The following is a 57,671-nucleotide window of genomic DNA, read 5'->3' as shown; positions in this document are numbered from 1 at the left end:
CGGCAACGCGGTGACCGGGCCGACGCAGGCGGCGAGCACGTCCTTGCGCAGCGCGGCGAGCAGGCCCTCGCCCGTGCCGCGTTCCTCGGCACGCCTGAGCAGGGAGGCGGCGGCCGGTGCGCTGGTGAACGTGACCGCGTCGAGCGACCGGCTGACGACGGCGTCGATGAGCCGGTCCAGCGGCCCGAGGTCCTCCGGCGGCATCCACCGGTAGACGGGGACGTCCACGACCTCCGCGCCCGCCTCGCGCAGCGCCTCGATGAAGCCGGGCAGCGGCTCGCCGTGCATCTGGAGCGCGACCCTGCGCCCGGCCACGCCCTCGTCCAGGAGCCGCTGGAGCACCTCGGCCATGGACTCGGAGGCCGGGGACCAGTCCTCGGTCAGCCCGGCGGCGCGGACGGCGCCGCGCACCTTGGGCCCGCGGGCCAGCACCTCGGCGGTGCCAACGGTGCGCAGCAGCTCCTCGCCGAGCCCCCAGCCGTCGGCGGCCTCCACCCAGCCGCGGAAGCCGATGGCGGTGGTGGCCACGACGACATCGGGGGCGTGGGCGATGAGGTTCCTGGTGGCGTCGAGGAGCTGATCGTCGTCGGAGAGCGGAACGATGCGCAGCGCGGGCGCGTGCTGCACTTCCGCGCCCCGCCGCCGCAGCAGGGCCGACAGCTCGTCGGCACGGCGCGCGGCGGTGACACCGACGGTGAAGCCGTCCAGCGGCCTGATCTCGGGCCGCGGTCCCTGGTCCGGCTCCGGCCGGGGCGCCTGCTTCCCGTTCCGCGGCCGCTCGTCCCGCTCGCGCTCCGGCCGGTCTTCCTGCCAGGTCGCCGCCGTGTCCGCTCCGCCCATGCGCTCCGCCCAGAGTCTGTCGTTCGGTGGTACCGAGACTGTCAACGGGGAATGACAGGCTCGGTACCCCATGATTTCCCGGGCGTTACGCCCGGCCCCTGCCGAAACGCTCACACTCCGGCATATGCGGCCGGTTCCGCCGTCCGGCCGTCGCCGCCGACCGCGCCGCCTGCGCCGCCCGCGGGGCGGTCCTGGCGGCGCAGGTATACGGCCCAGGTGACCGCGAAACATGCGGCGTAGAAGACCAGGAAGGACGCGAAGGCGCCGGTGCCGGAGCCGGTGGACAGGAAGGACTGCCGGAAGGCGAGGTTGATGCCGAGGCCGCCGAGCGCGCCCACCGCGCCGATCAGGCCGATCGCCGCGCCGGACAGGCGGCGCCCCCAGGCGGCGGCCTCCTCGCCGGTCAGCCCCTTGGCCAGGGCCTTGGCGCGGTAGATGCCGGGGATCATCTTGTATGTCGAGCCGTTGCCGAGACCGCTGAGCACGAAGAGGCCGATGAAGCCGACGAGGAAGACCGGCAGCGACTCGGCGGAGGAGGCCGCGATGACGACGCCGGTGGCGGCGGCCATGCCCGCGAACGTGTAGAGCGTGATCTTCGCGCCGCCGTAGCGGTCCGCCCAGTAGCCGCCGACGGGCCTGATGAGGGAGCCGAGCAGCGGTCCGATGAACGTGATCGACGCGGCCTGGAGCGGCGTCCTGTCGAACTGGTTCTGGAGGACGAGCCCGAAGGCGAAGCTGTAGCCGATGAACGAGCCGAACGTTCCGACGTAGAGGAACGACATGATCCAGGTGTGACCGTCCCTGACCGACTCCCGGGCGGCACCCGTGTCGTTGGTGACCGGCGCCAGGTTGTCCATGTGGCGCCAGGCCAGACAGGCGGCCAGGACGATGAGCGGCGTGTAGACCGCGAGCAGCACCCGCGGCTCGCCCTCGCCCGCGGTCGCGATGACCAGGAGCCCGACGAGCTGGATCACGGGGACGCCGATGTTGCCGCCGCCGGCGTTCAGGCCCAGCGCCCAGCCCTTCTTGCGCAGCGGGAAGAAGGAGTTGATGTTGGTCATGGAGGAGGCGAAGTTGCCGCCGCCGACTCCCGTGAGTATCGCGACCAGCATGAACGTGGTGTACGAGGTGCCCGGCTCCATCACGGCGAACGCGGCGGCGGTGGGCAGGAGCAGCAGCGAGGCGGACACGACCGTCCAGTTCCGCCCGCCGAACCTGGCCACGGCGAAGGTGTAGGGCACCCGGACCACGGCGCCGACCAGCGTGGCCATGGACACCAGGAAGAACTTCCCGGCCGCGTCGATGCCGTACTCGGGGCCCATGAACAGGACGAGCACGGACCACAGGGTCCAGATGGAGAAGCCGATGTGCTCGGAGACGATCGAGAAGAGCAGGTTGCGGCGGGCGATCCGTTCGCCCTTGGCCCGCCAGAACTCCTCGTCCTCGGGGTCCCACTCGTCGATCCAGCGCCCTCCACGTCGGGTGGCGGCGGGTTCTGGGACGGTCATGGCGCCTCCATCGAGGGTCAGGGGTCGTGCTCTGCCCGAAGGTAGGGAGGCCGCGTTTCGGCGCTGTGGCGCGAGGTGACGCGAACGAAACCTTGCTCTCACCCGGCACCTACCTCCGCCGTGAGCGGCCCCGCCGGACGCCGCCCGGCGTCGCCAGGTCAGTATCCCGGGCCGGGGAGCCGCGTGCCGCTGGAGCATCCGGGACCTGTCAAGTCGCGGTTCGCCCGTTCGGGTGGGTGGGGGTGAGGGGCGTGCGCCGCGGGGCGCTCAGGCGCGCGGCAGCCGGCCGAGCCGGCCGGGCAGGGGCAGCGGGCCGAGGCAGGTGCTCTTCGGCGGCATGCCCGCGCCGCTCGCCGCGCCCGACCAGATCTGCTCCCACGTCGGCGGCGGCAGGATCAGGCCGACCTCGCCAGGACCCGGGTACTGGCTGGTGTAGCGGGGCGCGGCCTGGATGCCCTGGTCCTCGCACAGGGCCGGGATCAGCACGTGGTCGCTGATCGCGGCGGGCAGCTCCACCCAGTCCGGCGGCAGGAAGCGCAGCCGGCCCGCCATGGCCGCCGGGGAGATCTCCGACAGCGCCCACACCTGCCCGCCCCCGGTGAGCAGGAACGTGCCGGGGCGCGGAGCGGGCCGCACGCCCGGCGGGTGCTCGTGCACGCGGGCGATCCCGGCGGCGGTGCGCACCGCCCGTTCGATGTCGAGTCCTGGCACCACCCGGTGCGTCGCGGCCAGGGTCAGCGGGTAGTGCCGGTGGTCGACGACCAGCGCGAGGAGCCGGTCGGCCACGGCGCCGGGGTGCGCCCGATGCAGCCTGCGGGCTGCCTCAAGACGGTGGTGGCCGTCGGCGAGCAGCACCGGCGGCAGGGCCGGCGGGTCGGCGGTCCAGGAGGCGTCGCACGCCCACAGACGCTGCACGCCGCCCTCGGGCGTGGCCAGCTCCTGATCGGCCGGGCCCGCGATGGTGCGCGCGATGCACTCCTCGAACGGGCTCAGGTCGGGGGCGGCCAGCAGCAGCGGCTCGATGCTGCCGCCGCGTTCCTGGAGCAGGCGGGCCTGGAACCGCACGTCCGCGTCGGCCACCTGCTGGTGGCGCAGCACGTGCCCGGTCTCCACGCCGTGCAGGGCGAGGGCGCCGATGACGCCGCGCTGTTCGACGCGGCCGAAGAGGTCCCTGCGCTCCAGCACGTAGTAGGCGGCGCGGCCGAGCGGTTTGGCGAGGACGCCGTGGAAGGGGAGGAGCAGGTCGGTCCGTGGGGACGGGGTCCTGGGAGGGACCATCGCGGGGAACTGCTCAGGCGGCAGAGTGCTCCTCCTCCTTCGCCGGCGCGGACACCACGGGTCGCAGGGTGTCCTGTGCCTTGCGGAGCACGGCTTCCAGCTCCTGCGGGCCGTCGGCGACCGCGGTGACGAAGCCGTGGAGGGAGCCATGTCCGGCGACCCGGCTGGTGGCCTCCGGAACATGGCTGCCGGCGGGAACGTGCACCTCGACGCTCGTCACGCCCGCCACCGCGCGCGCCTCGGGTACGCCCTCCACGGCCTCGATGTGGCCGGGCGGCAGCGTCAGGAAGCGCGTCCCCGCGTACCGGCCGCCCTGTTGCGGGGGCGGCACCGGGAGGTGGAGCGCGGTCGCGATCGCGAGGGCGGCGATGTCCGTTCCCGTGGCCAGCAGCAGCAGATCGCTGATGTGGTCCGCGCCCGGGTGGGCGTGGGACTCGATCAGCCGCGGTCCCGCCGCTGTGACGATCACCTCGGTCTGGGACGGTCCGCTGCGCTGGCCCGCGGTGTTGAGCGTGGCGATGACCAGGTCGTGGATCTCACGGACGGTGCCCGGGTCCAGGTCGGCCGGCAGGTCGTAGCCGGTGCCCGCGCAATCCGCGTCGCAGCTGTGGTACTTCCTGGTCACGGCCAGCACGGTGTGCGTTCCCGCGCACGAGTGCGCCTCGACGCTGTACTCGGGTCCTTCGAGGAACTCCTCGACGATCAGGGCCGGTTCATAAGGCAGCTCGGCGGCCAGGAGCATCGCGTCCGCCGCTGTGCGCAGCAGATGGACGTCCTGGCCGCCGGAGCCGGTGCGCGGCTTGGCCACGCACGGGAAGCCGACGCGCTCGGCAACGGCCACCAAGTGGGCGGCACGGTCGCAGTGCTCGAACCGGACGGGGGCACCGGTGAGCTGGTTGACCTTGCCACGCAGGGTAGCCTTGTCCGTGAGGTACGCGACGGCCGCATGGGGGTTGCCGGGGAAGCGGAGCGCTTCGTTCGCGCGAGCGGCGCTGAGCGCGCTCGGCTCGGCGAACCCGAAGACCGCAGCCCTGGCGGGGAGGTGCGCGAGGTGACCAATGGCCATCATCAGCCGCGGGTGGTCGGACCAGTCCACGGTCATGGCGTCATCGGCCGCCGCCGCGGCCTCCCGGATCACGGGGGCCGACAGATCGGGCGCGAGCACGAGGCTGCGGGCACCGACGCGACGGGCGGCCTCCACGACGGTGGGACGTGGACTGAGCAGGACCGCCAAGGGAGCTCCGGGCGTCATCGTGCCGCCTCCTTGCCCTCGCGGACGGCCGGATCAGAACCAGGTGTTCTGCGTGCCGACCGACTGTGGTGCGACCCCCGCCGTGTCCTGCGAAGACTGCGCGGTGGCGACACCGGCCGACGCCGCCGTGATCATAAGAGCTGCGACGACGCTGAGAACAAACTTCTTCACGGGTTCCCTCTTCCGTGTCCACATAGGCGAACATGAGTGGCATGTTGGCCCAATCATGCTCACGAGCTTTCACCAGGAAGTCGATAGAGTCGCTGTGGCATCATCTCGCCTGTCAGGTTGACGCCAAGGGGCTGGCTGATGTCGTTCAAGGAAGTAGAGCGTGCACGAATCCGGCGAAATAGACGCAGCGGCCACCCGAGTTTATCGCCTCCGCGTGATCCATCCCACGGATTCCGTGGAACAGATCGCGGCGCGGTCGGGCCTGACCGCCGACGAGGTGACGAGCGCGGAGTCCCGCCTGTTCGCGCTGGGTCTGCTCAGGCCCTCGCCCGGCGGTGGCCGGGTCGCCATCAGCCCGGAGAGCGCCGCCGACGCGCTCCTCGCGCCCCTGGAACAGGACATCCTGCAACGGCGCATCGCCATGGCGACGACGCGCGCCCGCCTGCACTCGCTCTCCGGGGACTACCTGGAGGCGCGCAGCATGCGGTCGGCGAAGACCGTCATCGAAGTCGTCGAGGGCATCGACAACATCCGCGCCGTCATCGACGACCTGGCCCGCACCTGCGTCAAGTCCATCGACGCGCTGACCTCGAGCCGCCCGACGGAGGAGGCCATCCGGGCGTCGACGCCGCTCGACCTGGAGCAGCTCGAACGCGGTGTGCGCACCCGGCGCGTGTTCCAGCACGCGGCGCGCAAGCACTGGACAAGCGTGCAGTTCCTGGAAACGCTGGCCACGGCGGGAGCCGAGGTGCGCACGGCGAGCGCGCTGCCCTCGCATCTGCTGATCTACGACCGGAGTTGCGCGGTCCTGCCGCTCGACCCGCAGCACACGGCCGCCGGCGTGGCCCTGGTGCGCGACCCCGCGGTGCTCAATTTCCTCCAGCAGCTCTTCGAGCACTACTGGGACCGCGCCCTGGACTTCGCCGAGGCGGAGCAGCGCTCCGGCGCCGAGCCGACCGGGGTGGAGCGGGATGTGCTGCTGATGATGGCGGCGGGCAGGAAGGACGAGGCGATAGCCCATCAACTGGGCATGTCGCCGAGGTCGGTGAGCCGGATCGTGGCACGGCTGATGGACCGGCTCGGCGCCGAGAGCCGGTTCCAGGCGGGTGCCAGGGCGGCGTTGAACGGCTGGCTTTCCTGACGAAGGCCCGGCCCGGGAGGGGGTGAGCATGGCGGAAGGCGACAAGGTGTGCCTCGGCTCGTTCGAGGACGAGCTCGACCGGGTGACCCTGCGGGTCTATCAGCTGCGGGTGACGCATCCGACCGACCAGGCCGGTCAGTTGGCGGCGCGGGCCGGACTGCCGGCCCACGAGGTGGTCCGCGCCGAGGAACGGCTGTCCCGCCTCGGCCTGCTCCAGCAGTCCCCGGGCGGCGGCTGGGTGGCCGTGTCCCCGGAGAGCGCCGCGGAGAGCCTGCTCGCCCCGGTGGAACAGGACATCTTCCAGCAGCGCATCGCGATGGCGGCCACCAGGGAACAGCTGCTCGCGCTGTCCGGCGACTACCTGGAGGCGCGCAGCCTGCGTTCGGCGCGCAGCAGCATCGAGGTCGTCGAGGGCCTGGACAACATCCGCGCCGTCATCGACGACCTGGCGCGCACCTGCGCCGAGTCGCTGGACGCGCTGGTGCCGGGCAGCGGGCAGACGGAGGCGGCGATCCGGGCCGCCACGCCGCTCGACCTGGAGCTGCTGGCCCGCGGCATACGCATCAGGTCGCTGTTCCAGCACAGCGCGCGCCGGCATCGCGGCACCGTTCAGTACGTGGAGACCATCAGCTCCGCGGGCGCGCGGGTGCGCAGCGCGAGCGTGCTGCCCTCGCGCATGCAGATCTACGACCGTTCGTGCGCCGTGCTGCCGCTCAACCCCAAGCACACGGCCGTGGGCGCGGCGCTGATCCGCGACCCGGGGGTGCTGACGTTCCTGTGCAAGATCTTCGACCACGCCTGGTCCGAGGGCAGTGAGTTCACCGAGGCGGACGGCGCCCCGCTGGGCGAGGCACCGACCGGTCTGGAGCGCGAGGTGCTGCTGCTCCTCGGCGGCGGCCGGACGAACGAGGAGATCGCGCAGCGCATGGGCATCTCGCAGCGGTCCGTCAGCCGGATCGTGGCGCAGCTGATGGCACGTCTTGAGGCGGCCAACCGTTTCCAGGCGGGCGTGCGGGCGGCGCAGAACGGCTGGCTCTCCTGACCCGGGCCCCGGCGGGCGCCGTGTCAGCCGTCCCGCAGCACCCACACGCCGACCGGGGTCGCCGGTGATCAGCCGCCCTGCCCCCGGCCGATCGGCCGCGGCGGCGGTCGCGGCGGTCGCGGTCGCGGTCGCGCCTAGTGCAGGCGAAGGTCGGCCTCCGGGGCCCAGCTCCCCGCCGGGCGGGTCAGCCATCCGCCCGCCTCGCCCAGCTCACCGGCCGCCGCGGCCAGGGCCGCCACCCCGGGGTGACGCAGGCCGCGGCGCCACACCATGGACACCGGGGCGAGCGGCACCGGCTGAACGAGCGGGCGCAGCGCCATCCCTGGCACCTCGGTGAACTCCTCGCTGGCCAGCACCGACCAGCCCCGCGCCCGCACCACACGGTGGAACTCCGCCTCGCCCTCGATCTTCGGGAACGGCGGCGCCAGGTGGATGCCGCGCCCCTGGAACAGGCTGCGCGCGTAGTCCGTCCACTCGGTGGTCTCCTCGTTGCCCGCCGCCGCGTACAGGGTCTCGCCGGCCAGCGCGGCCAGCGGCACCCGCGGCAGCGCCGCGAGCGGATGGCGGTCGGGCAGCAGCACGGCAACGCGCTCCCAGCGGATCAGGCGGTGTCCGAGACCGGCGCGCACCCCGGGTGGCAGCCCGGCGACGCGGCCGAACGAGACGTCGAGCGTTCCCCTGGCGATCTCCGCCGCGGCCCGCGCGAGACCGCTGTGGAAGCGGGCGACGAACTCGATGTCCGGGGCGGCGTCCCGGGCCGCGGCCAGCACCAGGTGGCCCGTGGCCACGGGGGCGGCGACATCGACGACGAGCGGCCGTCCGGCACTCGCGCCCACCGCCCCCGCCAGGTCCTCGTGCGCGGCGAGCACCCGGCGGGCCACGGGCAGCAGCCGGCTCCCCTCGGGGGTCAGGGCCACGTGCCGGGTGTCGCGCGTGAACAGCGGCGTGGCCCACTCCCGTTCGAGCCGCCCGATGTCCCGGCTGAGCGCCTGCTGGGCGACGAACAGCCGGGCGGCGGCGCGGGTGAAGTGCAGCTCCTCGGCGACGGCCACGAAGGCGCGCAGCAGCCTGGGGTCGGTGTCACGGGGCACGCGGGCCATTGTCGCCCACCGTCCCCGATTCACAACGCAGGTGCGTGAATGGCCGCTGATCAGGTGTTGGACGCCGCCGCGGGGCCGCCGCGAGGGTGGCACACATGCCGCACTCCCCCGCTTCCGCGCCCTCACGTCTGCTGCTGACCGTCAGCGGCGGCCAGCTGATCGCCGCCGCGCCCGGCGAACGCCCGCCGCGCCGCGGGCGCCGGGGCCCGCGCCGACTCGCGCCGTACGCGCGGCTGTTCGCCACGCCGGGCACCGTGGCGTTCACCGTGCCGAACCTGGTCGCCCGGCTGCCCTCCGGCATGTTCGGGGTGGCCACCGTGATGATGCTGACCGCGCACCACGGCTCCTACGCGCTGGCCGGTGCAGTGGTGGCCGCGGGCCTGGTCCTCGCCACCGTCGCCGGGCCGCTGATCGCACGCCTGGTGGACCGGCACGGCCAGGCCCGGGTCATCGTGCCCGCGGCGCTGCTGACCGCGACGGGACACCTGGGGCTGCTGGCGTGCGTGGCACTCGGCGCCCCGGTGTGGAGCTACTTCTGCTGCCAGCTGCTGACGGCGGCCCAGCCGAACACCGGCGGCCTGTCCCGCGCCCGCTGGGCGCACCTGCACCGCGGCCCGGCCGCCGGTGCCGTGGCGGCCCGCCACACCGCCAACGCCTTCGAACAGGCCATGGACGAACTGTGTTTCATGTGCGGCCCCGTGGTCGCGGCGCTGCTGTGCACGGCGCTGTTCCCCGAGGCCGGCACGCTGACGGCGGCGGTGCTGATGCTCGGCGGCACCCTGGCGTTCGCGGCGCAGCGCCGGACGGAGCCCCCGCCCGCGCGGCAGGCGGTGCCCGGGCCGCCGCCGCTGCGGGCCCCCGGCATGGCGGCGCTGCTCGGCACGTTCCTGTGCGTGGGCTCGCTGTTCGGCGCGATGGAGGTGGTAACCATCGCGTTCGCCGAGGAGCGCGGGCAGCAGGCCCTGGCCGGCGCCGTGCTGGCGGCGCAGGCCGCCGGCTCCGCCGCGGCGGGGCTGCTCTTCGGCCTGCTCCGCCCGCGCGGAACGGTGCGCGGCCGGTTCACCCGGTGCGTCGCGGCCATGGCGGTGCTGATGTCGATGCTGCCGCTCGCCGCGCGCGCCGAATCCCTGCTCCTGCTCGCCCCGGTGCTGCTGATCGCGGGAATGGCGACCGCCCCGGCCATGGTCACCGGCATGACGCTGATCCAGCAGGTGACGCCCGCCGGGCGGCTGAACGAGGGCATGACGCTCGCGGTGGCCGCGCTGCTCGGCGGCATAGCGACCGGCTCGGCGGGCGGCGGCGCGCTCGTGGAGGCCCACGGCGCGGTGACCGCGTACGCCTTCCCCATGGCCGCGGCCTGCCTGGCCGCGGCGGTGACCGCGGCCACCCGCCCCCGGCGGCCGACTACAGCGCGTTGAGGAAGTCGGCGGCGAGCGGCCCGGCATCCGTGCCGCCCGAGCCGCCGTCCTCCAACATCACCGCGAAGGCCAGGTCGCTGTCCGCCAGGAAGCCGATTATCCAGGCGTTGGTGGACAACTCGCCGTCCTCGTCACGGAACTCGGCCGTGCCGGTCTTGCCGTGCGGATCGCCGGGCACGCCGTCCAGCGCCGAAGCGGACCCGTCGGTGACGGTGTCGCGCATCATCGACCGCAGTGCCTCGGCGGTGCCCTGGCTCAGCCCGGCCCCGGCCTCGTGCCGCTCCTCCACCGCGTCCGGCACGAGCACGGGCTGCCGGAAGGTGCCGTCCGCGACGGTGGCCGCGACGGACGCCATGACCAGCGGGCTGGCCTGCACCCGGTCCTGCCCGATCAGCGAGCCGGCCAGCTGATTCGGCGACTCGGTGACGGGCACGCTGCCGTCGAAGGTGGTGGCACCGACGTCCCATACGGCGCCTATCCCGAAGGACTCGGATATGCGGCTGAGCGAGTCGTGCTCGAACCGGTCCAGATTGTCGATGAAAGCCGTGTTGCAGGAGGCGGTGATCGCCTCGCGCAGGGTGGTGCCGGGCCCCAGCTCGAACTCGTCCTGATTCTCGAAGCGCTGGCCGTCGACCGTGACGTACTGCGGGCAGCCCAGCACGTCGTCGGGGGCGGTGCCGCCCTCCAGCAGGGCGGCGGCCGTCAGCACCTTGAACGTGGAGCCGGGTGCCAACTGCCCCTGGAGGGACCGGTTGAACCCGTCGGCCGGCCAGTCCGCGGCGGCCAGTACGTGCCCCGAGGACGGCTGGACGGCGACGATCGACCCGTCCCGCCCCAGGTCTTCGAGCGCCGCCTCGGCGGCCTGCTGTACCTGCGGGTCGAGCGTCGTCCCCACGGGCGTGCCCGGCTCGCCGCCGTCCTGCTCGTGCAGGGTCTCCACGGCGTCGCCCGACTCGCGGTCGGCGATGACCACGGCCGCCGGCGCGGTGCCGGCGAGCTGCTCGTCGTACCGCTCCTGGAGACCGGAGGTGCCGGCGCCGGTGTCCGGGTCGACCCCGCCGACCAGCGGCCGGGCGGCGTGGGCCAGCGTGCGGCTGCCCTCCCGGGCCTGGAGCCCCTCGACGGCGCGGAGAGCGTCCGCGTGCTCCTGGTAGTCGGCATCCCTGAGGGTGATCACCGACACGGCCTGGTCCGGGTCCGCCTCCGCCACCCGGTCCGCCAGCGCTTCGGTGTCTATCCCCGCGTCCAGCTCATCGAGCGTGGCGTAGGCGGCATCCGGATCGGTCAGCCGGGCGGGCCAGATGCTGATGTCCCACACGGCTGAGGGCCCGGCCAGCTCACTGCCGTCGGCCGCGAGGACCGGCGCCCGCTCGGCGTCCTCCACGGACAGCACCAGCGTCTGCCCCTCGGCGAGCTGCGGGTGCACGAGCGCGGACTCCCAGCGCACGGTCCAGTCGTCCGCGCCGTCCGCCGCGGGGAGCATGACGGCGGTGGAGTCGTAGGACCACTCGCCGATGCCCTCAAGCGTGTAAGTCGCGGTGAAGGGCACGGCCAGCGCGTCGTCCTGCTCCTCGCCGCCGGGCTCCGCCGGATCGCCGGAGACCTCGAACGCCACCGACTCCGCGCGCATGTTGCCCTGGACGGAGTCCAGCAGAGACTGCGCGCCCTCCGGATCGTCCGTCAGCCCGGCCGCGGCCTGGAGATCGCCCGACGCCCAGGCGTCGAGGAACGACTCGGCCCCGCTCCTGGCCCGGTCCGCCCGGTCGTCCCCACCGCCGTCCCCGCGCACCAGCAGCACACCGAGCACCGCCAGCACGACGACCACGGCCGTCCCTCCGATGAGCGCCCCCAGGCGCACACGATTCCTCCCCATGCACCGCACCCTACCCCCGCCCACTGACAGAGAGTAGCGATCCCCCCTGTGAAACACCCCATAACACCACGCTCCGCGCGCGGTCACACACGAAGCCGAGCAAAAACGACGAAGGCGACCCGGCCCGCGCGGTCCGCGGGCATACGTCGCCTGTCGTCTTCGTGGAGATGGCGGGAATCGAACCCGCGTCCAACGGAGTGGAAGGAGGGCTTCTCCGAGCGCAGTCCGCTGTGCTTTTCTCGGCCCCGGAGATCACGCGGACAAGTCTCCGACGGGCTCAGTCACTGTGTGTTGTCCCTCAGGCTCCCGTGACCGAAACCTTTGGTGAGTCCCCTAGCTGATGCCAGACACCGGGGAGGGAACACCCCCGGGCTGACACTTCACAGCTCGCTGCTTATGCAGCGAGGGCGAAGGAATCGCGCTTCTGATTGGCGATTATTTTTTTGCGGCACATGGTTAACGAGATCATTGCCGCGTTCCTCGGCTCGCTTCCCCTGCTTCGACAGCCGCTGTCGAAACCGATCATCCCCGTGTTGAGTTAACAAACAGCCCGTCCCGGTCATTCCTGACGCGGATCACCGGTGACGGCGCCACCCCCAAGTGTACGTCACGCCCGCTGCTTGCGGCGAGCCGCCGACATCGCGCGCTCCGCCTCCCGGCGGTCCTGCTTCTCCCGCAGCGTCTGCCGCTTGTCGAACTCCCGCTTGCCGCGCGCCAGCGCGACCTCGACCTTGGCCCTCCCGCCCTTGAAGTACAGCGCGAGCGGCACGAGCGTGAGGCCGCTCTCCTGGATCTTGCCGATCAGCTTGTCGATCTCGGAGCGGTGCAGCAGCAGCTTCCGTTTGCGCCGGGCGCTGTGGTTGGTCCACGTGCCCTGCGCGTACTCCGGAATGTGCACGTTGTGCAGCCAGACCTCGGCCCCGTCCAGCTGCGCGAAGCCGTCGACCAGCGAGGCCCGCCCCTGGCGCAGCGATTTGACCTCGGTGCCGGTCAGTACCAGTCCGCACTCGTACGTATCCAGAATGTGATAGTCGTGTCGCGCCTTCTTGTTCTGCGCGATGAGCTTGCGCCCCGTCTCTTTCCCCTTAGCCATGACCCGACCACTCTACTGGGCCGCGCGCCCGCGGGCCCGGGAGTTAATGGCCCTGCCGGACCTAACCGCCGGCCGCGAGGCCGCCCAGCACCGTGTACGCCTCGGCCTCCGCGTCGGCGCCCGGTGTCACGGGCAGGTCGGGGGTGATCCCGTCGTCGTCGACCGTCCGGCCCGATGGCGTGGCGTAGTGGCCCACCGTGAGTTCCGCGACGGAGCCGTCCGGCTGCTCGCTCGGCAGCTGGACCGTTCCCTTGCCGAACGTGCGCGAGCCGACGACCACCGCGCGGTTGCGGTCCTGCAACGCGCCGGTCAGCATTTCGGCCGAACTCATCGTGCCGCCGTCCACCAGTACGACCAGGGGGCGCGCGGTGTCGCCGCCGGGCTCCGCGTGCAGTGCCTCCTGACTGCCGTGCACGTCGTAGGTGGCGACGAGGCCGCCGTCGAGGAAGACGCCCGCGGCCTCCGCGGCCTCCGCGAGCAGGCCGCCCGCATTGCCGCGCAGGTCGAGCACGATGCCGTCCTCCGCGGGGATCTCGGCGACGGCGGCCCGCAGCGCGTCGGCCGAGCCGCGGGTGAACGCGCTGACGTGGATGCGCGCGGCGCCGGGCGCGTCCCGTTCGACGGTGACCGGCTGGATGGACAGCCTGGCCCGTTCGATCTCGGTCTCCCACGTGCGGCCGTCCCGCTCCAGGCCGAGCCGCACGGTGCTGCCGGGCCCCGCCCGCTCGGGCCGGTCGCTGCCGCGCAGGCGGCTCACGGCGTCGGTGACGGGGCTGCCGTCGAGGCCGACGCCGTCGATCGTGCGGATCTCGTCGCCCGGCCGGATGCCGGCCCGCTCCGCGGGGCTGCCCGCGTGCACGTCGCTGACCTCGATGTGGCCGGCGGAGGTGCGGACGACCGCTATGCCGGTGCCGACGTATTCCCCGGCGAGGCTCTGGGCCATCTCCGCGTACTCCTCGGCGGAGTAGGCGGATGCCCACTGGTCGCCGCTTTCGCTCACGATCCGGCCGGCGTCGCCCCGGCCGTCCGCCGTGCCGCGCGTCGGTGGCGGGCCGGGCTCGCTGCCGCCCGCCGCCTCGGGCCACGCACCGGTGGCGGCGCCTGTCATGAGCACCCCCGCGAAGACGAACGCGAGAGCCGTCCCGCGCCGTGCGGCGCGGGACGAAATGTCGTGACACGGACGTGACATGGTGCGGAGTGTAGGACACATCCCGGGGGCGTACGGGAGATGAACATCACGGCAGGGCGGGGAAAAAATCACACCCCTCTTACACCTTCAGGTACTTGCGCAGCGCGAAGAAAGCTGCAATGGACGGCATCAGCGCGCCCACGACCAGGACGAACGGCAGCACCGAGAGCACCGCGTCCCAGCCGATGAAGTCGATCGCCGGAATCCGTTCCGCGAGGAAGTTGTTGATGGCGAAGTACTTGACGCCGACCAGCAGCAGGCAGGCGAACACCGCGCCCAGCATGCCCGCGATCGTCGCCTCCAGGATGAACGGCAGCTGGATGTAGAAGCTGGAGGCGCCGACCAGCCGCATGATGCCGGTCTCGCGGCGGCGGCTGAACGCGGAGACACGCACGGTGTTGACGATCAGCAGCAGCGCGACCACCAGCATCAGCGCCATCAGGCCGAGCGCCGCGTAGTTGACGCCGTTCAGCAGGTTGAAGAGGTTTTCCAGCAGCGAGCGCTGGTCGGTCACCGACTGGACGCCGTCGCGGCCGGCGAACGCCGAGGAGATGACGTCGTACTTCGTCGGGTCCGTCAGCTTGACCCGCAGCGACTCCTGCATCTGGTCCGGGGTCACCACCGCGGCGATCGGTGACTCCTTCTGCTGCTCCTGATAGTGCTCGTACGCCTCCTCGGCCGTCTCGTGGTAGACCTCCTCGACGAGATTGTGCTCCCGCAGCTCCGCTTCCAGCTCCTCCTTCTGCTCCTCGGTGACCGCGCCGCGCGAGCAGTTGGGGTCGCCGGACTCGGCGTCGTTGGCGTTGCAGAGGAAGATCGACACCTCGACCCGGTCGTACCAGTAGTCCTCCATGCTGTTGACCTGCTCGCGGGCGAGCAGGGAGCCGCCGAGCAGCGCCAGCGATAGGGCGACGGAGACGATGACCGCGAAGGTCATCGTGACGTTGCGGCGGAGACCGACGCCGATCTCCGACAGGACGAAGTGGGCGCGCATGGCGTCCTTTCAGTACTCGGTCGATACCCGGTGAGAACCGGTCAGTGCTGATAGCCGTAGACGCCGCGGGACTGGTCGCGCACCAGCCGTCCCCGTTCAAGCTCGATCACGCGCTTGCGCATCTGGTCGACGATCTGGGAGTCGTGGGTCGCCATGACCACGGTGGTGCCGGTGCGGTTGATGCGGTCGAGGAGCTTCATGATGCCCACGGAGGTCTGCGGGTCCAGGTTGCCCGTCGGCTCGTCGGCGATCAGCAGCATGGGGCGGTTGACGAACGCCCGTGCGATGGCGACGCGTTGCTGCTCACCGCCGGACAGCTCGCCCGGCATCCGGTCGTCCTTGCCGCCGAGTCCGACGAGATCGAGGACCTCGGGAACAGTCTTGCGGATCTGGCCGCGCGACTTGCCGATGACTTCGAGGGCGAACGCGACGTTCTCCCCCACCGTCTTGTTGGGCAGCAGCCGGAAGTCCTGGAAGACGGTGCCCAGTTTGCGGCGCACCTGCGGCACCTTCCAGTTGGACAGCCGCCCGAGGTCCTTGCCGAGCACGTGCACCGTGCCGATGCTCGCCCGCTCCTCGCGGAGAACGAGCCGCAGGAACGTGGACTTGCCGGAGCCGGAGGAGCCGACGAGGAAGACGAACTCCCCCCGCTGGATCTCCAGCGAGACGTCGTGCAGCGCCGGCGCGTTCTGCCGGGGGTACGTCTTGGAGACGTTGTCGAATCGGATCACGGTTACACCATGTCGTGGCCGGGTACATGCGAAGGACTCCCTCCGCGCTGGGGCAGACCATACGCGAAGCGACGCGCGGTCCGCAGGCAGCGTCCCAAGCCATCCCCTTTGTCCCCATCAGGGTTCTGCGCCCGCCCCCGGAGCCTGGCACAGTAGAGAGCGAGGGGGAGATGAGAGGAGACGATCGCATGATCGCCGACTGGCTTGTGTGCGCAAACTGCGCGGGGCGGGTGAGCGAGGGCCGCTGTGGCGTCTGCCGGGCCGAGCTGGCCCGCCTGCGTGAGGAGCGCAGGCCATGGGCGGCCCTGGGCAGCCCGGCGGCGCTGGTCGCCCTGCTGCTGACGCTGGCCGCCGTCGCCTTCCTGGCGACACGGCCCGCCTAGATCACGGCCTGAGGCCCACGGACACGACGAACGGGCCCGGAGCAACGCATTGCTCCGGGCCCGTTACGTTGTGCTGTGCTGTGCTGCGTCGTGCTGTGGACTACCGTCCCCGCATCAGGCGGGGGTGGCGCCCTTGTTGATCAGACGCGGCAGGTAACGGAAGCCGACGCCACCGGCGATCATGGTCGCGGCACCGACGATCAGCAGGGCCTGGTTGGTCGAGGAGCCGGTCTCGGCCAGTTCCTCGCCGCCCTCCTCCTCGGCCGGCACCTGGTCGGTGATCTCCTCGGTCGGGTCGTCCTGCTCGATCGGGCTGCTGCCACCCTCGGTGTCGGGGTCGAGGCCGCCGGTGCCGCCCTCGTTCACGCCCTGGACGCTGCCGCCCTGGTCGTCGTCGCCGTCGTCGCCGTCCTGGCCACCCTGGTCGCCGTCAACGCCGCCCTCGTCGCCGTCCTGACCGCCCTGGTCGCCGTCCTGACCGCCCTGGTCGCCGTCCTGGCCACCCTGGTCGCCGTCCTGACCGCCCTGGTCGCCGTCCTGACCGCCCTGGTCGCCGTCCTGGCCACCCTGGTCGCCGTCCTGACCGCCCTGGTCGCCGTCAACGCCGCCCTCGTCGCCGTCAACGCCGCCCTCGTCGCCGTCAACGCCGCCCTCGTCGCCGTCGACACCGCCCTCGTCGCCGTCAACGCCGCCCTGGTCGCCGCCGCCTTCCTCGTTACCACCCTCGGCGCCCTCGACGAGGCCGAGGACCCCGCCTTCGTTGCCCTCGACGATGCCCACGATGGTGTTCGCCTGGACATCGGCCGGAGCCTTCGGGCTGCTCGCCGGGTCACTCGCAGAAGCGGTGCCGACGACGGCGAGCGACGCCCCCGCCGCGAAGACCGCGGCCGCGGCCACGCGCGCCATGTTGGCCCGGGTCTTGGGACTGGCCATGTATCCACTACCCCCTGTAGCTGTTCGTTAGGTGACAATGTCCCTGTATCTGGGGCAGCCTCGCGCAAGGGCAGCGGGGCGGCAGGGGATCTCCTGTGACTCACTGGCCCCTCGCACGACACGCACCCCAGATCATAGGCATGCCAGGCGAACAGCTTTCCCGCTGAACGGACAGGCGTCAAGCATGATGTCCACTAAACGCCGGACTGACGGTGGAAGTTGTGTGATGGTTACTTCTCGCGCTGTTTCCGCCACCGGATTCCGGCTTCGAGGAAGTCGTCGATATCCCCGTCCAAAACGCCCTGCGGGTTTCCGACTTCATGTTCCGTACGCAGGTCCTTGACCATCTGGTATGGCTGGAGAACGTAGCTGCGCATCTGGTTCCCCCAGGAGTTGCCTCCATCGCCCTTCAGGGCGTCCATCTTCGCCTGCTCCTCCGCGCGCTGGTGCGCCAGCAGCCGGGCCTGGAGGACGCGCATGGCGGCCGCGCGGTTCTGGATCTGGGACTTCTCGTTCTGGCAGGACACGACGATGCCGGTCGGGAGGTGAGTCATCCGCACCGCCGAGTCCGTGGTGTTGACGGACTGGCCGCCCGGGCCCGAGGAGCGGAAGACGTCCACCCGGATCTCGTTCTCCGGGATCTCGATGTGGTCGGTCTGCTCCACCACCGGCAGCACCTCGACGCCCGCGAACGAGGTCTGGCGGCGCCCCTGGTTGTCGAACGGGGAGATGCGCACCATCCGGTGGGTGCCCTGCTCGACCGACAGCGTGCCGTACGCGTAGGGCGCCTTGACCGTGAACGTCGTGGACTTGATCCCGGCCTCCTCCGCGAAGGAGGTGTCGAGCACCTCGGTCGAGTAGCCGCGGCGCTCCGCCCAGCGCAGGTACATGCGCTGCAACTGCTCGGCGAAGTCGGCCGCGTCCACGCCGCCGGCCTCCGCGCGGATGGACACCATGGCCTCACGCTGGTCGTACTCGCCGGACAGCAGGGTCCTGACCTCCAGCTCGGCCACCGCCTTCTGCACGGCCTCCAGCTCGGCCTCGGCCTCGCGCCTGGCGTCGTCGTCGCTCTCCGTCTCCGCCAGCTCGAAGAGCACCTCGACGTCGTCGATGCGGCCGTGCAGCTCCTCGGTCTTGCGCAGCTGCCCCTGGAGCAGAGACAGCCGGCTGGTGACCTGCTGGGCGCTCTCGGGGTCGTCCCAGAGCGTGGGCGCGGCGGCCTGCTCCTCCAGGACGGCGATGTCCGCCCGCAGCCGGTCGAGGTCCATCACGGCCTCGATCGACTCCATGGTGGAGCTGAGGGACTTCAGAGCTTCGGATACGTCGACGACTGCCACGCCCCCAGCGTAACCGCTGCCGCTCAGGGGGCACCCGAGTCGTCCGGCTGCTCCACGCCAGGCCCGGCGGGGCCGAGGCCGTCGGCCCCGTCATCCTCGCCGCCGGAGAACAGCAGCCATCCGCCCAGGGCGCCCGCCCCCAGCAGCCCCGCGGCGGTCACCGCGAGCCGCCGCCTGCGGCGTGCCGCCGCGCCGTGCCGGGCGGAGCCCGCCCGCGGCTGGCCGACCGGCCTGATGACGCGCGCCGTGCCGTGCGCGCCCCCGGCCAGCTCGTCCGCGTCCGGCACGCGCATCCGGGTGTGGGTGGCGCGCTCGGAGTCGGGGGCGGCGCCGCGGACGAGCGGCACCGCCGCGCGGGCCGGGGTGCCGGGCGCGGCGGCCGGGTCCGTGGCGTCGACGGCCGCTTCCGCCGCCCCGTCCGCCCGGCCCGCGCCGTCGGCGGGGGCCGGGTCGCCGAGGTCGAGTGGCGGCAGCTCTTCGAGCGCGGGCAGCAGCTCGCGCAGCCGCGAGGCCAGCTCGACGGCGCGCAGCCGCGAGGCGGGCGCCTTGGCCAGGCACTGCTGCATCAGCTCCCACAGGTCGCGCGGGATACCGGGCAGCTCGGCCGCGGTTTCTGTGACCTGCCGCCGCAGCACCGCGCCGGGGTGGCCGCCGCCGAACGGCGTGAACCCGGCCAGCAGTTCGTACAGCACGGTGATCAGCGCGTAGATGTCCACGGCCGCGCGGGGCGGGAGGCCCTCGACGATCTCGGGGGCCATGTAGTCGGGGGTGCCGACGACGCCGCCCTTGCCGCCGTGCCGCGGCTCGTCGATGAGCTTGGCGACGCCGAAGTCGGTGAGCAGCGCACGCGTCCTGGGTGTGGTGGTGTCGAGCAGGATGTTCTCCGGCTTGACGTCGCGGTGCACGATGCCCGCGGCGTGGGCGACCGCGAGGCCGCCGGCCACCTCGGCGACGATCGCCACGGCCGCGTGCGGGCGCAGGCGGCGCTCGCGCTCCAGGTGACTGCGCAGGTCGGGGCCGCGGACGAGGTCCATCACCAGGGCGATGTCGCGGGCGTCGGGGCCCCCTATGACCAGGTCGTGGACGCCCACGATGTTGGGGTGCTCCAGGCCGAGGAGCGTGTGCCGCTCGTGGGCGAAGCGCTCGGCGAGGTCGGGGTCCGCGGCGAGATCCTCGCGCAGCACCTTCACGGCGACGGGGCCTGAAGGACCCTCGCCGAGCCACACCGTTCCGGCGCTGCCGCGGCCGAGCACGCGGTGGGTGGTGTAGTGGCTGCCGATGTTCCGTGCCATGGCGTGAGGCTACGACGCCGCTGTGACACCAACGGCGGCCCGGCGCCCGGGTTGCCCGGTTTTACTCGCATGCCCCGCTGAAATTACCCCCTCGGAAGTCGATAAATCTCCGAGGTCATTCGCTATTCGGGATGTTCTCCTGGATCTCTTCGCCCTGCCGCTGGGCTTCGTCGATGAGTCCCATCCATTCGCGGACGTCGTCGAACCACTCCGTCACGGTGTCCCAGAAACTCCGGCCGTCGGCAATCCAGTCCTGGAGCGGTGTGAAGTTCCACACAAGAAAGCCGATGATCACCAGGATCAGCACCATGAACAGGCAGCCCTTCAGGCAGCCGAGTCCCGGAATCCGCATGGGGTTTGCGCTGCGTGACCGCCGCGGCTCGCGCGGCTCGCGGCGCGGCCGCTCCTCCCGGCGGCGGGGCTGCGGCTCCTGGTAGGGCGGCGGAACGGGCCGCTGATACTGCTGCGGCTGCGGCTGCGGGTATTGCTGGGGCGGGGGCTGCGGCTGCTGGTACTGCTGCTGCTGATAGCCGTACTGCGGGGGCTGCGCCTGCTGCGGCGGCGGAACGGGCCGCCGCTGCGGGCGGCGCTGCGGCGGCTGCTGCGGCTGGCGGCGGGGGGCGCGGTACAGGGGGTCCTGCGCCGGGTCCACCGGCTGCACGCGGGTCGGTTCGTTGCGGTCGCGCGCGGCCCGCATCTGGTCCTGCCAGGGGTGCGGCCCGTCCGGCTCGGAGGCGCCCGGCATCGGCATGGCCCGGGTGGAGTCGAGGCCGGGATCGGGCGAACCCTGCGGCGGCAGCACGCCGGTGGCGGCGAACGGGTCGGCGCCACCCGCACCGCCGGCGCCGCCCGAGCCGCCGGGCAGCGCCTGCGTCGGCTCGGCCGAGCCGGGCGGCGAGATGCCGGTGCCCGGCACCTTCACCGGCGAGGCGTCGGGCACCAGCAGCGCGGTCACGCCGAGGGCGGCGCTGCGCTGGCGGTCGCTGGCGTTCTCGTTGATGCCGGCGGCGACCGTGCGCAGGGCGCGGGCCAGCGCGGCGGCGGCGGGCCGCTCGTCCGGGGCCTTGCGCAGGCAGCAGTCGAGCACGGTCCACAGCGGGCCTGGCATCCCGTCGGGCCGCCTCGGCTCCTCGGTGATGTGGCGCTGGAGGACCTGGAGGGTGCTGCTGCCGCTGAACGGGGGCTGCCCGGTGATCAGTTCGTACAGCACGACGCCGGCGCTGTAGATGTCGACGGCCGAGGTCTGCGCGCGGCCCTCGGCGGACTCGGGCGCCACGTAGGAGGGAGTGCCCACGAACTCGTGGGCCCGGGTGACGCCCGGGGAGTCGGCGAGCCGTGCGATGCCGAAGTCGGTGAGCATCGGGCGCAGCGGCCTGTTGTCGTCGTTCGCGCCCGCGAGCAGCACGTTGGCCGGCTTCAGGTCGCGGTGGACGACGCCCTTGGCGTGGGCGGCGGCGAGCGCGTCGGCGATCTGGGCGGTCAGCAGCGCGGCGGCGATGTGGGTGAGCGGGCCGTTCTCGTACAGGTAGCGGTGCAGGTCGGGACCGTCGATCAGGTCCATGACCAAGGCGATCACGTCGCCCTCGACGACCAGGTCGCGGGTACGGACGATGTTGTCGTGGCCGTCGCCGCCGAGCCGGAGCAGGACGGAGCGCTCCCGCAGGAAGCGCATCACGACGTCGGGGTCGTGGGCCAGCTCCTCCTTGAGGACCTTGACGGCGACCTGCTCACCCGGCTGCCCCGCGACCGCGGCCTCGTCGCCCGCGGCCTCCCGCTGGCGCCCACGCCAGACGGTGCCGGTGGCGCCGCGCCCGAGCGGCTCTTCAAGCAGGTACTTGCTGCCTACCGGCCGCACGTGTGCTCCCTGATGCTTCGCTGGTGGTGACGAGACCCGAGCCACCTACTGTAGTGGCGCCGTCCCCGGGCGGCGGAGGGCCGAGGGAACGGGGGTGCGTACGGGCAGGGACGCACCCGTGGCGTGCTCGGTTGCCGCTGGCTACCGTGGGGCGCTGTGCGGTCCGCGAAGACCGGTGCGCGGGGCGGAGTTGCCGCTCGGCACCGATCAGTTCTGGTCAGATATGACCAATCAAGATCATTAAGCGCCGGTGGCGCGACGAGCTGTCAGTGGCGGGTGCGAGGATGCTTTCAGCATCAGCATCCGATGCGACGACTCGCGCGGTCGAGACCGTGGCAGCCGGGCTGGCGAGGTGACCGGGAGGGCCGATGCCGCTTCACATCAGGTTGACCGTTCTCGGACATGGCGATGCCGCCACAGGCGTCGACGTGGAGGTCGCCGCTCCCGCCGACACCCCGCTCGACGCCGTCCTCGGCTCGCTCGCCGCCACGGTGGCGCCGGGCTCGGCCGCGCCCGGTTCTGTGTACTGCGAGGACCAGCGGCTCGACCCGCGGCAGGCCCTCCTCGGCAGGCCGCCGCTGGTGGACGGCGCGGTGCTCGCCTTCCACCGCCCGCTGGAGGGTCCCGGCCGCGAGCCCGTGCCCGCCACGCTGCTCGTCGTCTCGGGCCCCGACGCTGGTGGCGTTCACCTGCTCCGCGGCGGCGAGGCCAGGATCGGCAGATCCGCCGACGCCGACATCCCGCTCAACGACCCTGATGTCTCCCGCGTGCACTGCGCCCTCGCCCTCGCCCCCGACGGCACGGTCACGGTGACCGACCTCGGCTCCACCAACGGCACCCTGCTCAACGGCGCGCCCGTCCGGCGCGGCCCGCAGCCCGTGCGCTCCGGCTCGCTGCTGCGGCTGGGCGAGTCCGTGCTCCGCGTCGTCACGGCGGGCGCCCCGGAGCAGCCGCCGCCCGCCGCTCCCGCCGCTCCCGCCGAGCGGAGCGCCAGACGCGGCCTGACCGGCTGGGCGCTCGGGCGGCTCGGCGGGCAGGAGGCGGACGCACCGCAGGGGCCCGCGGCGGCCCCGCCGCGGGCGGAGCCCGCGGAGTCCCGCTGGCCCGATCCGGCCACGCTGCTGCTGACCGCGCTGGACGCGGGCCCGCGGCTGTGGGAGCGGAGCGCGGCGCACCCCGACGCGTTCACCGTCCGGCTCGGCACCGTCCAGCAGGCGCCCGGCGTGCTGCCCCCGGTGACGGTGGCCCTGCCGCGGGCCGGCTCCCTCGGCCTCGCCGGGCCACGGGAGCGGATCACCGGCGTGGCCCGCTCGGTGCTCGCCCAGCTCGCGGGCCTGCACCCGCCCAGCGCCCTCCAGTTGGTGGCACTGGCCGTGGACCGGGCGCGGGACTGGTCCTGGCTCGGCTGGCTGCCGCACCTGCGCCCCGCGGCGGGGCAGGACTGCCGGCTGCTGCTCGCCTTCGACCCGCGGCAGGCCGCGGCCAGGGCGCGGGAGCTGACCGAGCTGCTGGCGCGCCCGCACCCGGGCCGGCGCACGGTGGTCCTGGTCGACGGCGACCCCGGGGACGCCCAGGCCCGGGCCGCGCTCACCCGGCTGGCGGCCGAGGGCCCGGCGGCCGGGATTCATCTGCTGGTGCTCGGCGAGACCCCGCAGCCCGGCGGTCTTCCCGTGGGGCAGACGCTGGCCGCGGCCAATGTGGCGGCCCCGCTGCTGCGTTCCTGCGGCGCGGTGGCCGTGCTCAGCGGTCCCGTGGCCACGGCCCTGCGGCTGACCGGGCCCGCGGGGGACGCGGGCCCGACGGCCGGGGCGGACGCGGTGTCGCCCGCTTGGGCCGAGCGGTTCGCGCGGGCGCTCGCGCCGGTCGGCGAGGAGGTCGCGGGCGCGCCGCCGGCTCCGGCGGTGACCGCGCTGCCGGAGACCTGCCGACTGCTCGACGCCCTGGAGCTGTCCCGCGTCACGCCCACCGCCCTGCGGGAGCGGTGGTCGCGGCACTCCGGTCTGCCGCTCGTCCTGGGCACAGGGACGCAGGGCCCGGCCGCGCTCGACCTGGCGGAGGCCCGCGGCCCGCTGGCCGTCGATGGGGGCGCGGGCACGGGGCGCACGGAGCTGCTGTGCGCCCTCGCCGCCTCGCTCGCCGCCGCCCAGGAGCCGGACGCGCTGTCGCTGCTGCTGGTCGAGGGCTCCGGCGAGGGCCTGCGTCCGTGCGCCGAGCTGCCGCACGTCACCTCCTACCTGGGGGCGACGGACCCGGTGCGGATGCGCGCTTTCGCGCAGGCCCTGCGGGAGGAGCTGAAGCGGCGGGCGGCGCTGCTCGGCGAGGTGGACTTCACCGCCGCACGCCGCCGCGGCGGCCGGGTGGTGGCCCTGCGGTCCGCGGCGGAGGAGGGGGCGCCCGCCGCGGAGATCGGCGCGCTGCCCTGGCTCGTGGTCCTCGTCGACGACTACGACGCCCTGACCTCGCCCGCGCTCGGCGCCCCGGGCCGCCCGGCGGCCGGCTCGGTGGTGCGGGCGCTGGAGACGGCGGCGCGGGAGGGGCAGCGCCTCGGGGTCCGGCTGATCGCGGCCGGTGACGTCCCGGGCGCGGAGATACGCGTGGCCCTGAGCGGCCGCCCGCCGGGCCGCGCCGAGCTGCGGCCGGCCTCGGGCGCGGTGACCGCGTTCCAGGCGGGCCGGGTGACGGCCCGGATTCCGCGGACGTCGACGCTGCGGCCGACGGTGTCGCGCCTCGACTGGGCGCGCGCCGGGGACCCGCCGGCCCGGCGTCCGGTGCGCGAGCTGGGGAACGGGCCGACCGACGTGGCACTGCTGGCGAGTGCGGCGGCCCGTGCGGCGCGGACGGACCACGCGGGCCGGGCCGCCACCGCGACGCTCGTCTGAGCCGCGGGTCCCGGTCGCCCGCCAGGGCCCCGCGGCCGCGGGCCTGGCACCGCTCTGACCTCCGCTTCCGGACTTTTCCGATCATGGTCATGCCCAGCCGGTAACATGACGATCACAAAGGGGGTTTGCGCCGACGGCGGTCTTGCCGGTTCCTTCGCCACAGCGTAGGAACATTCGGCGTAGGACATGCGGCGTGGCAGGCCCTGCGCCTGGTAGGGGCGTTGCCGCACCAGAGGGGTGGTGAGGGCGGTGCTCATGCACGGTTCGGGACAGGTGTCCCGGCGGCGGGCGACTCGCGCGGCGCTGGCGGTGATCGCGGCCGGCGCGCTGACGCTGACGGCGTGCGGCGACGGGGAGACGGGAGCCGCGAGCGACGTTCCCGCGACCATCGAGCTGCCCGACCTCAGCGGCGAGCAGCTGGAGGTCGCCGCGGTGTGGACCGGTGTCGAGCGGGACAACTTCGTCCGGGTCCTGGACGAGTTCGAGGCGCGCACCGGCGCGTCGGTCAGCTACGTGCCGAGCGGGGACAATGTCTCGCAGTTCGTCGGCACCAAGATCGAGGGCGGCGCGCCGCCGGACGTGGTGATGGTGCCGCAGCCCGGCGTGCTGCACGAGTTCGCCGAAAATGGCTGGATAGCGCCGCTGGGCGACTCCGTTCAGGAGCAGTTGGACGCCAACTACACACCGGGCTGGCAGGATCTCGGCACCCACGAGGGCGTGCGGTACGGCGTCTACGTGAAGGCGGCCAACAAGTCGCTGGTCTGGTACAGCGCCACCGCGTTCGAGTACGCCGGTGTCGAACCCCCGGCGACCTGGGACGACTTCGTCACCACCGCGTGGACGCTGTGGGAGTCGGGCACGACGCCGCTCTCGGTGGCGGGCGGCGACGGCTGGACGCTGACCGACTGGTTCGAGAACATCTACCTCTCCCAGGCCGGTCCGGAGATGTACGACCGGCTGGCGGCGCACGAGATCCCGTGGACGGACCCGAGCGTCGCGGACGCGCTGACCGCGCTCGGTGAGGTGTTCGGCGAGCCGCGCCTCCTGGCGAACGGCACCAACGGCTCACTCCAGACACTGTTCCCCGACTCCGTCACCCAGACCTTCATCAACCTGACGGCGCCGGACGCCGGCATGGTGTTCGAGGCCGACTTCGTGGGCGCCGTCATCACCGACAGCACGGACGCGGTGATCGGCGAGGACGCGCTGGTCTTCCCGTTCCCCGAGGTCGGCGGGGGCGAGGCGCCGGTGGTCAGCGCGGGCGACGCCGCAGTGGCGGTGTCGCCGGACGGCAAGGCGAGCGAGGCACAGGAAGCGCTGCTCACATTCCTGGCGTCCACGGACGCGGCACGCATCTGGGCGGAGCCGGGCGGTTTCGTCTCCCCCAACAAGTCACTCGAATTCGACGCCTACCCCAACGACGTGCAGCGCGGCATCGCCGAGGCGCTGATCGACGCGGGCGACGACTTCCGGTTCGACATGTCCGACCAGACGCCGGCCGCCTTCGGCGGAACGACCGGGCAGGGCATGTGGCGTGGACTCCAGGACTTCCTGCGCAACCCGGCCGACGTCCGGGGCGCCCAGGAGTACCTGGAGTCCCAGGCGGCCGACGCCTACGGCGACTGACGGACCAGACGGACGGAGACTGACTTTCCATGGCTTCCGGCAAGGTGGCGGTGATCAAGGCACGGCCGTCGGTGGTCGCGAGCTTCCTGCTGCCCGCGCTGCTGCTGCTCGGCGCGCTGGTCGTCTACCCCATCGGGTACTCGATCTGGCGCAGCCTGTTCGATGCCTCGGGCGACTCGTACGTGGGGCTGGACAACTTCAAGGAGTTGTTCACCAACGACGGCATCAGGACGGCCCTCAAGAACAATCTGATCTGGATCGTCGTCGCGCCGACCGTGGCGACGGCGCTCGGACTGGTCTTCGCCGTGCTGACCGAGCGGATACGGTGGGCCACCGCGTTCAAGTTGATCATCTTTATGCCCATGGCGATCTCGATGCTCGCGGCGGGCATCATCTTCCGCCTCGTCTACGAGCAGAATCCGGACCGGGGTGTGGCCAACGCGGTCATGACCACGGTGCACGACTCGTTCGCCGACAGCCCCGCCTGGCCGGACGCGCAGCCGCGGCCCGATGGCCCGGTCGAGGCCCAGGAGGACGGCTCGTACCTGCTGACCTCCCCGGCCGAGGTGGGCTCCCCCGCGATGCTGCCGCTGGTCGCGGTGCCGCAGCCGGAGCTCGCGGACGCGGCGCCCGCCGCCGTGCCCCAGGCCCCGGGCGACCAGGTCACCGGCACCGTGTGGATGGACTTCACGCGGGGCGGCGGCGGCACGGATGGCGCGGTCGACCCGGAGGAGAAGGGCCTGTCCGGCATCACCGTCCAGGCGGTGGCCGACGGCGAGGTGGTCGCGGAGACCACGACGGCCGAGGACGGGACGTTCGCGCTGCCGGCCGAGGCCGACGGCGCCCAGGTGCGGCTGGCGGGCAGCGACTTCCAGGCCCCGTACAACGGCGCCGAGTGGCTGGGCCCCAGCGTCATCACCCCCGCGATCATCGGCAGTTACGTGTGGATGTGGGCGGGCTTCGCGATGGTGCTGATCGCCGCCGGGCTCGCCGGGGTGCCGCGGGACACGCTGGAGGCGGCGCGGGTGGACGGCGCCAACGAGTGGCAGGTCTTCCGGCGCATCACCGTCCCGCTGCTCGCCCCCGTGCTCGCGGTGGTCATGGTGACGCTGATGATCAACGTGCTGAAGATCTTCGACCTGGTCTACATCATCGCGCCCACCTCAACACAGGACGAGGCGAACGTGCTGGCCCTCCAGCTGTACCTGTCGTCCTTCGGCACCGATTCGCACCAGGGCGTCGGCAGCGCCATCGCGGTGTTCCTGCTGGTTCTGGTGCTGCCGGTGATGATCATCAACGTACGCAGGCTGCGACGGGAGAACCAGCGGTGACCGCTCCCACCAAGACCGCCCAACTGCCGGACCCGGCCCGGGTCCCGTCGTCCGAGGCCGGCGGGCCGCCCCGGCCATCGGTCGTCTCGCGGCTGGCCTCCTTCGCCGCCGGCGGCACGGTGCGGGTCGTCCTCGTCGTGCTCGCCGTGGTGTGGCTGCTGCCCACGGCCGGTCTCTTCGCGTCGTCCTTCCGCGACTCGCGGGACATCGCGTCGACCGGCTGGTGGGAAGTCCTGACCGATCTCGACCAGTTGACCTGGTCGAACTACGACGCCCTGCTGTCGAACGACAACTTCACCGGATCGATATGGACCAGCGTGGTCATCACCGTGCCGTCCACGTTCCTGGTGGTCGTGCTGGGCGCGCTGGCCGCCTACGCGTTCGCCTGGCTGGACTTCCCGGGCCGCGACTGGTGGTTCCTGGTGGTCGTGGCCCTGCTGGTGGTCCCGGTGCAGGTGGCGCTGATCCCGGTGGCGCGGCTGTTCAACACCCTGGGCATCTTCGAGACCAACCTCGGCGTCATCTTCTTCCACACCGCGTTCGGACTCCCGTTCGCCGTCTTCCTCCTGCGGAACTTCTTCGCCGAGATCCCGCGCGAGCTACTGGAGGCCGCGCGCCTGGACGGGGCGGGCGAGGTGCGGCTCTTCACCCGCGTCGTGCTGCCGCTCGGCGGCCCGGCCATCGCGGCGCTGGCCATCTTCCAGTTCATGTGGGTGTGGAACGACATGCTGGTGGCCCTGATCTTCGCCGACTCGGGCTCGCCGCCCATGACGGTGGCGCTCCAGCAGGAGATGCGGCAGTTCGGCAGCAACTTCGACGTGCTCGCCCCGGGCGCGTTCCTGACCATGCTGATCCCGCTGGCCATCTTCTTCGCCTTCCAGCGGCAGTTCGTGTCCGGCGTGATGGCGGGCGCCGTGAAGTGAGCCGCCGGTGAGCCGCCGGTGAGGCGCGGGCGGAGGCGGTGAGCGGAGGCGGCGGGCGGAGGCGGCGGGCCACGACGGCGGGCCGCCTCCGCCGAACGGGGGAAAACGCCCGGTGCGGCAGCCCCGACACCTCCGGCGTCCCGGGAAACAGCCCGCCGAGAAGCGATTGTCGGATGGTCCGTGTAATCGATCCGATGCGCTGTCCCCGGCTGCCCCCTGGATGTCACCGTGCCCCGCTTCAGCATCATCGTCCCCGCCCACCAGGTGCAGGCGTACCTCCCCGCCTGCCTGACGTCCGTGCTCTCCCAGGACTTCCAGGACGTCGAACTGATCGCGGTGGACGACGCCTCGCCGGACGCCTGCCGCGACATCATCGCCGAAACCGCCGCGGCCGACCCCCGCGTCACCGGGCTGCGGCTGCCCCGCACCGCGGGCCCTGGCCCCGCCCGCAACGCGGGACTCGACCACGCCAGCGGCGACTACCTGCTCTTCCTCGACGGCGACGACACCCTCACCCCCGGCGCCCTGGCCGCCATCGCCGCGCGCCTGGCCGCCACCGGCGACCCGCAGTTGCTGCTGTTCGGCCACGCCCGCGCCGCCTGGCACGGCGCCGTCACCCCGGGCACCCCGCCGGGCGCGCTCGCCGAACGCGGGCCGCGCACGTTCACCCTCGCCGAACGCCCCGCCCTGCTGCGCCTGCCGCCCGTCGCCTGGGCCGCCGCCTACCGCCGCGACCTGATCGACGGGCTCGACCTGCGCTTTCCGCCCGGCCACTACCAGGACCTGCCCTTCGTCTACCCGGCCCTGACCGCCGCCGTCTCGGTGGCCGTACTCGACCGCCCCTGCGTGCACCACCGCGTGCGCCGCACCGGCGGCCGGGCGCGCGCCGCGGGCCGCGGCCACCTCGACGTCCTCACCCAGTACGACCGCGTCTTCGCTCAGCTGGCCACGCTGCCGGGCGGCGACCGCTGGCGCGCCGCGATCCACCGCCGCATGGTCGACCACCTCACCGCCGTCTACCGCGCGCCCGGGCGGCTGCCCGCCGCCGACCGCGCCGAGTTCTTCCGGCGCTCAGGCGCCCTGTGCCGCAGGCACCGGGCCGCCGCGGGCGCGACCGCCCTGGGCAGGCGGCGCCGCGCCGCCGGCCTGCGGCAGCTGCTGCTGCGCCTCGGCGCCCGCCGGGCCTTCCACCTGCTGCTCTCCGTCCACCGCGTGGCCGGCCGGCTCCGCGCCCGGACCCGCGGCCGACTGCGCGGCCGGCTGCTGCGCGTGCACTACCGGTTCCAGCTGCGCCGCCCGCTCGACCGCAAGCTCGCCGTCTTCAGCACGGAAAGCGGCGGCTACACCGGGCACCCGGCCGCGATCGAGGCCAAGCTCCGCGAACTCGCCCCGGCCGTCCGCACCGCCTGGATCACCCGGCCGGACCCGGGCCCCGGGCCGCTGCCCGAGGGCGTACCCGCGCTGACGCCCGGCACCCGCCGCTACCTCCGCGCGGTGGCGCGCGCCCGCTACCTGGTGAGCGACGGCGCGTTCCCCGACGCGCTGGTCAAGCGCCCGGGACAGCTGCGTCTCCAGACCCACGGCGGCACCCCACTGGCCCACGTCGGCCTCGACGTCCCGCACCGCGGCTTCCCGCACCGCGACATCCCGCACCGCGACATCCCGCGCCTGCTGCGTCAGATCGACCGCTGGGACTACTGCCTGTCCGCCAACCGCCACACCACCCTCGCCTGGGAGGGCGCCTACCCCGCCACCTACCTGACGCTGGAGTACGGCTCGCCGCGCGCCGACGTCTTCCACACGGCGACGGCCGCCGACGTGCTGCGCGTCCGCGCCGGGCTCGGCATCCCCGAGGGCGTGCTGGCCGTGCTGTACGCGCCCGCGCGGCGCGGATACGACCGCGGGCACCTGCCGGGCGTCGACCCGGCGCGGCTGGCCCGCGATCTCGGGCCCGGCTTCCTGCTGCTGCTCCGCGCCCCGGGCGGCGCCGGCGCCGCGGGGTACGGGCACACCGGCGCGGGCGTGCTGGATGTGACCGCGCACCCGCGAATCGAGGAACTGTGCCTCGCCGCCGACGCCCTGGTCACCGACTACGCACCCGTGCTGTTCGACTACGCGGGCCTCGACCGGCCGATCATCCTGCACGCCGACGACTGGGAGGTGTACCGGGCCGTGCACGGTGTATACCTGGACCTGCCCGCCGCCGCCCCGGGGCCCGTGACCCGCACGCAGGAGGAGCTGACGGCGGTCCTGACCGGCCACCGGCTGTGGACCGACCCGCGCGGCGCGGCGCGACGAGCAGCGTTCCGGCGGCAGTTCTGCCCGTACGCCGACGGCTTCGCCGCCGAACGCGTGGTCCGGCAGGTCTTCCTCGGCGGCCGGTGCGTGCCGCCCGCCGTGCCGCCCGAGGCCCGCCGCCCCGCGCCGGGCGCGGTGGCGCTGCGGGCCGCGGGCGCGCCCCGGCCCCGCTCCGCGCGCCCCGCCTACAGCGGCCGCTGAGCGGTGTGCACGGTGACGGCGGTGAGGTAGAACGCGTCCTGGCGCCTGAGGATGCTCTCCGCCGCCTCGGGGTCGGTCAGCACCTCCAGAGCGCCGCGGTCCTCGGCGTCCAGCCGGTCGCCGCACCCGTGGAGCAGCCGGACCAGGCGCCCGTGCAGGTGGGCGCGGGCCGCGCCGCCGAGCGGAGCGGGCGTGTCGACGAGGAACGTGCGGCTGAGCGCGCCGGTCAGGCCGGCCGAGACCAGCATCCCGGGCCAGTCCTCGACGGTCTCGGTCCGGCCGGGCAGCTCCTCGCGCATCTGCGCGAACCGTTCCTCCTCCACCGCGTCGAGTCGCGTGAGGAGTCCGGGCCGCCCGAGGCCGATGTCGCGCGGCAGGAACCGGGCGGGCAGCCCGCCCTCGACCAGCGCCAGCAGGCCGCCGGGGCGCAGGGCCGCGGCGAGCGCGGCGAGCGCCGCCCGCTGGTCGCCCAGGTGGTGCACGAAGCGGCCCGCCCAGACCAGGTCGGCGGGGCCGAGACCGGCCAGGCCGTCGCTCAGGTCGACGCTCAGGTCGGCGTGCCGGGTGTGCAGCCGGTCCGCGACGCCCGCCGCCTCGGCGCGGGCCGCGGCCCGCGCCAGCAGTCCCGGCGCGCCGTCGACGGCCACCACCTCGGCGTGTGGCAGCCGCCCGGCGAACTCGCAGGCGGCGACGCCGGGTCCGCTGCCCACGTCCAGGACACGGCGGGCGCCGGGCAGCCGTTCGGCGAGCCAGGCCACGGCCGCGGTCAGGAACGGGGACTGGATATCCGCCTCCCGCTCCAGATGGTCGCCCATGGCCTCCCAGTCGATCTCGTCGGTGGCGGCGTGGTCATGCTGATGTGCGTGCACTCGGGACTCCTCGGTTCGCACTCTCGGATCGCGCTCTCGGATCGCGCTCTCGGTTCGGCACCGCGCGGGCACCTCGTTCCGGAGCCTGCGCCCGGTCACCACTTCTTGGCAACTCGTGTTGCCGTTTGCGGGACGGATGCGCTGGAATGGCAACCATGACGGACGAGCAGCCCACGAAGATCGGCGAGGTACTCGCGGGGGTCGGCCCCCGCCTGCGGCGGGTGCGGACCGAGCGCGGCGTGACGCTGGCCGCCCTCGCGGCGGCGACCGGCATCTCCAAGAGCACCCTCTCGCGGCTGGAGTCCGGTCTGCGCAGACCCAGCCTCGAACTGCTGCTGCCGATCGCCCAGGCCCACCGGGTGCCGCTGGACGAGCTGATCGGCGCGCCGGAGACCGGCGACCCGCGGGTGCGGCTGGCGCCGCGGCAGGCGCTCGGCGGCCGGACGGTGCTGCCGCTGACGCGGCAGCCCGGCGGCCTCCAGGCGTTCAAGATGATCATTCCGGGGTCGCCGCCGGACCGGCCCGCCCCCGACCCCAGGACGCACGAGGGCTACGAGTGGCTGTACGTGCTGGCCGGGCGGCTGCGGCTGGTCCTCGCCGAGCACGACCTGGTGCTCGGGCCCGGCGAGGCCGCCGAGTTCGACACGCGGCTGCCGCACTGGTTCGGCAGCGCGGACGAACGGCCGGTGGAGATCCTCAGCCTCTTCGGCGCCCAGGGCGAACGCATGCACGTCCGCGCCCGCCCCAGCCGCCCCGGCCGCCGCTGACCCCCTGACCCCCTAACCCCCTGGTCACCTGATCCCCTGATCCCGGCGGGGCGGCCGGCCGCCCCGCCGGGCCGCGCGCCTACCGGTTGGCGCGCAGCAGGGTGCGCATCGTCCGCATCGCCACCGACAGGTTCGCCAGGTCGAAACTGTCGGAGGACTGGATCTCCCGCAGCGTCCCGCGGGCCCGGCCGATCACCGCCGCGTTCCGCTTGGACCAGTCGGCGAACCGCTCCTCCGGGGAGGAGTCCGCGTCGCCCACCGCCAGCACATCGGCGGTGATCAGCTGGTGCGCCGCGTACAGGTCCTCGCGGATCGCGGTCCTGGCCATCGACTGCCACCGGTCGGCGCGCGGCAGCTCGCTGATCCGGTCCTGGAGGCGCGAGATCCCCAGCTCGTCGCTGAGGTGGTAGTACACACGGGCCACGTCAAGCAGCTTGCGGCCGGTGCGGTCGGCGACGGCGACGATGTCCAGCGCGGGGAACGCCCCCGAGAGCCCGGCGATCTGATGCGCCAGCTCCGCGGGCACCTTGCCCGCCACCAGCTCGTCCAGCAGGGTCGCGTGCCACTCCAGGTCCTGCCCGCGCAGCAGCTTCGGCAGCTCCTCCCAGACCTGCCCGACGCGCTCGGCGAACAGGTCGATGGTGTCGGTCAGCTTCAGCGGCTGCGGGCGGTTGTTGAGCAGCCAGCGGGCGCCGCGCTCGACCAGGCGCCTGCTGTGCAGCCTGATGCGGGTGAGGAGGTCGGCCTCCACCTGGTTGTCCAGGCTCTCCACGGCGTCCCAGATGGCGGCGAGCCCGAAGATGGCGCGCGAGGCGGTGTGCGCCCGCACGACCTCCTCGGTGGAGGCGCCCGACTCCTCCTGCATGCGGTGCACGAACGAGGAGCCGCCCACGTTGACCGTGTCGTTGACCAGGAGGGTCGTGATGATCTCGCGGCGCAGCGCGTGGCCGTCGATGCGGTCGGCGAACCGTTCGTTCAGCTCCTTCGGGAAGTAGGCGTGCAGCAGCCGGCTGACGTACGGGTCGTCGGGCAGGTCGGTCCCGATCAGCTCGTCGGTGACGGCCAGCTTGGCGTACGCGAGCAGCACCGACAGCTCGGGCTCGGTCAGGCCCCGGCCGGCGGCGCGGCGCTCGCGGAACTCGTCGTCGTCCGGCAGGAATTCCAGCTCCCGGTTCAGCCTGCCGTCCTCGCCGAGCCTGCGGATGTACCGCTGGTGGGCGAGCACCAGACCCGGCGCGGTGCTCGCGCCGTTGACCAGGGCGACGTTCTGCGCGTAGTTGTTGCGCAGGACCAGCGAGCCGACCTCGTCCGTCATGCGCGCGAGCAGCTCGTTGCGCTGCTTCACGGTCAGATCGCCGTTGCCGACCACCGAGTTGAGCAGGATCTTGATGTTGACCTCGTGGTCGGAGGTGTCGACGCCCGCGCTGTTGTCGATGGCATCGGTGTTGCACCGGCCGCCCGCGAGGACGTACTCGATGCGGCCGCGCTGGGTGAGGCCCAGGTTGCCGCCCTCGCCGACGACCCTGGCGCGCAGGTCGCGGCCGTTGACACGGATCGCGTCGTTGGCCTTGTCCCCCGCGTCGGCGTGCGACTCCGACGACGCCTTCACGTAGGTGCCGATCCCCCCGTTCCACAGCAGGTCGACGGGCGCCGCGAGGATGGCCCGCATCAGCTCGGCGGGGGTCATCGCGGACACGCGGCCATCGATGCCGAGCGCGGCGCGGACCTGCGGGGTCAGCGGGATGGACTTGGCGCTGCGCGGGTGGACGCCGCCGCCCTTGGAGATCAGCGCGCTGTCGTAGTCGGCCCAGGAGGAGCGCGGCAGTGCGAACAGGCGCCTGCGCTCGGCGAAGGAACGCGCGGCATCCGGGTCCGGGTCGAGGAAGATGTGCCGGTGGTCGAACGCCGCGACCAGCCGGATGCGCTCGGACAGCAGCATCCCGTTCCCGAAGACGTCCCCCGACATGTCGCCGATGCCGGCGACGGTGAACTCCTCGGCCTGGGTGTCGTGCCCCAGCTCCCTGAAGTGCCGCTTCACCGACTCCCAGGCGCCGCGGGCGGTGATGCCCATGCCCTTGTGGTCGTAGCCGGCGGAACCGCCGGACGCGAACGCGTCGCCGAGCCAGAAGCCGTAGGAGACGGCCACCTCGTTCGCGATGTCGGAGAAGGTGGCGGTGCCCTTGTCCGCGGCGACCACGAGGTACGTGTCGTCGCCGTCGTGCCGCACCACGTCGGCGGGCGGCACGACCTGGCCGTCCACCAGATTGTCGGTGATGTCGAGCAGGCCGGAGATGAACGTGCGGTAGCAGGCGATGCCCTCGGCGAGCCAGGCATCGCGGTCGGCGGCCGGGTCGGGCAGCCGCTTGCCGACGAACCCGCCCTTGGCGCCGACGGGGACGATCACCGTGTTCTTCACCTCCTGGGCCTTCACCAGGCCCAGGATCTCGGTGCGGAAGTCCTCCCTGCGGTCCGACCAGCGCAGCCCGCCGCGGGCGACCTTGCCGAACCTGAGGTGCACGCCCTCGACCCGCGGCGAGTACACCCAGATCTCGAACGCGGGGCGGGGCTGCGGCAGTTCGGGAATGGCCTTGGGTTCGAGCTTCATCGACAGGTAGGCGTGCGGGCTGCCCGTGCTGTCCTGCTGGAAGTAGTTGGTCCGCAGGGTGGCCTTGATCACCGTCAGGAACGCCCGCAGGACGCGGTCCTCGTCCAGGTTGGCCACGTGCTCCAGGGCGCCGTCCAGCTCCTCAAGAAGCCCGTCGGTCAGCTCGCGGCCCGCGCCCTGGCGCTGCGGGGAGAGCCTGGCCTCGAAGAGGCTCACCAGCAGCCGGGTGGTGTGCGCGTTCTTCCTGAGGGTGGCCTCCATCGTCTCCTGGTTGAACCGCGCGCCCGCCTGCCACAGGTACTTGGCGTAGGCGCGCAGCACCGTCGCCTGCCGCCAGGTCAGCCCGGCGGACAGGACCAGCGCGTTGAACCCGTCGTTCTCCGCCGCCGCGGTCCAGGCCGCGGCGAACGCGTCCTGAAGCCGCTCCCTGGCGTCGCCGCCGAGACCGCCGGCCAGTTGCTCGGGGAGGCGCAGCCCGAAGTCGTAGATCCAGGCCGTCGCACCGCCCGCGGGGCGCAGCTCGTAGGGCCGCTCGTCCACGACCTCGAAGCCCAGGTACTGGAGCACGGGCAGCACGGCGGACAGCGACACCGGCTCACCGGTGCGGTAGATCTTGAACCGCCGCTCGCCAGGACCCGCGTTGACCGGCTCGTAGAGGCTGAGCGCGAAGTCGCCGTCCGCGTCGGTGCGCAGCCGGTTCACGTACTGGAGGTCGGCGACGGCGACCCGCGGCGGGAAGTCCGCCTTGTACCCCTCGGGGAACGCCCCGTGGAAGCGGCGGCCCAGCTCGGCGGCCTGCTCCTCGCCGCACTCGGCGACCAGCGCGTCGGTGAACGTGTCGTTCCAACTGCGCGACGCCTCCGCCAGCCTGGCCTCGATGCGGTCCACGTCCGCGTCGGTGAGCTCGGGCAGCTCGGTGCCCGGCTCGACGCGGATCACGAAGTGCAGCCGCGAGAGCACGCCCTCCGTGTTCCACGCGGTGAAGTCGACATTAGTGCCGTCCAGCTCCTCCATGAGGATGCCGGTCAGCCGAAGCCGCACGGACGTCGTGTATCGGTCGCGGGGCAGGTAGACCAGGGCCGAGTAGTAGCGCCCGTACTCCTCCTGCCGCAGGAACAGCCGCAGCCGGCGCCGCTCCTGGAGGTGCAGCACGGCGGTCGCGATGCTGTGCAGCGTCCTGACGGGCGTCTGGAACAGCTCGTCGCGCGGGTAGGTCTCCAGGATCTGCAACAGGTCCCGGCCGCTGTGGCTGTCGTGCGCGAAACCGGCCGCGGCCAGCACGTCGGCGACGTACCGCCGGATGACGGGGATGCGTCGCACGGTGCCGGTGTAGGCCGCGGCGGAGAACAGCCCGAGGAAGCGGCGCTCGCCGACGACGCGGCCCTGCTCGTCGAACTTCTTGACGCCGATGTAGTCCAGGTACGACCTGCGGTGCACGGTGGCCCGGCTGTTGGCCTTGGTGAGGACGAGCAGCCGCTGCTCCCTGGCCTTGGCGCGGGCGGTCGGAGAGAGGCGGCCGAAGGCCGCGGATGCGGCCGGGTCGTCGGTGTCCCGGTCGTGCTTCGGATCGGAGCGCAGGATGCCGAGCCCGGTGCCGGGGATCGCGCGCAGCGTGTCGCCGGAGCCGCCGTTGTCCTCGCGGTCCAGCTCGTACTCGCGGTAGCCAAGGAACGTGAAGTGGTCCGCGGCGAGCCAGCGGAGCAGCTCTCCCGCCTCCTCGACCTCCTCGGTGGGCAGCCGGTCCGGCAGCGCCTCCTCGGGCAGGCTCTCGGCGATGCGCAGCGCGGTGCCGCGCATCTTCTGCCAGTCCTCGACGGCCTCGCGGACATCGCTGAGCACCCGGCGCAGATCGGCCTCGATCTGCCGCAGGTCGTCGTGGTCGGTCTCGCGGTCCGTCTCCACATGGATCCACGACTCCACGATGGCGTCCTCGGGGAGGTCGTCCGGATCGTGGCTCGTGGCGGAGGGACCGAACGGATCGCGGCCGGCGTCGAGCACTTCGAGCAGGCGGCCGGTGACGTCCCGCCTGACGATGATCTGCGGGTGGATGACGAGGTGGATGCCGCGGCCCTGCCGGGACAGCTCGTTGGTGACGGAATCGACGAGGAAGGGCATGTCGTCGGTCACGATCTCGACGACCGTGTGGCTGCAGGCCCAGCCCAGCTCCTCGACGGTCGGCGTCAGCACGCGCACGTCGGCGGTGCCCTGCGGCCGGTGGGCGGCGAGCCGGTAGTGCGCGAAGGCCGCGCCGTACAGGTCGACCGGCTCCCGGTCGGCGAGGTCTTCGAGGGGGATGTAGAGGTAGTAGCGCTGGAGATAGGCGCGGATCGCCGAAGCGTCCATGCCGTGCCCGGGCGGCCCCCCTGCTGTGCCCTGCTCCGCCACGCGGGCGGCCCGTGTCAGTAGTTCGGACTTGGCTTCATCCGGCTTGGTGTGCATTGTCCTCTGGCTCCTGTGTCGCGCGCCGTTGCGTGACGTCGAGAAACGGTCACCGGGCAGCGCTGGTCCATGGATCGGCCCCGCCCGGAGATGCGGACCAGCGGCATGGCCGGCCCGGATGGCACCGGGTACCGAGAGGAGGCGGCGCCGCCTCCGGCCCGCGTCGCGGCCGATATCGCACTGATCACTGGGCCAGGCTACGCTCCGCGCTTGACGAACGCCTCACCGCCGGATGAAAAGCGGACTGTCCGCTCCGCACCCTCCGCGCGGGCAGCGTACGCCCGGCGCGCGCCTCAGACCTGGGCGGCCAGCTCCTCCGCCACGGCCACGGCCTCGGCGAGGCTGTCGACGACCGGCACCCCGGCGACGAGCAGGCTGCGCCTGCTGTGCGAGCCCCCCGTGTACAGCACCGCGCGCGCCCCGGCGTGCGCCGCGGCCGTCGCATCGTCCGTGGCATCGCCGATCACCACCACGCGCTCCGGGCGCACGCCGCCGAGGGCCGCGAGGTGGCTGACCATCTGCGCGGCCTTGCCGGTCGCGATGCTGTCCCCCGTGCTCCCGTCGACGCGCAGGAAATGACCGTGGATGCCCAGCCGCGTGACCCACGGGAGCAGCCGCTCGTGCGGGGCGAGCGAGCACACCGACTGGGTGCGCCCGGCCGCCTGCCAGTCGGCGAGCAGCCGCGCCGCGCCCTCGGCGAGCGCCGCTGTGTCGGCCCGCGCGAAGTAGTGCCGGTGGAACGTGGCGTCCATCACCGCCCGCTCCTCGTCCGTGGGAAGACGGCCGAGAAGTCGCTCGTAGAAGCGGGGAATCGGCACGCAGTACAGGTCGCGGTACCGCTCCAGGGTGATCGACGGTATGCCTATCTCGGCGAACGAGGCGTTGGTGGCCGCGATCACGACCTCGATGTCGTGCAGCAGCGTGCCATTCCAGTCCCAGACGATGTGCGCACCCATGCCGTAGACGGTACGTCGCCCCACTGACAACGGACTACACCAGGCTGTCGATCTCCTGCACGCCGTACCACAACAGCTCGTGGTCGGCCGCGCCGTCCACCGTGAACCGGGCGTCGTCGTCGCCGAGATCGGCCGCGCCCACGGCCGCCGCCGCCGCGGTGACGTCGGGCTCCGCGTCCGGCGCGTCCACGTGCACGGCGGCGAGAACCGCCAGCGGAACGGGCTCGGTCAGCCGCACCTCGCCCAGCGCGTCGGGCTCGAGCGCGCGGTCCGGATCGGCGACCGCCGTGCGGTCGGGCACGTCCGCGGCGACGACCACGCGCCGCCTCGGCACCGTGGGATCGATCGCGAGCAGCCGCAGCGAGGACTGGGCGGCGCGGCTGAGGGCCGCGTACTCCAACTCCTCCTCGTTGCCCGAGAGGTACCACTCGCGCAGCCCGGGAGTGACGGCGTACGCGGTCAGCGGCGCCGGGCCGATCTGCCCGTCCTTGTGTACCTGGGCGAGCCGGGAGAGCGTGAGCGGAACGTAGACGCGCATGAACTACTGCCTTCTGCCTGACTTTCCGTCCGACTTTCTGTCCGCCCCCAGAGCTGGCTCACTGTACCAGGCAACCCCGCCTTGCCTCTCCGTGACGGCATCATTACACTCCGCCCTAGTTACCGACCGGTAGCTTCAATCGGGGTGGGACACATGACCAAGCCCGGCAGCCGCGGACCGCGGCGCCGCACCGATGCACGCACCGACTCCCGCGGCCCGGGCCGCCGTTCACGTCCGCGCGGCCGCGGACCGCAGGACTGGTTCGCGGAACAGCTCGTTCTGGTGCTCAGCGGACAGCGTCCCGTGCACGTCCTCCTCGGCCACGCCCGCGCGCCGGCGTACGAGCAGCTGAGCGCCCTCGCGCCGCACGCCCCCCTGCGCCCGCCTCCCGGCGGCCGGGCGCCCGCGGTCGGCGGAGTCGGCGTCTGCCGGCCGAGCGACGAGGCCATCGAGGCGTTCGCCCGCATCAGCGCCGGGGAACGCACGCGGGCCCTCGCCTTCCGCCTCGAACGCAGGCCGGGCGACGGCCGTTGGCAGTGCTGCGCCGTCGAGTTGGACACCGTGCCCTGACAACGCGCGGCGCCCGGGACCCTCAGGCCCCGGGCGCCGCGCACCGTCCTCGCCACCGGCGGCTACTTCTTGCGCCGACGGCCGCCCTTCTGCGCCTTGCGCCGCTCCGCGCGCCCGCCCGTCGTGGCACCCGCGTTCGCGCCCGTGTCCTCGGCGGCGGCATCCGCGGCGAAATCGCCCTCCACGACCCCGCCCGCGCTGTCCACACTCGGCGCGGAGAAGTGCAGCCGGTCCGCCCGCTTGGGCACTTCGAGGCCCTTCGCCTTGATCGCCGGAGCCGCGGCCCCGCGCCCCGCACCGGCGGGCACCGCGTCCTGCGCCTCCTCGGCGGGCTGCTTCTCCCCGCCCTGCACCGGCACCTGCTCGACCTGCCGCTCCACCTGGACCTCCAGGTTGAACAGGTAGCCGACGGACTCCTCCTTGATGCCCTCCATCATCGCGGTGAACATGTCGAAGCCCTCGCGCTGGAACTCCACCACCGGGTCCCGCTGCGCCATCGCGCGCAGGCCGATGCCCTCCTGGAGGTAGTCCATCTCGTACAGGTGCTCACGCCACTTGCGGTCCAGGACCGAGAGCACCACGCGGCGCTCCAGCTCCCGCATCACCTCGGAGCCCAGCTCTTCCTCGCGCTTGTCGTACTGCTGGTGGACGTCGTCCTTGATGGAGTCGACGATGAACTCCGGCGTCAGGCCGTCCCGTCCGCCGGCCTCCTCCTCCAGCTCCTCCACCGTCACGTGTACCGGGTAGAGCTGCTTGAACGCGCCCCACAGCCGGTCCATGTCCCACTCCTCGGCGAAGCCCTCCACGGTCTCCGCGCGCACGTACGCCTCGATCGTGTCGTCCATGAAGAAGCGCACCTGCTCGTGCAGGTCCTCGCCCTCCAGCACGCGCTTGCGCTCGCTGTAGATCACCTCGCGCTGCCGGTTGAGCACCTCGTCGTACTTCAGAACGTTCTTGCGGATCTCGAAGTTCTGCTGCTCGACCTGGCCCTGCGCCGAGGCAATGGCGCGGGTGACCATCTTGTTCTCGATGGGCACGTCGTCCGGCACGTTGGCCATGGACATCACGCGCTCGACCATCTGCGCCTTGAACAGCCGCATCAGATCGTCGCCGAGCGACAGGTAGAACCGGGACTCGCCCGGGTCGCCCTGGCGGCCGGAACGGCCGCGCAGCTGATTGTCGATGCGCCGCGACTCGTGCCGCTCGGTGCCCAGCACGTAGAGCCCGCCGAGGCTCTTGACCTCCTTGAACTCCGTCTCCACCGCCTTCTCCGCCCGCTCGAGCGCCTGCGGCAGCGAGGCCGCCCACTCCTCCGCGTTCTCCACCGGGTCGAAGCCCTTGCCCCGCAGCTCGTCCTCGGCGATCTCGTCCGGGTTGCCGCCGAGCTTGATGTCGGTACCGCGGCCCGCCATGTTCGTCGCGACCGTGACGGCGCCCTTGCGGCCCGCCTTGGCGACGATCGCGGCCTCCCGCTCGTGGTTCTTCGCGTTCAGCACCTCGTGCCGCACACCGCGCTTGTTCAGCTGCTGGGAGAGGTACTCCGACTTCTCCACCGAGGTGGTGCCGACCAGGACCGGCTGGCCCTTCTCGTGCTTCTCGGCGATGTCGTCGACGACCGCGGAGAACTTCGCGACCTCCGTGCGGTAGATCAGGTCCGACCGGTCGGCGCGCGCCATCGGCAGGTTGGTCGGGATGGGCACCACGCCGAGCTTGTAGATCTGGTGGAACTCGGCGGCCTCCGTCATCGCCGTACCGGTCATTCCGGACAGCTTGCCGTAGAGGCGGAAGTAGTTCTGAAGGGTGATCTTGGCGAGCGTCTGGTTCTCATCCTTGATCTTGACGCCCTCCTTCGCCTCGATCGCCTGGTGCATGCCCTCGTTGTAACGGCGACCCGCCAGAATGCGGCCGGTGTGCTCGTCGACGATCACGACCTCGCCGTCCAGGACGACGTAGTCCTTGTCGTTCTTGTACAGCTCCTTGGCCTTGATCGCGTTGTTCAGGTAGCCGACCAGCGGCGTGTTCACCGACTCGTAGAGATTGTCGATGCCCAGCCAGTCCTCGACCTTGGTGACGCCCGCGTCGTGGATCGCGACGGTCCGCTTCTTCTCGTCCACGTCGTAGTCGCCGGTCTCCGGCTCCTGCCGCGTCGGCACCGCCGGCTCGCCCCGCTCCAGGCGCTTCACCAGCTTGGCGAAGTCCGCGTACCACTTCGTCGCCTGGTCCGCCGGGCCCGAAATGATCAGCGGCGTCCGCGCCTCGTCGATCAGGATGGAGTCGACCTCGTCGACGACCGCGTAGTTGTGCCCCCGCTGGACCAGCTCCTCCTTCGACCAGGCCATGTTGTCGCGCAGATAGTCGAAGCCGAACTCGTTGTTGGTGCCGTACGTGATGTCGCAGGCGTACTGCTCACGGCGCTTGGCCGGCGTCATGCCCGCGGTGATGCACCCGACCGAAAGACCGAGGAAACGGTGCACCCGGCCCATCCACTCCGAGTCGCGCTGCGCCAGGTAGTCGTTGACCGTGATCAGGTGGACCCCGTCGCCCGACAGCGCGTTCAGATACGTGGGGAGGGTGCCGACCAGCGTCTTGCCCTCACCGGTCTTCATCTCCGCGACGTAGCCCAGGTGCAGCGCTGCGCCGCCCATCATCTGCACGTCGTAGTGCCGCTGGCCCAGCACGCGCTTGGCCGCCTCCCGCACGGTGGCGAACGCCTCGGGCAGCAGGTCGTCCAGACTCTCCCCGTCGGCATAACGCTGCCGGTACTCGTCCGTCAGCGCCCGGAGCTCGGCATCCGAAAGATCGAGGAAATCGTCTTCAATAGAGTTCACATCCCGGGCGATGCGCTGGAGCCTGCGCAGGATCTTGCCTTCGCCTGCACGCATGATCTTGTTGAAGACGGACACGAGGGCTGGTCTCCTTGCCGGTCGGGCCTAGGCCCTGTCGTTCGGATCTTCGCGGGGCCGCGACCTGATCCACGAAGATCCGAACGACAGGCCCTAGCGCGGTCTGGGGAAAGCGCGGGTACAGCGAGATGGCCCCGCCGCACCGGCCATGGTATGCGAGTGCCGCAAGGAGTGTCAGTGGTCGGCTCTACGATCCCTCACATGACTTCCGCCGTTTTGCCACTCGCCGCCGACGAGGCACGCAGGATCGCCCTGCGCGCCCAGGGCCTGCTCGGGGCCGCGGACCGCAGAGCCGGGGTGCGGGGCGTGCTGCGCCGCCTCGGCGCGGTCCAGCTGGACACCATCTCGGTGCTCGCCCGTTCCCACGAGCTGCTGCCGTACGCCCGCCTCGGCGCGGTCGGCCGGCAGGCGGTGGAGGAGGCGTACTGGTCGGGGGACCGTGCGTTCGAGTACTGGTCGCACGCCGCCTGCGTGCTGCCGATCGAGGAGTGGCCGCTGTTCGCGTTCCGCCGCCGCGCCTACCGCTCGCGCGGGCCGTGGGGCCACGACCTGCCGGCCGGCGCCTACGACAAGGTGCTCGACCAGCTGCGCGCCGAGGGCCCGCTCACCGCCACCGACCTCGGCGGCGCGAAGAACGGCGGCCCCTGGTGGGACTGGAGCGACACCAAGATCGCGGTCGAGCAGGCGCTGATGCTCGGAGATGTGGTGTGCACGCGGCGGCGCGGCTGGAAGCGGGTGTACGACCTGGCCGAGCGTGCCGTGCCGGACGGCCTCTACCACGACACGCTGACCGACGCGGAGTGCCTGCGGCGTCTCGTCGCCCAGGCCGGGGCGGCCATGGGCGTGGCCACGCAGGCCGATCTCGCCGACTACCACCGGCTGTCGGCCGCGCAGGTCGAGTCGGTGATCGGGGACACCGGCCTGGTCCGCGTCGATGTGGCGGGCTGGGACGGCCCCGAGGGGCGGGGCGGCAGGCACCGGGCGTGGGCCGACCCGGCGGCCCTGGCCACCCCGCCGCGCGGGCGGCACCGCACCACGCTGCTTTCGCCGTTCGACTCCCTGATCTGGGACCGGCCGCGCACGGAGCGGATCTTCGGCTTCGTGCACAGGCTGGAGGCGTACGTCCCCAGGCCCAAGCGGATTTACGGCTACTTCTCCATGCCGCTGCTGTCCGGCGGGAAGCTGCTCGGCCGGGTGGACCCGGCCCGCGAGGGCACCACGCTCGTCGCCAGGCATGCCGCCTTCGAGGGCGGGCCGGCCCGGGCGGCGACATCGATACCGGCGATGGCCGAGGCCCTGGCGGAGGCCGCCCGCTGGGTGGGCTGCACGGAGATCAAGGTGGAACGGACAACCCCCGTCGAGCTGCACGACGCGCTGTCCGAGGAGGTGCGCCGCGTGACGATCTGAAACGCACCACGGCCCGGCGGCGCCAGACCGCGCTAGCCGCCGCCGAGGTCCAAAATCTTCTCTCGCATCGCGTACACCACGGCCTCCATCCTGGAGTGCAGTTGCAGCTTCTCCAGGATGTTGCGCACATGGTTCTTCACGGTGTTCTCGCTGATGAACAGGTCCTTGGCGATGTCCCGGTTGTTCTTGCCCGTGGCGACGAGCTTGAGCACCTCAAGCTCACGGTCCGTCAGCTTCGGCGCGGGCACCAGACGGCGCTCGTCCGTACGCTGGATCAGCGCCTTGAACTCGGTGAGCAGCTTCGCCGCCATCGAGGGGCTGATCTGCGACTGGCCGTCCGCCACCGCCCGGATCGCCGCGGTCACCTCGTCCGTCGAGATCTCCTTCAGCAGATAGCCGGTGGCCCCCGCCTTGATCGCGTCGTAGAGATCGGCCTCTTCGTCACTGATCGTCAGCATGATGATGCGCGCGCTCGGCGCCACTTCCTTGATCGAGGTGCACGCCTCGATCCCGCCCCGCCGCGGCATGCGCACGTCCATCAGCACGATGTCCGGCAGCAGGTCCGCCGCCTTCTCCACGGCCTCCGCGCCGTCCCCCGCTTCCCCGACGACGGAAATGTCCTCTTCCTGCGCGAGCACGATCTCCAGGCCGCGCCGGAACAACTCGTGGTCGTCCACCACCAGGACCCGGATCGGCTCCCGCTGCTCACGCACCGGACCGGAACGCTCGAAGTGCCGCCCCCCCTGGGACATCGCGGGTCCGAAGGTGTCCACCATGGTTCCTCCCCCTGCCGTTCGTTACACGACCGCCACCGTCGGCAACCCCATGATTCCATGGCGACACCCCTGGCCAGACCCATGATCCGGCCAGGGGAAGCACCCGGGAACGTGCCCGGGCTCAGCCGCCGAGCGCGCCTCCGGCCTGCTCAGGGGCGACATCGGCCAGCGGGTCGGTCTCCAGGTGGATCACACCGTAGTCGTAGGCGTGCCTGCGGTACACGACACTGGGCTGCTTGGTCTCGCTGTCGACGAAGAGGTAGAAGTCGTGGCCGACCAGCTCCATCTCGTACAGCGCCTGCTCCAAGGACATCAGGCCCGCCCGGTGGGTCTTCTCCCGCACCACCAGGGGCCCATCGCCCTCGACGACCACCGAGCCCTGCCGCCGCACCCGCGGCGCCGGCTGCTCCGGCTCGCGCGCCGCCAGCTCACCGTTGCCGTTGAACTGGGCCGCGTCCGGCATGAGCGCCGCGACCTCGCTGGCCGGGGTGCGGTCGCGGCGCGTGCGGCGCTTGTCGTGCTGCCTGCGCAGCCGCGACTCCAGCTTCTCCACGGCCAGGTCGAGCGCGGCGTACGGGTCGGCGGCCGAAGCCTCCGCCCGGACGACCGGACCGCGGTGGCGCAGCGTGATCTCCACCCGGTCGGAACGGTCTGCCTGACGCGGATTGTGCTCCTTGGACACTTCCACGTCGAGGCGGGTCACCTTGCCGTCGATCCTCTGGATCTTATCCAGCTTCAGCTTCTCGGCCACGTGCCGCCGGAATCGCTCCGGCACCTCGGTCTTGCGGCCCTTGACGACGATGTCCACGCAGAACTCCGTTCCCGGGCGGCCCAGGCGTCGATGGCCGGGCGCGCCCTTCGTGCACTTGGTCCGGAGGCGCCGGTGTCCTCGGCACCAACCCGGCGTTACCACGGGGTTACGACTTTCACCTCCTCTTCCCCGAGAGGAAAGATCAACACTCACCTGCATCACGGGGGATGGATCGGAAGGCGGTCAGGCGTGAAATGGGATCTCTCTGCACTTATGCCGGAATGGCGAGCATGCTCCCTACCACCGAACGTACCTCCGCGAGCCATGGAACGGGACCCCTACCCACGCGTACGCAAAATCCACCCGATCGGAGGGCTGGCAATCACCGCCGCGCCGACCGGCCGCCCACCCGCGGCACGGACCGCCCGCGCCGCCTCCGCGAGCGAGGCGCCCGTGGTGACCAGATCATCCACGAGCACCACCGCATCACCCGAGGTCAGCGCCCCGGAACGCACCGCGAGCGCGCCCGCCAGATTGGCGCGGCGCCGCTCCGCCGCGAGCCCGCTCTGATCGGCCACACGGCGCACCTGCCGCAGCACGGGCCGCACCCGCACCGCGCACCCCTCCCGGCGCAGCTGCCCGGCCGCCGCCAGGGCGATCCTGCGCACCGGATCGTGGCCCCGCCCGGCCACCGCGGACCGCGCCGACGGCACCGGCACCAGGCCGAGCACCCGCCCGCCCCCTGCGCCGGCCGCGCCGGCGCCCCGCGCGGCCGCCCGGACGCCGAGGGCCAGCGCACGGCCCAGCGGGCGCGCCAGCGACAACGCCCCGCGCTCCTTGTGGGCCAGCAGCACCGCGCGCGGCCGGTCCGTGTACCACGCCGCCGCATACACCGGCGGCAGCCCGGCCGGCTCGGGAACGGGCCGCACCCGCCGCGCGGGGCCGCCGCACAGCGCGCCGCGGCACACCGCGCACAGCACGCCGCACGCGGCACCGCAGCCCGCGCACTCCGTCGGCAGCACCAGCGGGCCGACCTCCCGCCACCATCCCCGCAGCACACCGCCAACCCTGCCGGAACGGAACGCCCGCGCCCATTCCCCTCAGGAGTGAGGCTCCCATCAGGAGTAAGACTCCCGTCAGGAATGAGCCCCTCTCAGGCGCGCCCCCCGGGCGGGGGGGCTCAGCCCGGGTACACCGGCGCCGAGCCGGTACCCGTGTTCGTGATGAGCTTCCACTGCGCGTCCTCCCGCAGCTGCGCCACATCCTCCCCGGTCTCCGCCAGCAGCGGCAGCGACTCGTCCTCGGCCGCCGCCACCCCCGTCACGTCGTAAGGCCCGGGAATCGCCGGCGCGTTCGACGACGAACCGTCGGTCAGCACGTACTGGAGCTGCGGAACGCCGTCCGACGGCCGGCCCACGACCACGAGACGGCTGTCGCCCGCCCACGACGCCGCGGTCACATCCTCCAGCTCCGGGGCGACGGTGCGCAGCGCGTTGACGACGACCGGTCCTTCGCTCTCCCCGGCACCCTCCCCGCCGGCCCGCTCGATGCGCCCGATCTGGAGGGTGGCGAGCCCGTCGCCGTCGCTGATCAGCAGCGCGATCCGCACGCCGTCCGACGCCACCCGCAGCGACTCGATCCGCTCATCGGGGCCGAGACCCGTCACCGGCACCGTCCGCGCCTCGCCGCTGCCGCCGTCGAGCCGCAGCAGTTGCGAACCTGAGGGGCCGCGGTCTGCGACCCACAGATCGCCGAGCCCGTCCCAGCTCGGCGCGCTCAGTCCCGCGTCCTCCCCGGTCGACGCGCTCTCCAGCACCAGCTCGCTCTCCGCGCCGCCCCTGGCCAGCGACGCCACGTGCAGCCGCGCCCCGTCGAGCGAGACGCCCGCCGCGGTGTCGCCGTCCCGGCTGACGGCCGCGCTGCGCAGCTCGGCCTCGACGCTGCCGAGCGCCCCGCTGACCGGCCGGACCGCGGTGCCGTCCTCGACCACGGACACCAGCCGGTTCTCCTCGTCCAGGAAGTACGCGCGGGCCACGTCACCGTCCAGCGAGCCGGGCTCCGGCACCTCGGAACGGCTCACGGCGCACAGCCGCGAGCCCCCGGCGGACAGCACCCGCGCCTCGGTCAGCTCCAGCGACGCCACCTCCTGCACGGTGTGCAGCAGTTGCACCGCCATCCGCTCGCAGCGCTCCCGCGGCCAGGTGGCCGGCACCCCGTCGAGGCGCACGCTCAGCGCCCCCGAATCGTCGATCGACGGCGGCTCGTCCGCCAGGGACGTGCCCTCGGGGAACCCGGACTCGACCACCGGCCCGTACCAGGCGCCCGGCCCGTCGAGCAGCGCACGCACCGTGTCCCCCACCGGATCGATCCGGCGCCGCACGTACACCGGGTCGGGCACCAGCACGTCCCCGCCCTCGGCCACGCGCTGCCGCTCGCTGCCCAGGTTCGCGTAGTGGAACGTGTCCACCGACCGGTAGATGCGCCGGAAGTCGGGCTCACCCATCACCAGCCCGTCCGGCAGCGCGTCGATCCGCCATTCGCCGTCGACCCGCCGCAGCCCGAACGTCGCGCGGTAGGTGCCTTCCTCCGGCGAGTACACGTGCGTCTCGTCCACCGTGGCCAGCCGGTCGCCCGTCAGCTCCACCCGGGCGGGGTCACGGCCCGGACTGCTGGGCAGCGGCCCCTCCGCGAGCACCGTCGTCCGCGCGAACGGGTCCCACTCCCCGGCCCGTTCCGGCGTCAGGTACTGCCTGGCGGTGTCGAAGTTGACGTCATCGCTGGTCACGGCCTCAAGGAAGCCCTGCACGATCTGCTGCGGCAGCATGCCCTCCTCCGGCGGCACGCCGTACACCAGCACCTGTGACTCGCCCTCCTGCCGCGGCGTGACCTGCACCTCCTGAACGGGCCCGCTGCCCGGCATCGACGCGCAACCCGTCAGCAGCAGCACCGCGGCCAGCAGGCCGACGGCCGCCCGGCGGCGCCGCGCCCAGCCCGGCGCCCGGCGCGATGTCCGCCACCGCGCCCGGCCCCGCGCCCGGCCTATCCCGATCCGGTCAGTCCCCATGGCCGCCCTCCCTGCCATCCCGGCCGTCCCGGCCGCCCGTCGCGCCAGGCGCCGCGCCTCCGCCGCCCGCCACCACCGCGGCGGGCCGCTGCGCGGCACCGGCCGCGGCCGCCCTGCGGGCCCGCGAATCCGCCGGCTCAAGCGGCAGCGGCGAGCCGCTCAGCGCGCCGCCCACGCTCCGCGGCAGCGTCAGCCGGAACTGCGCGCCGCCGTTCGGCTCGCCCCACGCCTCAAGACGGCCGCCGTGCAGGTGCGCGTCCTCCACCGCGATGGACAGGCCGAGCCCGGTGCCGCCCGTCGTCCTGGCCCGCGCCGGGTCGGCCCGCCAGAACCTGCTGAACACGCGGTCCGCCTCGCCGGGGCGCAGCCCTATGCCGTAGTCGCGCACCGCGACCGCGACCGCACCGCCGTCCGGCGCGGCGGCCATCCGCACCACCACATCCTTGCCCTCGCCGTGCTCGATGGCGTTGACGACGAGATTGCGCACCACCCGCTCGATCCGCCGCGGGTCCACCTCCGCGACCACCGGCACGGCGCCGCCCCGCACCAGCAGCCGGCCGCCCTTGCGGTCCGCCAGCGGCTCCGCGCCCTCCACCACGCGGTTCACGACGTCCCGCAGGTCCGTCAGCTCCGCCTCCAGGTGCGCGGCCCCCGCGTCGAACCTGCTGATCTCCAGCAAATCGGCCAGCAGCGACTCGAACCGGTCGAGCTGGCTCAGCAGCAGCTCCGCGGACCGCGCCGTGGCCGGATCGAAGTCGCCGCGCGTCTCGTGGATGACGTCCGCGGCCATGCGCACCGTCGTCAGCGGCGTCCGCAGCTCGTGCGAGACGTCGGACACGAAGCGGCGCTGCAGCCGCGACAGCTCCTTCAGCTGCTGGATCTGGAGCTGGAGGTTCCGCGCCATCTTGTTGAACGACTCGCCCAGCCGCGCGATGTCGTCCTCGCCGCTGACCTTCATCCGCTCCTGGAGCCGCCCGGCCGCGAGCCGTTCCGCGATGCGCGCGGCCATCCGCACGGGGGTGACCACCTGCCGCACCACCAGCCACGCGATCGCGCCGAGCAGCACCACGACGAACAGCCCGGCGGTCGCGATCGTACCCGTGACCAGGCTGAGGGACTTCTCCTCCTGCGTGAACGGGAACAGGTAGTACAGCTGGTACTGGTTGCCCTGGTTGTCCGTCAGCCGCCTGCCGATGATCAGACCGGCCTGCGAGCTGCCATCCTGCTGCACGATCGACCCGTACTGCCGGTGCACCGACCGGTTGCCGTCGAGGGCCTGCCGCAGCTCCTCGGAAATGCTCTCCTGCAGGTTCAGCTCCAGCGAGACCCGCGGCCCGCGCGGCGCGGACACCGGCTCGTCCGCGAACGGCGAGCCCGACAGCTCCGACGGCATCGCCACCACCGAGAACACGCCCTGGCCGCCGGACGCGAGCTGCCCGACGAGCTGGTTCATCCAGTTCCCCGCGTCCTCCGCCTGCCCGGCGCCCTCCCCCTCCTCGCCGGCCGTCCTGCTCAAGTCCTCCGCCACTGCGAAACCACCCTCGGCCTGGCTCTGCGCCGTCTGCCGCTTCGCTTCGAGCAGCCCGTTGCGCACCTGGCCTATCACCACCACCCCGAGCACGAGCACCACCGCCATCGACAGCAGCAGCGTGCTGGCCACCACCCGCAGCTGGATGTTGCGCCGCCACAGCCGCATCACCGAGAGCAGCGGCCCGCGGGCCCAGCGTCCGAATATCCGGATAGCGGGCTGCGCCCGGCTGCCCGTCGCACCTTCCGACAGCAGCCGGGGGCTGTGCCACCGCACCCGGTCGCTCACCTCAGCTGGACCCCGCCTTGTACCCCACGCCGCGCACGGTCACCACGATCTCCGGCCGCTCCGGGTCCTTCTCCACCTTCGAACGCAGCCGCTGCACATGAACGTTCACCAGCCGCGTGTCCGCCGCGTGCCGGTAGCCCCACACCTGCTCAAGCAGCACCTCACGCGTGAAGACCTGCCACGGCTTGCGCGCCAGCGCAACCAGCAGGTCGAACTCCAGCGGCGTCAGCGAGATCGTCTGGCTGCCCCGCTTCACCGAGTGCCCCGCCACGTCGATCACCAGATCGCCGATGGCCAGCTGCTCGGGCGCCGGCTCCTCCGAACGCCGCAGCCGCGCCCTGATCCGGGCGACCAGCTCCTTCGGTTTGAACGGCTTCACGATGTAGTCGTCGGCCCCGGACTCCAGGCCGACCACGACATCCACCGTGTCGCTCTTGGCGGTCAGCATCACGATCGGCACCCCGGACTCGCCCCGGATCAGCCGGCACACCTCGATGCCGTCCCGCCCCGGCAGCATCAGGTCGAGCAGCACCAGATCCGGCTTGATCTCGCGGAAAGCGGCCAGAGCCTTGTCCCCGTCAGCCACGAACGACGGCTCGAACCCCTCCCCGCGCAGCACGATGCCGAGCATCTCCGCCAGAGCGGTGTCGTCATCGACGACGAGTACGCGTCCCTTCATGCCTTCATCATCCCACTGCCTGTTCCCGACTCGGACGAACGTGTTTCGGAACACACATTCGTCAGGTTTCCATGGTCGACGGGCGCCACCACGCCCCGTTCCGTGACGATCGCCGTCACCAGCTCAGGCGGCGTGACGTCGAACGCCGGGTTGTACGCCTGCGCCCCGACCGGCGCCACCGGCACCCCGGGACGCACCTCCGTCACCTCCTGCCCCGGCCGGTGCTCGATCTGGATGGCCGCGCCGTCCCGCGTCGCGAGATCCACCGTGCTCACCGGCGCCACCACGATGAACGGCACCCCGTGGTGCTTCGCGAGCACCGCGAGCGGATAGCTGCCGATCTTGTTGGCCACCGAACCGTCCGCCGCGATCCGGTCCGCGCCGATCAGCACCGCGTCCACCTCGCCCGCCGCGAACAGCGACCCCGCCGCCGCGTCCGGCAGCACCGCGTACGGCATCCCCTCGCGCGCCGCCTCGTACGCCGTCAGCCGCGCCCCCTGCAACAGCGGCCTGGTCTCGTCCACCCACAGCCGCCGCAGCTCGCCCGCCAGATGCGCCGCCCGCACCACGGCGAACGCCGTGCCGTGCGCCCCGGAGATCAGCGCGCCGGTGTTGCAGTGCGTCAGCAGCCGGTAGCCCCCGCCGGGCAGCAGCTCGCTCAGCAGACCGAGCCCCGCACCCGCCATCCGTTCGCTGCCCTGCGCGTCCTCGCGGTGCAGCGCCCGCGCCTCGGCCAGCGCGGCCCGCGCCGCCGCCGCGCCGTCCCCGCCCGCCGAACGGTACGCGTCCCGGGCCCGCCCGACCCCGTAGGCCAGATTCACCGCGGTCGGCCGCGCCTCCGCGAGCTGCCGCGCCGCCTCCGTCACGTCGTAGCCGCGCACCGCCGCGAGCGCCACCCCGTACGCGCCGGCGATGCCGAGCAGCGGGGCACCGCGGACCGCGAGCGACTGGATCGCCGCGACGAGCCCCGGCACGTCCGTGCACACCAGCTCCGCCTCCTCGGCCGGCAGCCGGGTCTGGTCGAGCAGCACGAGAACGGGCCCTTCGGGCGGCTCTGCCCAGCGCAGGGCGGGGAGTCTCAGATCAGCCATTGGCCCAGTCTGCCCGCCGGGCAGTGACGAGAGAAGGTCAGGGCACGGCAGGACCACACGGACGCACCGAACGGAGCGCCATGGCACGATGGGGCCCCAGGAACCTGACGGCAACAAAGGTGCGAAGCGACCGAGGAGAAACCGTGAGCGACACGCCGGGCTGGGCTTCCCCCGGTTCCCCCCCGCCGGAACGCGGCCCGGAGGACGGCAGCCCACCGCAGGCGCCGCAGCCTCAGCCGCCCCAGTCACCACCCCCGCCCCAGTCACCACCCCCGGCCCAGCCGCCGGCCCAGCCGCAGGGCTGGGGCGCCGCACCGCCCCCGCCGCACCAGCCCCACCACCCCCAGCCGCAGCCCGGCTGGGGCGGCGGCCCGCACCAGCCCGGCGGCTGGGGCGGCTGGCACCCGCACACGTTCGCCGCCAAACCCGGCGTCATCCCGCTGCGCCCGCTCGGCGTGGGGGAAATACTCGACGGCGCGGTCTCCACCACCCGCGCCCACTGGCGGACCGTCCTGGCGATCGCCCTCGGCATCGCCATCGTCACCCAGCTGATCGCCGCCATCGCCATGCGCCTGTGGGTCAGCGACTCCTCCGGCCTCGCCGCCCTTGAGGACAACCCCAACCCCAGCGACGAACAGCTGCGCGACGCGCTCGGCGACCTCGCCGCGTTCGGCTCCGTCACCGGCCTCATCACCATCCTCGGCAGCGTCCTGGCCACCGCCATGCTGACCATCGTCGTCAGCCGCGCCGTGCTGGGCCGCAGTGTCACCTTCGCCGAGGCGTGGCAGGACTCCCGCAGCCGCCTGCTCCGCCTCCTCGGCCTCGTCCTCCTCGTCCCGCTGATCGCCGCGCTCGCCGTCGCCGTCCCGGTACTCGTCGGCGCCCTCACCGGCAGCGCCGGGTTCACGGTCCTCACCACCATCGGCGGCATCGTCCTCGCCGTATGGCTCTGGGTGCGCCTCTCCCTGGCCGCGCCCGCCCTCATGCTGGAACGCCAGGGCGTCATCGCCGCCCTGCGCCGGTCCGCCAAACTCGTCCGCGGCTCCTGGTGGCGCGTCTTCGGCATCCAGTTGCTCGTCGTGGTGCTGCTCACCGTCGTCGGCAGCATCATCGAGTTCCCGACCTCGATGATCGCCGGCATCGTCGCGGGCAACGGCGCGGACAGCTTCTTCGAGGGCACCGTCAGCGACATGTCCTGGACCTACCTCGCGGTCTCCGGCATCGGCGCGGTCATCGCCTCCACCATCACGCTGCCCGTCAGCGCCGGCGTGACCGCCCTGCTCTACATCGACCAGCGCATCCGGCGCGAGGGCCTCGACATCGAGCTGGCCCGCGCCGCCGGCGTCGGCACCCCGCCGCAGGGCAGCTGACCCCATGGCGCTGCCGCGGGCCGACGACCCGGGACCCCCCGTCGTCGTGGACCGCGCCCCGGCCGCCGAGGACGCGGAACGCGAACTGTCCCGGCAGATCTACACCGAGCACGAGCCGGGCCTGGCCCGCCGCGTCTGGGACTGGCTGTGGGAGCGGATCTTCGGCGTCCTCGAATCGGCCGCCTTCGCCACCCCCGGCGGCTGGGTCGGCCTCCTCGTCATCGCCGCCGTCGTCGTCGCCCTGGCCATCCTCCTCCGCCTGCGCCTCGGCACCCTGCGCAACGCCGCCGGCCGCCGCCCGGGCGCCGTGTTCACCGACCGCCCGCGCACCGCGGCCGAGCACCGCGCCGCCGCGGAGGAGCACGCCCGCGCCGCCCACTGGACACCCGCGGTGCAGGAACGCATGCGCGCCGTCGTCCGTTCCCTTGAGGAACGCGCCCTGCTCGACCCCCGCCCCGGCCGCACCGCGCACGAGGCCGCCGCCGAGGCCGCCCGCCCGCTGCCCGGCCTCACCGCCGCCCTGCACACGGCCGCCGCCGCGTTCGACGCCGTCACCTACGGCGCGCAGCCCGCCGCGCCCGCCGACTACGAGCACCTGCGCACCCTCGACCAGGACCTCGCCCGCACCAAACCCGACCTGACCGCCACCCCCTCCTGGGCGCGGCCATGACGACCACGGACACGGCCGTCACGGCCGTCTCCCCCACCGCCCGCCAACTGGTGCGCCGCGCCCGCGGCTTCGTCATCGCGTTCGCCCTGCTGATCGTCGCGGGACTGCTCATCGCCCTGTTCGGCGCGGGCGAGAGCGGCACCCTCCACCCCCGCTCCGCCACTCAGACCGGCAGCCGCGCCATCGCCGAGCTGCTCGACGACCGCGGCATCGACACCACCCTGGTCACCACCGCCCGCGAGGCCGCCGCCGCGGCAGGGCCCGACACCACGCTGCTGGTCGCCCGCCCCGAGGCCCTCACCGACGGCGCCCGCGCCACGCTCGCCCCGGCCGCGGCGGACAGCGGCGGCCGCACCGTTCTCCTCGGGCCCGGCCAGGCCGCGCTCGACGCGTTCGCGCCCGGCGTCACCGCCGAGGCATCCGTCCCCGTCGAGGAACGCGAACCCGACTGCGCCGCCGGCCCCGCCCGGCGCGCCGGCAGCGTTCTCCTCGGCGGCCACCGCTACGACCTCAGCGCCGCCCCGGCCCTCGCCGACGCCGCGGCGTGCTACCACGCCGCGGGCCTGCCCACGCTCGCCACGCTCCCCGCGGGCACCGACGGCGGCGAAACCGGCGAAACCGTTCTCCTCGGCTCCCCCGAGCTCCTGTACAACCAGCACCTCGACGAGCACGGCAACGCGTCCCTCGCCCTCCAGCTCCTCGGCGACCGCCCGCACCTCGTCTGGTACCTGCCCACCCCCGACGAGGCCCCGGACGCGGGCGACGAGGAAAGCCTCACCGGCCTCCTCGACCCCGGCTGGCGCTGGGCCGCGCTGCAACTCGGCATCGCCGCGGCGCTCGCCGCCCTCTGGCGCGCGCGCCGCCTCGGCCCCGTCCTCACCGAACCCCTGCCCGTCTCGGCGCGCGCCGCGGAGACCACCGAGGGCCACGCCCGCCTCTACCACCAGGCGGGCGCCCGCGACCGCGCCGCCGACGCCCTGCGCGCCGCGGCCAGGAGCCGCCTCGCCCCGCTCGTCGGCGTCCCCCCGGACCGGACGCACGCCCCCGAGGCGCTGCCCGCCGCCGTCGCCGCGCACACGGACGACACCCCGCAGGCCGTGCACGCGCTGCTGTTCGGCCCGCCCCCGCCGGACGACACGGCGCTGGTCCGCCTCGCGGACGACCTCGACGCCCTCGAACGCCGCGTCACCCCCCGGACGAACGGCACCGGCACACCGCAGACGAACCGGAAAGGCAAGGACCCACGCTCGTGACCGCACCGACACCAGAAGGCCCGCGCGCGGCCCTCGAAGCCCTGCGCGCCGAGATCGGCAAGGCCGTCGTCGGCCAGGACGCCGCCGTCACCGGCCTCGTCGTCGCACTCCTGTGCCGCGGGCACGTCCTCCTCGAAGGCGTTCCCGGCGTCGCCAAGACCCTCCTCGTCCGCACCCTCGCCACCGCCCTCGAACTCGACACCAAGCGCGTCCAGTTCACCCCCGACCTGATGCCGAGCGACGTCACCGGCTCCCTGATCTACGACACCCGCACCGCCGCGTTCTCCTTCCAGGCCGGGCCCGTCTTCACCAACCTGATGCTGGCCGACGAGATCAACCGCACGCCGCCCAAGACACAGGCGTCGCTCCTGGAAGCCATGGAGGAACGCCAGGTGTCCGTCGAGGGCAGCCCGCGCCCGCTGCCCGAGCCGTTCATGGTCGCCGCCACGCAGAACCCGGTGGAGTACGAGGGCACCTATCCGCTGCCCGAGGCGCAGCTCGACCGCTTCCTGCTGAAGCTCATCCTGCCGCTGCCCGCCCGCGACCAGGAGATCGACGTCCTGACCCGGCACGCCGCCGGCTTCGACCCGCGCGACCTGTCCGCCGCGGGCGTCCGGCCGGTCGCGGGCCCGGACCAACTCGCCGCGGCGCGCGCCGCCGTCGCCCAGGTCACGGTCTCCCCCGAGGTCACCGCCTACGTCGTCGACCTGTGCCGCGCCACCCGCGAGTCGCCCTCGCTCGCCCTCGGCGCCTCACCCCGCGGCGCCACGGCCCTCCTCGCCACCGCCCGCGCCTGGGGCTGGCTCTCCGGCCGCGCCTACGTCACCCCGGACGACGTGAAGGCGCTCGCCCTGCCGACTCTCCGCCACCGCGTCCGGCTGCGGCCCGAGGCCGAGATGGAGGGCGTCACCGCCGACAGCGTCATCACCGGCCTGCTCGCCCGCGTACCGGTTCCCCGCTGATGGCCCTGACCGGCCGCACCGCGCTGCTCGCCGCGCTCGGCTCCCTCGTCGTGGGCCTGCTGCCCGGCTGGCACGGCGTCCTGGCCGTCGCTCTGCCGCTGCTCGCCGCGGTCCTGTACGACCTGGCGCGTGCCGCGCCGGTCCGCACCCTGCGCCTGGAACGCGCGGGCGCCACCTCGGTGCGCCTCGGCCAGGACGCGGAAGTCCAGCTCACCGTGGCCAATCCGGCGGCCCGCCCGCTGCGCGCCGAGCTGCGCGACGCCTGGCCCCCGAGCAGCTGGCGGCCCGGCACCCAGTTCGCCGCGGCCCGCCACCGGCTGACCGTGCCCGCGGGCGAACGGCGCCGGCTGACGACCGTGCTCTCCCCGACGCGCCGCGGCGACCACCTGGCGGTGCGCGTCACCGTCAGGTCCCACGGCCCGCTCGGCCTGGCCGCCCGCCAGGGCAGTCACGCGGTGCCGTGGACGCTGCGGGTCCTGCCGCCGTTCGCCAGCCGCAAGCACCTGCCGGCCAAACTGGCCCGCCTGCGCGAACTCGACGGCCGCACCACGCTGCTGACCCGCGGTGAGGGCACGGAGTTCGACAGCCTGCGCGACTACGTGCCGGGGGACGACGTCCGTTCCATCGACTGGCGGGCCACCGCGCGGCAGAGCACGGTCGCCGTCCGCACCTGGCGCCCGGAGCGTGACCGGCACCTGCTCCTCGTACTCGACACGGGCCGCACCTCGGCGGGCCGCGTCGGCGACGCCCCGCGCCTCGACGCCGCCATGGACGCGGCCCTGCTGCTGACCGCACTCGCCTCGCAGGCCGGCGACCGCGTCGACCTCCTGGCCTTCGACCGAACGGTCCGGGCCTCGGTCCGCGGCAGAACGGGCGGCGACATGCTGCCCGCCACGGTGGAGGCCATGACCCGGCTGCACCCCGCGCTGCTGGAGACCGACATGCGGGCCATGTCGGCGGCGGCCCTCGCGGGCGCCCCGCGCCGGTCCCTGATCGTGCTGTTCACCGGCCTGGACCGCGCCCCGGTCGAAGCCGGCCTGCTGCCGGTGCTGCCGCAGCTCACCCACCGGCACACCGTGCTGGTGGCCGCGGTGGGCGACCCGCGCATCGCCGAAATGGCGGGCACGCGCGGCACGGTCCCCGGAGTGTACGAGGCGGCGGCGGCCGCCCAGCACGCACAGGAACGCGAGCACACGACGGCACGGCTGCGCCGGTACGGCGTCACCGTGGTCGAGGCCCCGCCGGAGGACCTGCCCCCCGCGGTCGCCGACGCCTACCTGTCCCTCAAGGCATCCGGCAGGCTGTGAGCCCACTGCACGTTTCAGGGCAAAAGAAAGTGGGCCTGGTGAGAAGGAAAAACCTTCTCACCAGGCCCACTTACCAATAATTGTCCGGCGGTGTCCTACTCTCCCACACGGTCCCCCATGCAGTACCATCGGCGCTGGAGGGCTTAGCTTCCGGGTTCGGAATGTAACCGGGCGTTTCCCCTCCGCCATG

At 73.0% G+C, this 57,671-nt stretch carries 44 protein-coding genes, 1 rRNA gene and 1 other RNA gene (1 of these 46 running past the window's edge); 17 read left to right on the top strand and 29 right to left on the bottom strand.

The window, feature by feature from the left end:
* The 5 genes from RM779_RS23285 to RM779_RS23265 form a co-directional block, all read right to left on the bottom strand.
* Positions 1-840, bottom strand: the 5' portion of a protein-coding gene (locus tag RM779_RS23285; protein WP_311619696.1) for a uroporphyrinogen-III synthase. It extends 408 nt beyond the left edge of the window; the window shows 840 of its 1,248 coding nt (coding positions 1-840); the start codon lies at positions 838-840; its stop codon lies off the left edge, out of view.
* A gap of 110 nt (positions 841-950) precedes the next feature.
* The gene (locus RM779_RS23280; RefSeq protein WP_311619695.1) at positions 951-2,348 is read right to left on the bottom strand and encodes a nitrate/nitrite transporter; all 1,398 of its coding nucleotides are present in this window, start codon (positions 2,346-2,348) and stop codon (positions 951-953) included.
* Positions 2,349-2,615: 267 nt separating this feature from the next.
* Positions 2,616-3,626 carry a DUF1015 family protein gene (locus RM779_RS23275; RefSeq protein WP_311619694.1) on the bottom strand — a complete coding sequence of 337 codons (1,011 nt, stop codon included), beginning with the start codon at positions 3,624-3,626 and terminating at the stop codon, positions 2,616-2,618.
* Positions 3,627-3,639: 13 nt separating this feature from the next.
* Positions 3,640-4,878, bottom strand: a complete 1,239-nt coding sequence (locus tag RM779_RS23270) for an ATP-grasp domain-containing protein (RefSeq protein ID WP_311619693.1) — start codon at positions 4,876-4,878, stop codon at positions 3,640-3,642.
* A gap of 33 nt (positions 4,879-4,911) precedes the next feature.
* Positions 4,912-5,049 carry a hypothetical protein gene (locus tag RM779_RS23265; protein ID WP_311619692.1) on the bottom strand — a complete coding sequence of 46 codons (138 nt, stop codon included), beginning with the start codon at positions 5,047-5,049 and terminating at the stop codon, positions 4,912-4,914.
* Between the two features lie 214 nt (positions 5,050-5,263).
* Here RM779_RS23265 and RM779_RS23260 point away from each other — a divergent pair, with 214 nt between their 5' ends.
* Together RM779_RS23260 and RM779_RS23255 are read left to right on the top strand one after the other, a co-directional pair.
* Positions 5,264-6,190, top strand: coding sequence for a helix-turn-helix transcriptional regulator (locus RM779_RS23260; RefSeq protein WP_311619691.1), 927 nt, complete (start codon positions 5,264-5,266; stop codon positions 6,188-6,190).
* A 28-nt stretch (positions 6,191-6,218) separates the two neighbouring features.
* Positions 6,219-7,232 carry a helix-turn-helix transcriptional regulator gene (locus tag RM779_RS23255; RefSeq protein ID WP_311619690.1) on the top strand — a complete coding sequence of 338 codons (1,014 nt, stop codon included), beginning with the start codon at positions 6,219-6,221 and terminating at the stop codon, positions 7,230-7,232.
* A 134-nt stretch (positions 7,233-7,366) separates the two neighbouring features.
* Here the strand turns inward: RM779_RS23255 and RM779_RS23250 are convergent, their stop codons facing one another.
* Positions 7,367-8,332, bottom strand: coding sequence for a LysR family transcriptional regulator (locus RM779_RS23250; protein ID WP_311619688.1), 966 nt, complete (start codon positions 8,330-8,332; stop codon positions 7,367-7,369).
* Positions 8,333-8,427: 95 nt separating this feature from the next.
* On the opposite strand from RM779_RS23250, the gene RM779_RS23245 reads away from it, so the two are divergent.
* Positions 8,428-9,750: an MFS transporter gene (locus RM779_RS23245; RefSeq protein WP_311619687.1), complete on the top strand. Its 1,323-nt coding sequence runs from the start codon at positions 8,428-8,430 to the stop codon at positions 9,748-9,750.
* Here RM779_RS23245 and RM779_RS23240 read toward each other — a convergent pair.
* The 6 genes from RM779_RS23240 to ftsE form a co-directional block, all read right to left on the bottom strand.
* On the bottom strand, positions 9,737-11,623 hold the full coding sequence (locus RM779_RS23240) for a penicillin-binding transpeptidase domain-containing protein (protein ID WP_311619686.1): 1,887 nt from the start codon (positions 11,621-11,623) through the stop codon (positions 9,737-9,739). The genes RM779_RS23245 and RM779_RS23240 overlap by 14 nt on opposite strands.
* 159 nt (positions 11,624-11,782) lie before the next feature.
* Positions 11,783-12,153: a transfer-messenger RNA gene (gene ssrA, locus RM779_RS23235) on the bottom strand.
* Between the two features lie 77 nt (positions 12,154-12,230).
* Complete coding sequence (gene smpB, locus RM779_RS23230; protein ID WP_077061098.1) at positions 12,231-12,716, bottom strand: SsrA-binding protein SmpB; 486 nt, start codon at positions 12,714-12,716, stop codon at positions 12,231-12,233.
* 61 nt (positions 12,717-12,777) lie between these two features.
* The gene (locus tag RM779_RS23225; protein ID WP_311619685.1) at positions 12,778-13,905 is read right to left on the bottom strand and encodes a S41 family peptidase; all 1,128 of its coding nucleotides are present in this window, start codon (positions 13,903-13,905) and stop codon (positions 12,778-12,780) included.
* Between the two features lie 79 nt (positions 13,906-13,984).
* A complete protein-coding gene (gene ftsX, locus RM779_RS23220; RefSeq protein WP_077061096.1) occupies positions 13,985-14,899 on the bottom strand; it encodes a permease-like cell division protein FtsX in 915 nt (304 codons plus the stop codon).
* A gap of 41 nt (positions 14,900-14,940) precedes the next feature.
* On the bottom strand, positions 14,941-15,630 hold the full coding sequence (gene ftsE, locus RM779_RS23215) for a cell division ATP-binding protein FtsE (protein ID WP_077061095.1): 690 nt from the start codon (positions 15,628-15,630) through the stop codon (positions 14,941-14,943).
* A gap of 188 nt (positions 15,631-15,818) precedes the next feature.
* Here ftsE and RM779_RS23210 point away from each other — a divergent pair, with 188 nt between their 5' ends.
* Positions 15,819-16,013: a hypothetical protein gene (locus RM779_RS23210; protein WP_311619684.1), complete on the top strand. Its 195-nt coding sequence runs from the start codon at positions 15,819-15,821 to the stop codon at positions 16,011-16,013.
* A gap of 114 nt (positions 16,014-16,127) precedes the next feature.
* Here the strand turns inward: RM779_RS23210 and RM779_RS23205 are convergent, their stop codons facing one another.
* From RM779_RS23205 to RM779_RS23190, 4 genes are all read right to left on the bottom strand, one after another.
* Positions 16,128-16,946, bottom strand: a complete 819-nt coding sequence (locus tag RM779_RS23205) for an LPXTG cell wall anchor domain-containing protein (RefSeq protein ID WP_311619683.1) — start codon at positions 16,944-16,946, stop codon at positions 16,128-16,130.
* 230 nt (positions 16,947-17,176) lie between these two features.
* The gene (gene prfB, locus RM779_RS23200; RefSeq protein ID WP_311619682.1) at positions 17,177-18,283 is read right to left on the bottom strand and encodes a peptide chain release factor 2; all 1,107 of its coding nucleotides are present in this window, start codon (positions 18,281-18,283) and stop codon (positions 17,177-17,179) included.
* 23 nt (positions 18,284-18,306) lie between these two features.
* Positions 18,307-19,575: a serine/threonine-protein kinase gene (locus tag RM779_RS23195; protein WP_311619681.1), complete on the bottom strand. Its 1,269-nt coding sequence runs from the start codon at positions 19,573-19,575 to the stop codon at positions 18,307-18,309.
* A 115-nt stretch (positions 19,576-19,690) separates the two neighbouring features.
* Positions 19,691-21,430 (bottom strand): serine/threonine-protein kinase, encoded by a 1,740-nt coding sequence (locus RM779_RS23190; RefSeq protein ID WP_311619680.1) that lies wholly within the window; start codon positions 21,428-21,430, stop codon positions 19,691-19,693.
* 368 nt (positions 21,431-21,798) lie between these two features.
* Here RM779_RS23190 and RM779_RS23185 point away from each other — a divergent pair, with 368 nt between their 5' ends.
* The 5 genes from RM779_RS23185 (at position 21,799) to RM779_RS23165 (ending at position 30,688) form a co-directional block, all read left to right on the top strand.
* Positions 21,799-24,309: an FHA domain-containing protein gene (locus RM779_RS23185; RefSeq protein ID WP_311619679.1), complete on the top strand. Its 2,511-nt coding sequence runs from the start codon at positions 21,799-21,801 to the stop codon at positions 24,307-24,309.
* Positions 24,310-24,564: 255 nt separating this feature from the next.
* A complete protein-coding gene (locus RM779_RS23180) occupies positions 24,565-25,935 on the top strand; it encodes an ABC transporter substrate-binding protein (protein ID WP_311619678.1) in 1,371 nt (456 codons plus the stop codon).
* Positions 25,936-25,964: 29 nt separating this feature from the next.
* Positions 25,965-27,266, top strand: coding sequence for an ABC transporter permease (locus RM779_RS23175; RefSeq protein WP_311619677.1), 1,302 nt, complete (start codon positions 25,965-25,967; stop codon positions 27,264-27,266).
* A complete protein-coding gene (locus RM779_RS23170; RefSeq protein WP_394813370.1) occupies positions 27,263-28,189 on the top strand; it encodes a carbohydrate ABC transporter permease in 927 nt (308 codons plus the stop codon). Before RM779_RS23175 ends, RM779_RS23170 begins: the two co-directional genes overlap by 4 nt.
* A 228-nt stretch (positions 28,190-28,417) precedes the next feature.
* Positions 28,418-30,688, top strand: coding sequence for a bifunctional glycosyltransferase/CDP-glycerol:glycerophosphate glycerophosphotransferase (locus RM779_RS23165; protein ID WP_311619676.1), 2,271 nt, complete (start codon positions 28,418-28,420; stop codon positions 30,686-30,688).
* On the opposite strand, the gene RM779_RS23160 is transcribed toward RM779_RS23165, so the two are convergent.
* The gene (locus RM779_RS23160) at positions 30,673-31,557 is read right to left on the bottom strand and encodes a class I SAM-dependent methyltransferase (protein WP_311619675.1); all 885 of its coding nucleotides are present in this window, start codon (positions 31,555-31,557) and stop codon (positions 30,673-30,675) included. The two genes, RM779_RS23165 and RM779_RS23160, sit on opposite strands and share 16 nt — an antisense overlap.
* Positions 31,558-31,703: 146 nt before the next feature.
* Between RM779_RS23160 and RM779_RS23155 the strand changes: the two genes are divergently transcribed.
* Positions 31,704-32,324 carry a helix-turn-helix domain-containing protein gene (locus RM779_RS23155; protein WP_077061086.1) on the top strand — a complete coding sequence of 207 codons (621 nt, stop codon included), beginning with the start codon at positions 31,704-31,706 and terminating at the stop codon, positions 32,322-32,324.
* 79 nt (positions 32,325-32,403) lie between these two features.
* Here RM779_RS23155 and RM779_RS23150 read toward each other — a convergent pair whose 3' ends face one another.
* The 3 genes from RM779_RS23150 to RM779_RS23140 all read right to left on the bottom strand — a co-directional run bounded on the left by RM779_RS23150 (position 32,404) and on the right by RM779_RS23140 (position 38,862).
* Positions 32,404-37,368, bottom strand: coding sequence for an NAD-glutamate dehydrogenase (locus tag RM779_RS23150; protein WP_311619674.1), 4,965 nt, complete (start codon positions 37,366-37,368; stop codon positions 32,404-32,406).
* A gap of 293 nt (positions 37,369-37,661) precedes the next feature.
* Positions 37,662-38,324 carry an HAD family hydrolase gene (locus RM779_RS23145; RefSeq protein WP_311619673.1) on the bottom strand — a complete coding sequence of 221 codons (663 nt, stop codon included), beginning with the start codon at positions 38,322-38,324 and terminating at the stop codon, positions 37,662-37,664.
* A gap of 34 nt (positions 38,325-38,358) precedes the next feature.
* Positions 38,359-38,862, bottom strand: coding sequence for a DUF6912 family protein (locus tag RM779_RS23140; protein WP_311619672.1), 504 nt, complete (start codon positions 38,860-38,862; stop codon positions 38,359-38,361).
* Between the two features lie 153 nt (positions 38,863-39,015).
* Here RM779_RS23140 and RM779_RS23135 point away from each other — a divergent pair, with 153 nt between their 5' ends.
* Positions 39,016-39,432 carry an Rv3235 family protein gene (locus RM779_RS23135; protein WP_077061083.1) on the top strand — a complete coding sequence of 139 codons (417 nt, stop codon included), beginning with the start codon at positions 39,016-39,018 and terminating at the stop codon, positions 39,430-39,432.
* A 62-nt stretch (positions 39,433-39,494) separates the two neighbouring features.
* On the opposite strand, the gene secA is transcribed toward RM779_RS23135, so the two are convergent.
* Positions 39,495-42,335: a preprotein translocase subunit SecA gene (gene secA / locus RM779_RS23130; protein ID WP_311619671.1), complete on the bottom strand. Its 2,841-nt coding sequence runs from the start codon at positions 42,333-42,335 to the stop codon at positions 39,495-39,497.
* Between the two features lie 201 nt (positions 42,336-42,536).
* On the opposite strand from secA, the gene RM779_RS23125 reads away from it, so the two are divergent.
* Complete coding sequence (locus RM779_RS23125) at positions 42,537-43,742, top strand: winged helix-turn-helix domain-containing protein (protein ID WP_311619670.1); 1,206 nt, start codon at positions 42,537-42,539, stop codon at positions 43,740-43,742.
* 32 nt (positions 43,743-43,774) lie between these two features.
* On the opposite strand, the gene RM779_RS23120 is transcribed toward RM779_RS23125, so the two are convergent.
* From RM779_RS23120 to mtnA, 7 genes are all read right to left on the bottom strand, one after another.
* Positions 43,775-44,518 (bottom strand): response regulator, encoded by a 744-nt coding sequence (locus RM779_RS23120; RefSeq protein ID WP_394813369.1) that lies wholly within the window; start codon positions 44,516-44,518, stop codon positions 43,775-43,777.
* Between the two features lie 121 nt (positions 44,519-44,639).
* Positions 44,640-45,326: a ribosome hibernation-promoting factor, HPF/YfiA family gene (gene hpf / locus RM779_RS23115; RefSeq protein WP_394813368.1), complete on the bottom strand. Its 687-nt coding sequence runs from the start codon at positions 45,324-45,326 to the stop codon at positions 44,640-44,642.
* A gap of 281 nt (positions 45,327-45,607) precedes the next feature.
* Complete coding sequence (locus RM779_RS23110; protein ID WP_311619818.1) at positions 45,608-46,324, bottom strand: ComF family protein; 717 nt, start codon at positions 46,322-46,324, stop codon at positions 45,608-45,610.
* Positions 46,325-46,449: 125 nt separating this feature from the next.
* A complete protein-coding gene (locus tag RM779_RS23105) occupies positions 46,450-48,333 on the bottom strand; it encodes an LpqB family beta-propeller domain-containing protein (protein WP_311619669.1) in 1,884 nt (627 codons plus the stop codon).
* Positions 48,323-50,149, bottom strand: coding sequence for an MtrAB system histidine kinase MtrB (mtrB, locus tag RM779_RS23100; protein ID WP_394813367.1), 1,827 nt, complete (start codon positions 50,147-50,149; stop codon positions 48,323-48,325). The genes RM779_RS23105 and mtrB overlap by 11 nt, the downstream gene beginning before the upstream one ends.
* 1 nt (position 50,150) lies before the next feature.
* Entirely contained in the window at positions 50,151-50,828 is a 678-nt protein-coding gene (gene mtrA, locus RM779_RS23095; RefSeq protein WP_077061078.1) for a two-component system response regulator MtrA, read from the bottom strand.
* A complete protein-coding gene (gene mtnA / locus RM779_RS23090) occupies positions 50,825-51,919 on the bottom strand; it encodes an S-methyl-5-thioribose-1-phosphate isomerase (protein ID WP_311619668.1) in 1,095 nt (364 codons plus the stop codon). The genes mtrA and mtnA overlap by 4 nt, the downstream gene beginning before the upstream one ends.
* Before the next feature lie 143 nt (positions 51,920-52,062).
* Here mtnA and RM779_RS23085 point away from each other — a divergent pair, with 143 nt between their 5' ends.
* The 5 genes from RM779_RS23085 to RM779_RS23065 are packed head-to-tail and all read left to right on the top strand — an operon-like array spanning position 52,063 to position 57,481.
* Complete coding sequence (locus RM779_RS23085) at positions 52,063-53,289, top strand: DUF7544 domain-containing protein (RefSeq protein WP_311619667.1); 1,227 nt, start codon at positions 52,063-52,065, stop codon at positions 53,287-53,289.
* Between the two features lie 4 nt (positions 53,290-53,293).
* Positions 53,294-53,959, top strand: coding sequence for a DUF4129 domain-containing protein (locus tag RM779_RS23080; protein WP_311619666.1), 666 nt, complete (start codon positions 53,294-53,296; stop codon positions 53,957-53,959).
* On the top strand, positions 53,956-55,212 hold the full coding sequence (locus RM779_RS23075) for a DUF4350 domain-containing protein (protein WP_311619665.1): 1,257 nt from the start codon (positions 53,956-53,958) through the stop codon (positions 55,210-55,212). The genes RM779_RS23080 and RM779_RS23075 overlap by 4 nt, the downstream gene beginning before the upstream one ends.
* Positions 55,209-56,174 carry an AAA family ATPase gene (locus RM779_RS23070; protein WP_311619664.1) on the top strand — a complete coding sequence of 322 codons (966 nt, stop codon included), beginning with the start codon at positions 55,209-55,211 and terminating at the stop codon, positions 56,172-56,174. Before RM779_RS23075 ends, RM779_RS23070 begins: the two co-directional genes overlap by 4 nt.
* Positions 56,174-57,481 carry a DUF58 domain-containing protein gene (locus tag RM779_RS23065; RefSeq protein WP_311619663.1) on the top strand — a complete coding sequence of 436 codons (1,308 nt, stop codon included), beginning with the start codon at positions 56,174-56,176 and terminating at the stop codon, positions 57,479-57,481. Before RM779_RS23070 ends, RM779_RS23065 begins: the two co-directional genes overlap by 1 nt.
* Before the next feature lie 82 nt (positions 57,482-57,563).
* On the opposite strand, the gene rrf is transcribed toward RM779_RS23065, so the two are convergent.
* Positions 57,564-57,671, bottom strand: a 5S ribosomal RNA gene (gene rrf / locus RM779_RS23060); the annotation flags it as partial.

Origin of the sequence: Streptomyces johnsoniae (assembly GCF_031845565.1) — a bacterium.
Taxonomy (GTDB): domain Bacteria; phylum Actinomycetota; class Actinomycetes; order Streptomycetales; family Streptomycetaceae; genus Streptomyces; species Streptomyces johnsoniae.
This window is presented reverse-complemented; position numbering and strand designations above follow the sequence as displayed.

What these genes read in the sequence shown, in the direction of transcription:
- RM779_RS23185 (WP_311619679.1), top strand. Translation starts at nt 21,799, where the DNA reads ATGCCGCTTCACATCAGGTTGACCGTTCTCGGACATGGCGATGCCGCC.
- RM779_RS23275 (WP_311619694.1), bottom strand. Translation starts at nt 3,626, where the DNA reads ATGGTCCCTCCCAGGACCCCGTCCCCACGGACCGACCTGCTCCTCCCC.
- RM779_RS23105 (WP_311619669.1), bottom strand. Translation starts at nt 48,333, where the DNA reads ATGGGGACTGACCGGATCGGGATAGGCCGGGCGCGGGGCCGGGCGCGG.
- mtnA (WP_311619668.1), bottom strand. Translation starts at nt 51,919, where the DNA reads ATGGCTGATCTGAGACTCCCCGCCCTGCGCTGGGCAGAGCCGCCCGAA.
- RM779_RS23145 (WP_311619673.1), bottom strand. Translation starts at nt 38,324, where the DNA reads ATGGGTGCGCACATCGTCTGGGACTGGAATGGCACGCTGCTGCACGAC.
- RM779_RS23125 (WP_311619670.1), top strand. Translation starts at nt 42,537, where the DNA reads ATGACTTCCGCCGTTTTGCCACTCGCCGCCGACGAGGCACGCAGGATC.
- ftsX (WP_077061096.1), bottom strand. Translation starts at nt 14,899, where the DNA reads ATGCGCGCCCACTTCGTCCTGTCGGAGATCGGCGTCGGTCTCCGCCGC.
- RM779_RS23140 (WP_311619672.1), bottom strand. Translation starts at nt 38,862, where the DNA reads ATGCGCGTCTACGTTCCGCTCACGCTCTCCCGGCTCGCCCAGGTACAC.
- RM779_RS23195 (WP_311619681.1), bottom strand. Translation starts at nt 19,575, where the DNA reads ATGGCACGGAACATCGGCAGCCACTACACCACCCACCGCGTGCTCGGC.
- RM779_RS23240 (WP_311619686.1), bottom strand. Translation starts at nt 11,623, where the DNA reads ATGGGGAGGAATCGTGTGCGCCTGGGGGCGCTCATCGGAGGGACGGCC.
- RM779_RS23245 (WP_311619687.1), top strand. Translation starts at nt 8,428, where the DNA reads ATGCCGCACTCCCCCGCTTCCGCGCCCTCACGTCTGCTGCTGACCGTC.
- RM779_RS23270 (WP_311619693.1), bottom strand. Translation starts at nt 4,878, where the DNA reads ATGACGCCCGGAGCTCCCTTGGCGGTCCTGCTCAGTCCACGTCCCACC.
- RM779_RS23075 (WP_311619665.1), top strand. Translation starts at nt 53,956, where the DNA reads ATGACGACCACGGACACGGCCGTCACGGCCGTCTCCCCCACCGCCCGC.
- RM779_RS23175 (WP_311619677.1), top strand. Translation starts at nt 25,965, where the DNA reads ATGGCTTCCGGCAAGGTGGCGGTGATCAAGGCACGGCCGTCGGTGGTC.
- RM779_RS23180 (WP_311619678.1), top strand. Translation starts at nt 24,565, where the DNA reads ATGCACGGTTCGGGACAGGTGTCCCGGCGGCGGGCGACTCGCGCGGCG.
- RM779_RS23225 (WP_311619685.1), bottom strand. Translation starts at nt 13,905, where the DNA reads ATGTCACGTCCGTGTCACGACATTTCGTCCCGCGCCGCACGGCGCGGG.
- RM779_RS23155 (WP_077061086.1), top strand. Translation starts at nt 31,704, where the DNA reads ATGGCAACCATGACGGACGAGCAGCCCACGAAGATCGGCGAGGTACTC.
- RM779_RS23210 (WP_311619684.1), top strand. Translation starts at nt 15,819, where the DNA reads ATGATCGCCGACTGGCTTGTGTGCGCAAACTGCGCGGGGCGGGTGAGC.
- RM779_RS23120 (WP_394813369.1), bottom strand. Translation starts at nt 44,518, where the DNA reads ATGGTGGACACCTTCGGACCCGCGATGTCCCAGGGGGGGCGGCACTTC.
- mtrA (WP_077061078.1), bottom strand. Translation starts at nt 50,828, where the DNA reads ATGAAGGGACGCGTACTCGTCGTCGATGACGACACCGCTCTGGCGGAG.
- RM779_RS23135 (WP_077061083.1), top strand. Translation starts at nt 39,016, where the DNA reads ATGACCAAGCCCGGCAGCCGCGGACCGCGGCGCCGCACCGATGCACGC.
- RM779_RS23280 (WP_311619695.1), bottom strand. Translation starts at nt 2,348, where the DNA reads ATGACCGTCCCAGAACCCGCCGCCACCCGACGTGGAGGGCGCTGGATC.
- RM779_RS23250 (WP_311619688.1), bottom strand. Translation starts at nt 8,332, where the DNA reads ATGGCCCGCGTGCCCCGTGACACCGACCCCAGGCTGCTGCGCGCCTTC.
- smpB (WP_077061098.1), bottom strand. Translation starts at nt 12,716, where the DNA reads ATGGCTAAGGGGAAAGAGACGGGGCGCAAGCTCATCGCGCAGAACAAG.
- RM779_RS23255 (WP_311619690.1), top strand. Translation starts at nt 6,219, where the DNA reads ATGGCGGAAGGCGACAAGGTGTGCCTCGGCTCGTTCGAGGACGAGCTC.
- RM779_RS23150 (WP_311619674.1), bottom strand. Translation starts at nt 37,368, where the DNA reads ATGCACACCAAGCCGGATGAAGCCAAGTCCGAACTACTGACACGGGCC.
- RM779_RS23080 (WP_311619666.1), top strand. Translation starts at nt 53,294, where the DNA reads ATGGCGCTGCCGCGGGCCGACGACCCGGGACCCCCCGTCGTCGTGGAC.
- RM779_RS23065 (WP_311619663.1), top strand. Translation starts at nt 56,174, where the DNA reads ATGGCCCTGACCGGCCGCACCGCGCTGCTCGCCGCGCTCGGCTCCCTC.
- RM779_RS23205 (WP_311619683.1), bottom strand. Translation starts at nt 16,946, where the DNA reads ATGGCCAGTCCCAAGACCCGGGCCAACATGGCGCGCGTGGCCGCGGCC.